Below are 45,000 nucleotides of genomic sequence, written 5' to 3'. Positions count from 1 at the left end.
CACGCAGAACCCGCAAGCTCTTTTTCGACCTTTTGTGCGGTTTCTTGGCGCTTTATGAAATACCGTTGATAATCAGCGAGTTACCGCGACGGCGGGGTGACAATTATCGGCCCGGCGCCTCGGCGATCCGGGCGTTTCTGTTACCGCAACCACTTATCCACAGGCGAAAGGCCATTTTCGCCCGACTCGCCCCCCGAAATCGCGCGACTCGGCGGCGAATCCGCCTCACCGCGCGGGCGAGATTCTTTGCCGGATCCATCTGCGCGGCACCCGGTAGAGCAGCAGCGCCAGAATCACGGCGGCGTAGATCAGCGGCTCCAGTTGAAACCCTTTCGCCAACCAGACGAAATGCAGCCCGGCCAAGAGCGCGGCGGCATAGGTGAGCCGGTGCAGCTTGCGCCAGCGCGCACCGAGTTTGCGCAGGGACCAGTTGTTCGACGTCACCGCGAGGGGGATCAGGCAGAGAAAAGCCGCCATGCCGATGGTGATATAGGGGCGCATTAGGATGTCGGCCCAGACCCGCGCGACCGATTGCACGTCAAGCACGGCTCAGACCAAGAGATGCGCCAGAACATAGATGAAGCCCATCACCCCGATGGCGCGCCGAAAGCGCAGCAGGTTCAACCCGGCCCCGCGGCGCAGCGGGGAGATGGCGAGGCCAAGGATCAGAAGGCGCAGGGCCCAGAGACCATAGAGATGCTCCAACCCTTTGACCGGGTCGCGACCCAGACCGCCGGTCAGCCCCAGGTAGAAGAACCACGGGATCGGCAGGCTGAGCAGCAGATAGAGGGGCCAGACCGGCAGGCGGCGCATGGCGCTGTTCAGCCTATCGACAAAACCCGCCATCAGGTGCCCCGCCCTGCGACATGCGCTGCCTCTATCGCGCGGTGAAAAACCCGCTGCATATATAATGTGTCACCCATCAGAAATTCGCGGTCAGATCCATACCCTCGTAAAGCCCCGCCACCTCCTCCGCATAGCCGTTGAACATCAACGTCGGCTGCCGCCGCGCGAAAAGCCCGCCGCCGATGGGGCGCTCATCGGCTTGCGACCAGCGCGGGTGGCTCACCTCGGGGTTCACATTGCTATAGAACCCGTATTCGCGCGGGCCGGCCTTGTTCCAACTGGTCGGGGGCTGGCTGTCGGTGAGGGTAACGCGGACCACGGATTTGATGGATTTGAACCCGTATTTCCACGGCACCACCAAACGCAGCGGCGCGCCGTTCTGGTTTGGAATGTCGCGCCCATAGATGCCGGTCGCCATAATGGTCAGCGGATGCATCGCCTCGTCCAGCCGCAGGCCCTCGACATAGGGCCAGTCCAGCACCGGAAAGCGCAGACCGGGCATTTCCTCGGGGCGGTAGGCGGTCTCGAAGGCCACGTATGTCGCGCCAGACTGTACGCCTGCCATATTCAACAGATCGGCCAGCTCAAACCCGTTCCATGGCACCACCATCGACCAGGCCTCGACACAGCGCAGCCGGTAGATGCGCTCCTCGATGGTCATTGCCTTCATAATGTCTTCGAACGCATAGTCGCCGGGCCTGTCGACCAGGCCGTCGATGCGCAACGTCCAGGGCGCGGTGGTCAGCGCGCCGGCATATCGCGCCGGGTCGCCCTTGTCGGTGCCGAACTCATAGTAGTTATTGTATTGGGTGATGTCCTCCCACTCACTGGGGGTCAGCGCCTCCTGCGCCCCGGCCCCCTGCGCCATCAGAGCCAAGCCCGCCGCCGCGCCGCCGATGATTTGCCGGCGGTTCAGATAGGCCGCCTCCTCGGTCACGTCCCTCTCGGTCAGTTGATTGATCCAGCGATTGGCCATTTGCGCGCTCCCTACTATACTCAAGAAAGCTAGCGCCCGCCGCAGGCTGGACCAAATCCTTTCACCCGGATTTCAGCCAGCACACCGGAATGTCAGGCGCCGTTATCCAAAGGAGTGCCGATATGGTCCGTTTCATCTTTGCCGCCGCCCTCATGGCCAGTGCCGCCCACGCGGAGGATATGGTCACCTATACCACCGACCAGAGTTTTGACGATGTGACCTTTGGGGTTGAGAATGCGATCCTGAACCTGGGGCTGGTGCCCGAGAATGTGAGCCATGTGGGGGATATGCTGGAGCGCACCGCGGCGGATGTCGGCTCGGAGGTGAAGGTGTTTGAGGCGGCGGATGTCTTCAGCTTCTGCTCGGCCTCGCTGTCGCGCAAGGTGATGGAGGCGGACCCGATGAACCTCGGCTTCTGCCCCTATGATATCTTCGTCATGCAACTGCCGGACAGCGCAGAGGTGACCGTCGGCTATCGCGCCTTCCCGGAGGGGCCGATGCAGGAGGTGCAGAGCCTGCTGGATGAGATCGTGAAAGAGGCGATTGGACAATAGCGCCGCGCAGCAGTGGGCGCAGACCTTACCACCCGTCGATATGAAAAAGGGCCGGAAAACCCGGCCCTATCTAATTCTTAGCACTTAATGCAGCGTGGCATCATCCGGCTTGGGCCGGTTCGACGCGGCGACCTGATCGCCGATGATCAACCCATCGGCCCCGGCGCGGACGGTGACGGTATCGCCGTCCTTCACATCCCCGGCCAGCAGCATCTCGGCCAGCGGGTCCTGCACGGTGCGCTGGATCACCCGTTTCAAGGGGCGCGCCCCGAAGACCGGATCATAGCCCTCATCGGCCAGCCATTTGCGCGCGGCCTCATCCAGATCGAGCGTGATCTTCCGCCCCGCCAGCCGCTTGAGCAGCCGCGCCATCTGGATATCGACGATCCCGTCCATATCCGCACGGCCCAGACGGTCGAAGATGATCGTCTCGTCCAGACGGTTCAGGAACTCGGGCCGGAAATGCGCCCGCACCGCGTCCATCACATCGCGTTTGGCTGCCGCCATGTCGCCGCCGTCGGGCAGTTGGCTCAGCGCCTGCGCGCCAAGGTTCGAGGTCAGCACGATCAGCGTCTGCTTGAAATCGACCGTGCGGCCCTGACCATCGGTCAGCACACCATCATCAAGCACCTGCAAGAGCACGTTGAAGACATCCGGATGCGCCTTTTCGACCTCATCAAAGAGCACGACCTGATAGGGCCGGCGCCGCACCGCTTCGGTCAGCACGCCGCCTTCGTCATAGCCGACATAGCCCGGAGGGGCACCGATCAGACGGGCCACGGCATGTTTCTCCATGAACTCCGACATGTCGATGCGCACCATCGCATTGTCGTCGTCAAAGAGGAACTCGGCCACCGCCTTGGTCAGCTCGGTCTTACCCACACCGGTCGGCCCGAGGAAGAGGAAGCTGCCCAAGGGGCGGTTCTCGTCGTTCAGCCCGGCCCGCGCCCGGCGCACCGCATTGGCCACCGCTTTCACAGCCGCGTTCTGACCGATCACCCGATCATGCAACTGCTCTTCCATCCGCAGCAGCTTGTCGCGCTCGCCTTCGAGCATCTTGCCTGCCGGGATGCCGGTCCAACGCTCAACTACGCTGGCGATCTGATCCGGGCGCACGGCCTCTTCGACCATCATATCGTCTTCCCGGCCCTCGGCTTCTTCAAGGTCACGCTCCAACTGCGGGATCACGCCATAGGATAGCTCGCCCGCACGCGCGAGGTTACCTTCGCGTTTCGCGATGTCGAGTTCGGCCCGCGCATGGTCCAGCTTCTCCTTGATGTCACGCGCGCCGGCCAGTTTGTCACGCTCGGCCTGCCACTGCGCTGTCATCTCGGCGCTGCGGTCTTGCAGATCGCTCAGGTCTTTCTGCAAAGCCTCCAACCGATCCTGCGATGCGGCATCGTCTTCCTTCTTCAGCGCTTCGGCCTCGATCTGAAGCTGCAGGATCTGACGGTCCAGCGCATCCAGTTCCTCGGGCTTGCTGTCGACTTCCATACGCAGACGGCTCGCCGCCTCGTCCATCAGGTCGATCGCCTTGTCGGGCAGGAAACGGTCGGTGATGTAGCGATGGCTCAGCGTCGCCGCCGCGACCAGCGCGGTGTCAGAGATGCGCACACCGTGGTGCAGCTCATACTTCTCTTTAATACCACGCAGGATCGAGACCGTGTCTTCCACCGTCGGCTCCTGCACGATCACCGGCTGGAAGCGCCGCGCAAGCGCTGCGTCCTTCTCAACGTATTTGCGGTATTCTTCGAGCGTGGTGGCACCGACACAGTGCAGCTCGCCCCGCGCCAACGCAGGTTTCAGCAGGTTCGACGCATCCATCGCGCCATCGGCCTTGCCGGCACCGACCAGCGTGTGCATCTCGTCGATGAAAAGGATCACCTCGCCCGCGGCCTCGGTGACCTCGGTCAGCACGGCTTTCAGCCGTTCCTCAAACTCACCCCGGTATTTCGCACCGGCGATCAGCGCACCCATGTCGAGCGCCAAGAGACGCTTGTTGCGCAGGCTCTCGGGCACGTCACCATCCACGATCCGCAGCGCCAGACCTTCGGCAATGGCGGTTTTACCCACCCCCGGTTCGCCGATCAGCACCGGGTTGTTCTTGGTCCGGCGGCTCAGCACCTGCATGGCGCGGCGAATTTCCTCGTCCCGGCCAATGATCGGGTCGATTTTGCCCTCTTCCGCGCGAGCAGTCAGATCGAGGCTGTATTTCTCAAGCGCCTCATAGCCATCCTCTGCCGTTGCACTGTCGGCGGTACGGCCTTTGCGCACGTCATTAATGGCGGTGTTCAGCCCTTGGGCGGTGACCTTACCGGCTTCCAATGCGGCTTTCGCGCCGGATTTCACCATGCAAAGCGCCGTCAGAATACGCTCGACAGTAACGAAACTGTCGCCCGCTTTCTTGGCCATCGCCTCGGCCTCGGCCAGCACCTTGGCTGTCGTACCGTCAAGATAAACCTGCGCCGCGCCCCCGGTAACTTTCGGGATCTTGCCAAGCGCCAGTTCCAAAGCCTGCATCACACGCGCCCCGTCGCCGCCGGATGCCGCGATCAGATTGCGTGCGAGACCTTGGTCATCGTCCAACAAGGCTTTGAGGACATGTTCGGGTGCCAGCCGCTGATGGCTTTCCCGAGTGGCAATCGTCTGCGCAGCCTGAATGAAACCGCGCGATCTTTCCGTGAACTTACTCAAGTCCATGGGCGTTCTCCTTTTCTACAAGCGCTCTAATATGCCGCGCCCGTTTGTGGCACGCAGCGGTCTGAGCCTCGCGGTTAATTTGGGGAGGGAGCGTGGCGCGTTCAAGAGCGGTAAGCTGCTCCAAACGCGCAATAATTGGCCTATCAAATCCCGCCTGATCGGTCATTTTCCGCCAATGCGGCAAGAATAAGGCAAAATTATGCAATATTTTTACATAAATATGTTATTGTAATCGTTAGCAAATATTGCTTTATCCACATACTATTCTTGTCAATTGAAACCATTTTACGACCTTTCGCGTTGGTCCCCCAGAAGAGAGCAGGAATCATACCAACCTGCCCGGTTCTAACGAGCACATGAGGTGAAACGATGCAGACGCGCCCGATCCAGATGACCGACGTCCTCTACAATGCGGCAAACCAGTGTTTCGAAGCGCTTGTTACCGTGCAGGACGGCAAACAAAAGCGTCGATACGCCTGCGCCATCGACGCCCCGATCACCATGTCATTCAACGATGCCGCTGACGGCCTGCGCCGCCAAGCGCTTCGCCGCCACGCCCAAGGGCGCGGCCTGAGTTCCGAAGTCCTGCGCCACGTCCCCGCCCAGCGGGCCGGACGCCGCAGCTTTGACCCGCTGCGCTGGCTGGAAGAAGTCATGCACTTTTCCGGTCGCGACGCAGCCTGACCGTTCCGCGCAGCGTCTGCCTGCTGCGCGGTATCCTGCGGACCTGCCGCCACCTCATCTGTCCCGATGTGGCGATCCGCATACCAGAGACCAGTGCCTGCCTGCTAAGTCTCTGAACACTGGCCCGGACCCGCATCCTGCGCGTTCGGGCCTTTTTTTCGCGCTCTGCGCCCCCATGCCGGTCAATATGATGGACTCGCCCCGCGCTGCGGCGTAGGTCAAAGCCGTTTGTAAATATGGCAGGAGCCCCCCGCATGTCCGATGACCGATTGATTGTCGCCCTTGATGTCCCCCATGCGGTGGCCGGGCTAGAGCTGACCGAGAAACTGGGCGACGCCGTGGGCTTTTACAAAATCGGCCTGGGCATGTTGACCGGCGGCGGGCTGGCCCTGGCCAATGAGCTGAAGCAGGAACACGGCAAGCGCATCTTCCTCGACATGAAGCTCTTCGACATCGGCGCCACGGTCGAAGCGGCGGTGCGCGGCCTGGCGCAGTTCGACCTTGATTTCCTGACCGTCCATGGCGATCCGCATGTCGTGGCGGCGGCAAAACAGGGGGCCGCTGGGACCAATATGAAGATCCTCGCCGTCACCATCCTGACATCGCTGGACCGCGCCGATCTGGACGCGGCCCTGATCCAGCCCGGTGATATTGGTGATCTGGTGCAGACCCGCGCCGGACGCGCACTCGACGCCGGGGCCGATGGGGTCATTGCCTCCCCGCAAGAGGCCGCGACCATCCGCGCCCTGCCCGAAGCAAACGGCAGGCTGATCGTCACCCCCGGCGTGCGCCCGCAGGGGGCCGCTTTGGGCGATCAAAAACGGGTAGCGACGCCCGGTCAGGCCATCGCGGATGGGGCGGATCATATCGTCGTGGGCCGCCCGATCTGGCAGGCCAAGGACCCAGCCGCCGCGGCGCGCGCCGTGCTGGCGGAATTTTCGCAGCAATAACAGCGCCCCCGCCGCCGCCTGTAGCAAACGCACCACAGGTGACCCGCATGGGCCTGCCCGAAAACATCGCCGATAGGCGGACTCCGCAAAATATGCTATGCTGATCTCAGGTGATACTCCCCGACGAACTGGTGCTTCCTGATGTTCGTCACCTCCCCCCGCTGACACAGGCGGGGGACCTTTACTTCAAGCCTTACCCGCCCCCCGGATCGCCGCTCAGATAGACCCGCAAACGGTCCTGAAAGGCGGGCACCGCCTGGGGATGGCTCAAAAACGCATCCTCGGTCATCAAGCTCCAGCGCTGGCCTTCGTCGCCAAAGACGATATCCGCTGTCGCGCGTTCCGGAAGACGGGCCACAAAGAACCATTTGGTCCGCCCCGCCTCGTCAAAGGGCGCGCGCCAGATCACGGCCTCTTCCGGCACCGCGAGGCCCAACTCCTCCTGACATTCGCGCAGCGCGCAGGCGAGCGGGGTCTCATCGCCTTCGCGTCCGCCGCCGGGCAGATCCCAATGGCCGGGAAAGGGCAGCCCGGGCCGGTCATCGCGCAGGATCACCGCCAGACAGTCGCCGAGATAGAGCGCCAGCTTCGCGCCATCAAACCCCATGCTCAAACCCCATGTTCAAAACCCTGCCAATTGGTTATGTCCTGCCCTACCCTTGCCTCTTTGGTGTTCCCATGGCCACCCTCTGTCGTGATTGTTTGAACGAGTCCGCCCCGGCGCGGCGCTGCCCGCTCTGCGGCAGCCCCCGGATGCTGTCTCATGACGAGCTGTTCGACCTCTCCATCGCGCATATGGATTGCGACGCTTTCTACGCCTCGGTCGAAAAACGTGACAATCCGGAACTGGCGGGCAAACCGTTGATCATCGGCGGGGGACGGCGCGGCGTGGTCTCGACCGCCTGCTATGTCGCACGCATTCGCGGCGTGCGCTCGGCCATGCCGATGTTCCAGGCCCTCAAGCTCTGCCCCGACGCGGTGATTATCAAACCGCGTATGGAAGCCTATGTCGAAGCCTCCCGCGCGATCCGCGCGATGATGGAGGAGCTGACCCCGGCGATCGAGCCGCTGTCGCTCGACGAAGCCTTTCTCGACATGACCGGCACCGCGCGGCTGCATGGCAAGCCCCCTGCCGTGATGCTGGCCCGGCTGGTGCGGCGGATGAAGACCGAATTGGGGCTCACCGGCTCCATCGGGCTCAGCCACAATAAATTTCTGGCCAAAGTCGCCTCTGACCTCGACAAGCCGCATGGGTTTTCGGTGATCGGAGAGGCGGAAACCGGGGCCTTTCTGCGCGACAAACCCGTGGGGCTGATCTGGGGCGTCGGCGCCGCCACGCAAAGCGCCTTGGAAGCGGCAGGCATTCGCAGCTTTTCAGACCTGCTTCGCTGGGAACATACCGACCTCATCGCCCGCTTTGGCAGCATGGGTGACCGCTTGTGGCATCTGGCGCGGGGGCAGGACAAACGCCGGGTCTCGCGCCACCGGCCGGTGAAATCGATCAGCAATGAGACGACGTTTTCCGACAACACGGGCGACGCCGAGATCCTCGACGGCCACCTATGGCGCCTGGCGGAAAAGGTCGCGGACCGCGCCAAGGCCAAGGATATGGCCGGGCGTGTGGTGACGCTCAAACTCAAACGCGCCGACCATTCGCTGCTTTCGCGCCGCCTGTCGTTGCATGATCCGACCCAACTGGCCGATCGCATCTACCGCACCGCCCGGGCGCTCTTTGATCAGGTCGAGCACCGCAGTGCCTACCGGCTGATCGGTGTCGGCCTGTCGGACCTATCGGGCGCCGAGGGGGCGGATCTGGGCGGCGATTTGCTCGACCCCGGGGCGGCACAACGGGGCCGGGCGGAACGGGCGGCCGACAGTATCCGCAGCCGCTTTGGCGAAAAGGCGATTCTCAAAGGCCGCGCCCTGCGCTGATCATTCCGCTGCGAGCGGTATCCGCCCCTGCCCGATCTGCGCCACCTCGGCCACCACACGCTGCAACGCGGCCTGAACCGCTTCGAAATCCCCGTTGGGGCGAATCAGCCGTTCATTCATATAAAGCGCCCGGTCGATCTCCACCTGCACCGCGTGCTGGCCGCGCGACGGGCGGCCATAGGCCTGGGTGATATAGGCCCCAGCAAAGGGCGAATTGCGCGTTACGACAAAGCCCGCCGCGGCAAAGGCGGCCTCGACCCGGTCCACAACCTCGCCCCCCGCCGCCGCGCCGAAACGGTCGCCCAAGACCACATCGGGGCGGCGCATCCCGCCGCGCGCCACACCGTCCATCGCCTCATGCGGCATCGAATGGCAATCAATCAGCACCGCCTGCCCATGGCGCTGATGCGCTTGGCTCAATAATTCCTGCAATTTCGCATGGTAAGGCCGCCAATACTGCTCGATCCGCAGATCGGCCTCACTTCGGCTGAGCTTGCCGCGATAGATCGCACGCCCGTTTGCCACCACCCGCGGAATCACCCCAAGGCCAGAGGCGACGCGCGGGTTATGTCCCTGCCGTGCGACCCCTTCGATGACCGCCGGGTCCAACTCCTCGGGCGCGCGGTTCAGGTCCAGAAAGGCCCGCGGCGCGCCCGCCCGGATGAAACTGGCCCCATAGCGCGGCGCGCAGTCAAAGAGCAGATCGACAAAGGCATCTTCCGAGGACCGGATCGCATGTTCATCCAAGACCGTGCGCCGCAGGAAAGACCCGGCATAATCGCGCCCGGAATGCGGCGAGGCAAAGACCACGCAAGACAGGTTGCGGTCCGGGCGGAGAACTTCGAAAGCGGTCATTGGCATAATAAATTCCTCTAAGTCGAACATAGCGTGTTTATTCCGCGTCAAAAGCCCTTGATCCTCCCGCCGACTCCTTTTATAGCACCTCAACGGCGCGAAATTTCGCGCCCCATTTATGTTTGGGGCCGATTTGGAAACGCTGAAAAGTGGGTGATTAGCTCAGCGGTAGAGCACTTCGTTGACATCGAAGGGGTCACTGGTTCGATCCCAGTATCGCCCACCATTTATTCACCGACCCGCCTTTGGCGGGTTGCCCGCAACCCAGGCGCTGGCCCGCGCCACGACATGAGGAGACCACCTATGAAGGTTCGCAATTCGCTCCGCTCGCTCAAGAATCGGCATCGCGATTGCCGTGTTGTGCGTCGCAAAGGCCGCGTTTATGTCATCAACAAAACGCAGCGCCGGTTCAAAGCCCGTCAGGGCTGAGCCGCGCAGCACTTCGATTTAAAAGGCCGTTCCCTCTGGGGGCGGCCTTTTTCGTTGTGGCGCCGCGCTTGCAAGCGCTGCACAAAGCCCCAACTACTGTGCAGACCCGAAGAATAAGGAACATCAGCATGTCGGACACTTCCGAATACACCCCGCCCAAGGTTTGGGAATGGGACGCAGAAAGCGGCGGCAAATTCGCCAGCATCAACCGACCCATCGCCGGGGCGACCCATGACAAGGACCTGCCCGTGGGCGAACACCCGTTCCAGCTCTACTCGCTGGCCACACCCAATGGGGTGAAAGTGACCGTCATGTTCGAAGAACTGCTCGCTGCCGGGCATAAGGGCGCGGAATATGACGCCTGGCTGATCGACATTTCCGAGGGCGATCAATTCGGCTCGGGCTTCGTCGAGGTGAACCCCAACTCGAAAATCCCGGCCCTGATGGACCGCTCTGGCGAGACCCCGCAGCGGGTCTTCGAATCGGGGGCGATCCTGCTGTATCTGGCCGAGAAATTCGGCGCCTTCCTGCCCCAGGACCCGGCCCGGCGCACCGAAGCCTTGTCTTGGCTCTTCTGGCAGATGGGCAGCGCGCCCTACCTTGGCGGCGGCTTTGGCCATTTCTATGCCTATGCCCCGGAGAAGTTCGAATATCCAATCAACCGTTTCGCGATGGAGGCCAAGCGCCAGTTGGACGTGATGGACAAGCATCTGGCCGAGCACGAGTATTTCGCCGACGAATATTCCATTGCCGATATGGCGATCTGGAGCTGGTACGGTCAATTGGTGCTGGGCCGGCTCTATTCCGCGGCGGAGTTCCTGGATGTGGCATCTTACAAGAACGTCATGCGGTGGGCCAAGGCGATTGATTCCCGCCCCGCCGTCACCCGGGGCCGGATGGTGAACCGCGCCTTTGGCGATGACCTCTCGATGCAGCTTCATGAGCGGCATGATGCCAGCGACTTTGATACGAAAACCCTGGATAAGATCGGCGAAAACGCTTGAACACCCGACCCCCGGCCCGAGCGGCCGGGGGTTTCTGACTAAATTTATCAGAATTGGTTGCACAGCTCCGGCAAATCTGTTTCTTACTGTTTCAGTCGAGTTAAAACTTCACGAAACAGGATCTCCCTATGACCCTTTCCAAGACTTCCACTGCTGTCGCCGCGCTGATGTCGCTGGCGCTGCCCGCGCTGGCCGATGGCGAGCTGAACCTCTACTCCTCACGTCACTATGACACCGACGAGCGGCTCTATACCGACTTCACCGAAGCCACCGGCATCACCATCAACCGCATCGAAGGCAAGGCCGACGAACTGCTGGCCCGTATGGAAGCCGAAGGCGCGAACTCCCCTGCCGATGTGCTGCTGACCGTCGACACCAGCCGCCTGAAACGCGCGAAAGACATGGGTCTGCTGCAAGCCGTCGAAAGCGACACGCTCGAAGAGCGCATCCCCGGCAACCTTCAGGACGACGACAACCAGTGGTTCGGCCTCTCCCAGCGGGCGCGGATCATCTTCTACAACAAGGAAGCGCTCGACAATCCGCCCGCGACCTATATGGACCTCGCCGATCCGGCCTATAAGGGTCAGGTCTGCATCCGCTCCTCGACCAACACTTACAACCAGACGCTGCTGGCCTCCATCGTGACCCATGAGGGCGAAGAAGCCGCCACCGAATGGGCGCAGGGCGTGGTCGACAATATGGCGCGCGCACCGCAGGGCGGCGACACCGACCAGCTGCGCGGCATCGTCTCGGGTGAATGCGACATCGCGGTCTCCAACAGCTACTACTTCGCCCGCGCGATCCGCACCGATGTGGACGGCGTCTCGGCCGAGATCGACAAGATCGGCCTGATCTGGCCAGACCAAGAGGGCAATGGCGCGCATATGAACCTCTCGGGCGGTGGTGTGGCCAAGAACGCGCCCAACCGCGAGAATGCGGTGAAGTTCCTTGAGTATCTCGCCTCGGATCAGGCGCAGCAGTATTTCTCGGCCGGCAACGATGAGTTCCCGACGGTGGAAGGTGTGGAACTGGCCGATAGCGTGAAGCAGCTGGGTGAGTTCAAAGCCGATGACGTGAACCTGTCGGATGTGGCCGAGAACATCGGCACCGCGCAGAAGATCTTCAACACGGTCGGCTGGGAATAAGCCAAACGGCAATCGCGCAGGAGGCGGGCTTTCGAGCCCGCCTTTTTTTTATGCGCTGCGTTTCCCACGAGCGCCCGCCCAGCGGCACGCCGGGCATCGCCCTTATCGCCGGGCAACACTGCCACCCCAGCCCGAGACAAGCCGCAGGCGCCGGGCCATCGCCTGCCCGCCCCGTCACGCCAAAGGCGTGCCGATCAATAACGGCGCACCTCTGGTGCGACGGGTAGGCGATTGGGTGAGGCTAGGGGTGACAATGCGAACGCACTTCATGGCTGAGGCATAAAGTGGCAGGAACCGCCCGTCGGATCGCCGACCCGCGGGCAGGCGCTGGCCTTCGTTCTCTACCGCTGCCTTCCCACCTGCCGACAGATCAAGATCACCGGCAGCAGCCCCATGGCCACGATCACCAAACTCGGCACCGCCGCCCCGTTGAGCCGCTCATCGCTCGCCAAACGGTAGGCCTGCACCGCCAGCGTGTCGTAGTTGAACGGCCGCATGATCAGCGTCGCGGGCAGTTCCTTCATCACATCGACAAAGACGATCAGCAGCGCGGTCAGCAGGCTCGGCGCGAGAATTGGCAGATGCACCCGCCGCAGCGTCCCCAGAGGCGTCTGCCCCAAGGACCGCGCGGCGGCGTCCATATTCGCATGCACCATCGCCTGCCCGCCCTCATAGGCGCCAAGCGCCGCGGCCAGAAAGCGCACCAGATAGGCCAGCACCAAAAGCCAGATCGACCCGGTGATCAGCAACCCGGTGGAGATGTCAAAAGTGGCCCGCATCCAAGCATCCAGCGCATTGTCAAAGGCTGCGAAAGGCACCAGCAGCCCGACCGCGATCACCCCGCCCGGCACCGCATAGCCCAGCCGCGCCACATAGGCGGCACTTTGCGAGACCCGCCCGGGCCGCAGCCGCCGGAAAAAGCCCACGCTGATCGCCGCAAAGACGGTCAACACCGCCGCCACGCCCGCCAGCGTCACCGAGTTGCGCATAAAGCCGAGGTAGCGCGGGCTGAACAGGCTTTGCTCGGAATTCAGCCCCATGGTCACAAGGATCACCACCGGCAGCACCGCGCCAAAGAGCACCGGCACGCCGCAGAGCACAATCGCCGCCGCCGCCCGCCAGCCCTTCAGCTCCGAAGGCGGCGCCGACTGCGCGCGCCGGGCCGGATCGTGATATTTCGCCTTGCCGCGCTGCGCCCGTTCCAGCATCGCCAGCAGCAGCGCGAAACTCAGCAGGCAAAGCGCCAGCTGCGCCGCGGCAGCGCGGTCGAACATGGAAAACCAGCTGGTGTAGATGCCGGTGGCAAAGGTCTGCACGCCGAAATAGGCCACGGTGCCGAAATCCGCGATGGTCTCCATCACCGCCAGCAAGACACCCCCGGCAATGGCGGGCCGCGCCAGCGGCAGGCTGACTTTGAAAAACGCGGCCCAGGCGCTGGAGCCGAGCGCGCGGGCGGCGAGGAAAGTCGTCCCGCTTTGCTGCAAGAATGCGGCGCGGGCGAGCAGATAGACGTAAGGGTAGAGCACCAGGACCAGCATCGCCGCCGCGCCGCCCAGCGAGCGAATCTCGGGGAACCAGTAATCGCGCGGCCCCCAGCCGGTCACATCGCGCAGGGTCGCCTGAACGATGCCGGGGTGATCCAGCACATGGGTATAGGCATAGGCCAGCACATAGGCCGGAAAGGCCAGGGGCAGCACCAGCGCGATCTCCAGAAACTTCGCGCCGGGAAAGCGGGTCATCGTGACCAGCCACGCCGCACCGACCCCGAGCGCGAATGTCCCGGCAGAGACCAGCAGCACCAGCAACAGCGTCGTCACCGTATAGCGTCCCAGCACCGTTTCGATCAGATGCTGCACCGTCTCCGTGCCGCCGCTCAATGCTGCGATCAGCACCGCGAGCATCGGCAGCGCGCAGAAAGCGGCCACGGTCAGCGCCACGGCGGAAAGCACGCGCAGCCCGTCGCGGGCGCGGGGCGGTTGGGTGGTGTCGGTGGGGGCAGCGTTCAGCGTCATGCGCCCTATTTCGACCATTTCACTCGGAAATGCCAGAGGGCGCGACGCTGCGCCTCAGTCGTAGCTGCGCTGGTCCTCAATCACCAGCCCGTCCCGCGGCAGAGAGCCGGGGGCCACCAGTTCGACCGTCCCTTTCAGCTTGAGCAGATCGGCCACCGATTTCGAATAGCTGTCCTTATCCGTTCCGCGGGTCTCGATCTGCACCGTCATCACATCGGCCTCGCCTTCCCGGCGGGCGATGACGCGGGCCTTTTCGATCTCCTCATGCTGTGCGACCAGCGCCGCCACCTGTTCGGGGCGCACGAACATGCCCTTGATCTTGGTGGTCTGGTCGGCCCGGCCCATCCAGCCCTTGATGCGCATGTTGGTGCGCCCGCAGGGGCTTTCGCCTTCAAGGACCGCACTCAGGTCGCCGGTGGCAAAGCGAATGAGCGGATAGTCGGGGTTCAGCGTGGTGACCACGACCTCACCGACCTCGCCCGGGGCGACGGGGATGCCGGTGCCGGGGGTGACGATCTCGACGATGACCTGCTCGTCCACGATCAGCCCCTCCATCGCCGGGCTTTCATAGGCGATATTGCCCAGATCGGCGGTGGCATAGGATTGGAGACAGGTGATGCCGCGCTCTTCGTAATAGGCCCGCAGACTGGGGAAAAGCGCGCCGCCGCCGACAGCCGCCTTGGTGATTTTCAACGCGACACCCATGGCATCGGCCTTTTCCAGGATCACCTTGAGGTAATCCGGCGTGCCCGCATAGGCGGTCGAGCCCACATCGCGCGCGGCGGTGACCTGTAGCTCGGTCTGGCCGGTGCCGGCAGGCAGCACGGTGGCGCCAACGGCCCGCGCGCCGCTCTCAAAGATCATGCCCGCGGGAGTCAGATGGTAGCCAAAGCAATTGTGCACCACGTCGCCCGCGCCGATGCCAGCGGCATGCAGGAAGCGCCCCATGCGCCACCAGTCGGGCGCGTTGCTCGACGGCTCATAGATCGGCCCGGGGGATTGGAAGACATGGGAGAACTCGGTCACCGGCTTGGTGGTGAAACCGCCGAAAGGCGCTTGGCCCGCCTGCGCCTTGCCCAGTTCCGATTTGCGCAGCACGGGCAGATCGGCCAAGGCTTCGGCCGAGGTGATCTTGGCCGGGTCCACATTCTTGAGGCTCTCGCCATAGCCCGGCAGCGCCTGCGCGCGGGCGATCTGCTGCGGCAGCGCCGCGGCCAGATCAGCGGCACGCGCCGCGGCGCTGCGGGTTTCCAGTTCGTCGAAATGGGGCTTGGTCAGCATCCCTGTCACTTTCCTGTTTGGCATCACCGGAGAGGGCATAGCCCCGCTCATGTCTCGTCTTGGGTCTTACTTTGGTCCGGGCTTAGCTCAGCCAACGCTTGCGGCGGCGGTAGCTGCGCACGTCGCGGAAGCTCTTGCGGCCTTCGTCGGACATGCCGAGGTAGAATTCCTTCACGTCCTGGTTCTCGCGCAGGTCCTTGGCAGGGCCGTCCATCACCACGCGGCCCGATTCCAGAATGTAGCCGTAATGCGCGAAACGCAGGGCGACATTGGTGTTCTGCTCGGCCAGCAGGAAGGTCACGCCCTCCTGTTCGTTGACCGATTTCACGATCTCGAAAATCTGCTCCACCAGCTGCGGGGCAAGGCCCATCGACGGCTCGTCCAGAAGGATCGTCTCGGGGCGCGACATCAACGCGCGGCCAATGGCACACATCTGCTGCTCACCGCCCGAGGTATAGCCGGCCTGCGAGCGGCGGCGTTCTTTCAGGCGGGGGAAATAATCATAGACCATCTCAAGGTCGCGCTGGATCGCGGCATTGCCATCGGAGCGCGTATAGGCGCCGGTCAGCAGGTTTTCCTCGATGGTCAGGTGCTCGAAACAATGGCGGCCTTCCATGACCTGCACGACACCTTTCTTCACGGTCTCGGCCGGGTCTTGGTGCTGAATCGCGCCGCCGCGGTATTTGATCGACCCCTTGGTAACCTCGCCGCGCTCAGAGGCCAGCAGCCCCGAGATCGCCTTGAGCGTCGTCGTCTTGCCCGCGCCATTGCCGCCCAGAAGCGCGGTGATCCCGCCTTTGGGCACATTCAGGCTCACGCCCTTCAGCACGAGGATGACGTGGTTGTAGATCACCTCGATATTATTGACCTCAAGCAGGTTTTCGACTGCGACGTCATTGGTGTTGGCAGCATCCAGCATGGGAAGGACCTTTCTTGGGGCTTGGGAAAGTCCCCGGCCACCCCGTAAAGGGCAGCCGGGAGCAGGGTTTAGTTGCAGTTGCCTTCGATGGCGTTTTCATCCGCATAGGCTTTGCTGTCTTCTTCGATCAGCGGCTGGATCACCTCTTGGTCAGACTGCATGAAGTCCGACACGAGGTTCCATTCCTTGGCCTCCGCATCCCATTGGGTCACGGCCACATAGCCTTCGCCGCCGTGGTTTTCGCAGGAGACCGAGAATTCCGGCCCGAAGTCCGGCAGACCAAGCTCGGCCATCTTCTCTTCGGTGATCTCAAGCTGCTCCATCCCGTCGCGCATCTGGCCGCCGGTGATGTCGGTCACGCCGTGGATTTCCTGCGCGGTTTTGGCGGCCTCGGCGACCAGCATCGCGGCATAGAGACCCCGGTTATAGAGCACCGAACCGACCTGATCGCCCGCACCGGCGGCTTTGCCCGCGTCGATGACATGTTTTTGCAGATCGTCATAGAGCGGATAGTCAGAGCCGACATTGTGGAAGGTCAGCGCCTTATAGCCATCCGCCTTGGCCCCTGCCGAGAGCACATCGTTTTCAGAACCGGACCACCAGATGCCGATGAATTTGTCCATCGGGAAACGGATGTTGGCGGCTTCCTGCACCGCGACCTGGTTCATCACGCCCCAGCCGTACATGATCACATAGTCAGGCTTGTCGCGGCGGATTTGCAGCCACTGCGACTTCTGCTCCTGACCGGGGTGATCGACCGGCACTTCCTTCAGCTCGAAACCGTGCTTCTCGCTCAGCTCTTGCAGGGTGCGGATCGGCTCCTTGCCATAGGCGGAGTTGTGATAGACCAGCGCAATCTTCTTGCCCTCAAGGCTGCCGCCCTCCTGCTCCATGATGTGTTTGATCGCGACCGAGGCGCCATCCCAGTAGTTGGCAGGGAAGTTGAAGACATGGCTGAAGACATTACCGTTCTTCGCCGAGGTGCGGCCCAGACCGGAGGTCAGCATCGGGATGTCATCGGCGGTGACTTTGGGAATCAACTGGTAGGTAATGCCGGTCGACAGCGGCTGATAGACCAAGGCGCCGTCACCTTTGGTGGATTCGTAGCATTCCACGCCCTTTTCGGTGTTATAGGCGGTCTCGCATTCCGGCACCCGGATTTTCTCGCCGCCGATGCCACCGTCACGCTCGTTGAGCAGGGTGAAATAATCGGCATAGCCGTCGGCAAAGGGGATGCCCCCCGCCGCATAGGGTCCGGTACGGTAGCTCAGCGATGGAAAGACAAGGTCCGCCATCACAGGGCTTGCAGCCATCAGACCCGCTACGGCCAGTGTTCCCAGTTTATATTTCATCGGTGTTTCCTCCCTTGGATTGTCCGACTTGGGTTTTGGGCCGGGTTTCCTCCCCCCGCCTCAATTTTCATGGCCCCCGCTTAATGCGGGAAGGGCCACAATCTCAGTTTTTCCTTGGCCACGCGCCAGAGCTGGGCAAGCCCATGCGGTTCGGCGATCAGGAAGACCACGATCAGCCCGCCCACGATCACCAGCTGCAAATGCGCCACGATGTCGGTGGGCCAGCCCAGCCAATCCACGCCCACGATCTTGAGAAGCACTGGCAGCAGCACAAGGAAGGCGGCGCCGGCAAAGCTGCCGAAGATGCTGCCCAAGCCCCCGATGATGATCATGAAGAGCACCAGGAAGGATTTGGTGATGCCAAAGGCTTCGCCGACCTCGACCGCGCCCAAGTAGATCGCAAAGAAGAGCGCGCCTGAGATGCCGATGAAGAAGGAGCTGACCGCAAAGGCCGTGAGCTTGGCGCGCAGCGGGTTCACCCCGATGATCTCGGCGGCGATGTCCATGTCGCGGATCGCCATCCATTTGCGCCCCACCGAGCCGCGCGTCAGGTTGCGCGCCACCAGCGCCGAGCCGATGGTGAAGATCAGGCAGAACATATAGGTCGCCCAGGCTTCGGTATTGGGGCCGGTGATCAGGATGCCAAAGGTGTCCCGCTCGGGCGCGCTGATCTGACCGGAGGCGGAGTAGTTGTAGAACCACGGCACCCGGTTGAAGAGCCAGACAAGGAAGAACTGCGCCGCCAGCGTTGCCACGGCAAGGTAGAAGCCCTTGATCCGCAAGCTCGGCAGGCCAAAGAGCGCCCCCACAGCCGCGGTGATCAACCCGGCCAGCAGGATGTGGATGAACATGCTCACATCCGGCATCGCGGTCATCAGCTTGTAGCAGGAATAGGCCCCCACCGCCATGAAACCGCCGGTGCCGAGGCTGACCTGCCCGCAGTAGCCCACGAGGATGTTCAGACCAATCGCCGCGATGGCGTAGATCAGGAAGGGCAGGAACAGCGAGTTCACCCAGTAGTCATTGACCATGAAGGGAATGACAAAGATCGCGACGAAAAGCACCAGATAGTAGCGATACCGGTCGAATTTGATCGGGAAGGTCTGCTGGTCTTGGGCGTAGGACGTGTTGAAATCGCCCGCTTCACGATAGAACATTAGACAGATTTCCCTTCTGCGGTAGTCATTTGCACTGCGATGCCAGTGATCGCCCCGTAGGGTGCGCGCTCGCCGCGCACCGCGCCTGTATCCAAGCCTTGATCAAACCCGTTCAATGATCTTCTCCCCAAAGAGGCCCTGTGGGCGGAAGACGAGGAAGACGAGCGCCAGCATATAGGCGAACCAGTTCTCGGTCGCGCCGCCCAGGAAGGGGGCACCGATCAGGAACTCGAACAGTTTCTCGCCCACGCCGATGATCAGCCCACCGACAATCGCGCCGGGGATCGAGGTGAAACCGCCCAGCATCAGCACCGGCAGCGCCTTCAGCGCGATGAGCGAGAGCGAGAACTGCACGCCCGATTTCGCCCCCCACATGATCCCCGCGACCAGCGCCACGAAACCCGCCAGCGACCAGACCAGAATCCAGATGAAGTTCAGCGAAACCCCGACCGACAGCGCGGCTTGGTGGTCGTCCGCCACAGCCCGCATGGCGCGGCCCTGTTTGGTGTATTGCGCGAACATCACCAGCCCGATCACAAGGATCGCGGCGACCACGGAGGCCACAATGTCGAGGTTGTCGATGAAAAAGCCGTAGCCGGTGGCGTTGAAGGTGAATTCATCGATCCAGACGTTGATGCCCTGCGGCAAGCCGACATCGAGCGTCTTGATCTCGGACCCCCACATCAGGTCGCCCACCCCTTCGAGGAAATAGGCCAGACCGATGGTCGCCATGAAGAGGATGATCGGCTCCTGCCCCACGAGGTAGCGGAACACGAAACGCTGCACGCAATAGGCCAGCACGATCATCACGACCATGGTCAGCGCGATGGCAAGGAAGGCAGGCACATGCCAGCCGAAGTGATGCACTTCGGTGCCGAGGATCGCATTGATCAGATGGCTGAAGGGCACCTGCCCTTCCATAACCCCCACCAACGTCAGCGCGGCGAAAAGCGCCATGACGCCCTGGGCGTAGTTAAAGATGCCCGAAGCCTTATAGATCAGCACGAAGCCAAGGGCGACGAGCGCATAAAGCACCCCGGCCATCAGCCCGTTGAGAAAGACCTCGATCGTAAACGCCAGTTGCTCAGGCATCAGTGGCCCTCCCCAAAGTCAGAACGGCAGTGTCATTGCGGGTGATCAAACGGGCCTCAGTCATGGGCCACCCCCAGATAGGCGTCGATCACCTCTTGATTGTTGCGCACCTCGTCGGGCGAGCCGTCACCAATCTTGCGCCCGTAATCCATCACCACGACGCGGTCGGATAGGTCCATGACCACCCCCATGTCATGCTCGATAAGCGCGATGGTGGTGCCAAATTCGTCGTTCACGTCGAGGATGAAGCGGCTCATGTCCTCTTTTTCCTCGACGTTCATGCCCGCCATCGGCTCGTCGAGCAGCAGGATCGTCGGCTCGGCGGCCAAGGCGCGGGCCAGTTCGACGCGTTTCTTCAGACCGTAGGGCAGCCGCGCCACCGGTGTCTTACGGATCGCCTGAATTTCCAGGAAGTCGATGACCTTCTCGGCGATCTCGCGGTTCTCGATCTCCTCGCGCTCGGCCTTGCCCTTCCAGAGCGACTGCGCCAGCAGCCCCGATTTCATCTGCGTCAGCCGGCCCGTCATCACGTTGTCGAGCACCGACATGCCCTCGAAAAGTGCGATGTTCTGAAAGGTCCGGGCGATGCCCTGCTGGGCCACCTGATAGGGCTTCATCGCCGGGCGGCGCGCGCCCTTGTACCAGACCTCGCCCTCCTGCGGGACATAGAAGCCGCTGATCACGTTCAGCATCGAGGACTTGCCCGCCCCGTTCGGCCCGATGATCGCGCGGATTTCGCCCTCGCGGATGTCAAAGGAGATGTCCTTGATCGCCTCCACACCACCGAAACGCAGGGTGATGTTCTTCATCTCCATCACCGTCGGGCCGATGGTGCGGCCGTCGTCGGTGACATAGCTGTCAGCCTGATCTTTCACGCTGTCCCTTTCCATAATTCCCGCCTGCCCGGCACTGGCCGCGCTCATTCCGCTGCCATCTTGTGGCTGGTCGGCTGCACGGCGGCCGCGCGGATTTCGAGCGTCGCCTTGATCGAGCCTTTGCGGCCATCCTCATAGGTCACTTCCGTCTCGGTGCTGACCTTGTCGGAACCGTCATAGAGCGCGGTGATGATGTCGGCGTATTTCTCTTCGATGATCTTGCGGCGCACCTTGCGGGTGCGGGTCAACTCACCGTCGTCGGCGTCCAACTCCTTATGCAGCACGACGAAGCGATGCACCTGACAGCCCGAAAGCATCTCATCCTCGGCGACCGAACGGTTCACCTCCTCCACATGGCTCTGGATCGTGTCCATCACCTGCGGATGCCGCGCCAGTTCCTGGTAAGAGGCGTAGCCGATGTTGTTGCGCTCGGCCCAGTTGCCCACCGCCGTGAGGTCGATGTTGATGAAGGCGGTGCATTCGGTGCGCTTGTTGCCAAAGACCACGGCCTCGAGGATGTTGGGGAAGAACTTCAGCTTGTTCTCCACATACTTCGGCGCAAACAGGCTGCCATCGGCCATCTGGCCCACGTCCTTGGCGCGGTCGATAATGCGCAGATGGCCCGAGCTTTCCTCAATGAAACCCGCGTCACCGGTGGCCACCCAGCCTTCGGCATCCTTGGTGTCGGCGGTGCTTTCGGGGTTCTTGTAATATTCCACAAAGACGCCGGGCGAGCGGTAGAAAACCTCGCCATTGTCGGCGATCTTGAGCTCCACGCCCGGGCAGGTCACGCCCACGGTATCGCTGCGCACCTCGCCATCGGGCTGGGCGGTGATGAAAACCGTCGCCTCGGTCTGGCCATAGAGCTGCTTGAGGTTAATGCCGAGCGAGCGGTAGAAATCGAAAATCTCCGGCCCGATCGCCTCACCCGCCGTATAGCCCACGCGCACACGGCTGAACCCCAGCGTGTTCTTCAGCGGGCCATAGATCATCAGCTCGCCAAGCGCATATTTCGCGCGGTCCCAGGCGGAGACCTTCTTGCCGTCCAGAATGGCGGGGCCGACCTTGCGGGCATGGGCCATGAACTTGTCGAAGAGCCATTTCTTGAAGCGGCTCGCGTCCTCCATGCGGATCATCACGCTGGTCAACTGCGTCTCGAACACACGCGGCGGGGCAAAATAATAGGTCGGCCCGATCTCGCGCAGGTCGACATGCATCGTTTCGGCGCTTTCGGGGCAGTTGGTGCAAAACCCGGTCCAGAGCGCCTGACCCACGGAGAAGATGAAATCGCCCACCCATGCCATCGGCAGATAGGCGAGAATTTCATCCGTGCGCTTGAGGTTGTCGAACTCGGACGAAGATTTCGCCGTCTCGATAATATTGCGGTTCGAGAGCACCACACCCTTGGGCTTGCCGGTGGTGCCCGAAGTATAGAGCATCACGCCGGTGGAATCGTAATCCAGCTTGGCCTGACGGGCCTCCAGCTCGGCGATATGTTTCTCGCGGTTGGCGCGGCCCATCTCCTGCACGGCGGTATATTGGTCGAGCTTGGAATGGTCGTATTTCCGCAGGCCGCGCGGGTCGAGATAGATCATCCGCTCAAAGTCGGGCAGTTGATCCTGCACTTCGATGATCTTGTCGACCTGCTCCTGATCGCCGACCACGGCGATGCGCGCGCCGCAATGGCCCATGACATAGGCCATCTCTTCGGCATTGGCGTCCTGGTAGAGCGGCACCGGCACGGCCCCGGCCATCTCTGCCGCGATCATCGCCCAATAAAGGTAGGGCCGGTTGCGGCCAATGACGGCGACGAAATCGCCCTCGTCGAGGCCCAGTTCCAAAAACCCGAGCGCCAGCGCCTCGACCTCGTCACGGGTCTGCGACCAGGTCCAGCTTTGCCAGATCCCGTATTCCTTCTCCCGGTAAGCGGGGGCGTTTGCGAATTCACTTGCGTTGCGGTGCAACAGCGCCGGGACGGACTGAGGTCCGTCGGCACGCGTCAGCGGCTTAGCCAAATTGTCTTCCTCCCATGCCCGCCCTCCCGGCGGGGTCGATCGCTTGTGCGATTCTTCGATCACTCAAGTGACGTTATCTTTCTTGTGGAGGTCAACTTTTTCCTGATCTTTTCTCAATCCTAACGAATTGTTACAGGCTTCGCCGCCGACGCCATGGGCCTAGTTTATCCCGTTCGCGCGCTGCACTTCGCGCACATAGGTGATGATCGATTTCACTTCTGCCGGGGTGATCCCTTCGACCGGGGGCATATTGCCAAAGGACCAATGGTGCTGCCGCACCCCGTTGATGGCCGCGACCATAAAGGCGCCGTCGCCATGGTGGCTGGGCTCATAGACCTTGTGAATAAGTGGCGGGCCCATGCCCGCGCGCCCGGCGGCATTGGTGCCATGGCAGGCCGAGCATTTCGCGTCAAAGGCCCGCGCGCCCAGCTGCGCCGCATCGCTCAATGTCTCTGGCGGGGTCACCGCAACCATCGCGGCCCCTTCCGCCACAGGCGCTACGGCCTGATCCTCGGCGCTGCTCCACCAGATATACCCGGCCACGCCTGCCGCCGCGGCCAGCGCCGCTATCCCAATCATCTTTTGCATGTTTCGCCCTTGTTCCAGATTGCCGCCTGCCTCTGCCCCCTTCCTGCGCAAGAAGGTCAAGCGCGAATGTCCGGCGGCTCTTTGCCTTTGCGCTGCACGGTGCTAGCCCTAAGCAGGGGGGAGAGGCGATGCAGATCACGGATGAACAGACCAAAGCGCTGACCCATGCCGGGCTGAACCTGATCGCGCAGGCCCTCACGATCTATGATAGCGAGTTGCGCCTCGCGGTCTGCAATGCGCCCTTTCAATCGATGTTCGGCCTGCCAGATGCGCTGGTGACCCCCGGCGCGCCTTTCGAGGACACGATCCGCCATCTTGCCCAGACCGGCGAATATGGCGAGGTCACGGATGTCGACGCTTTCGTCGCCGAGCGCGTCGAACAGGCCCGCGCCTTCGTGCCGCATTACATGGAGCGCAGCCGCGCCAATGGCCGCACCATCAGCGTCGAAGGCTCCCCCCTGCCCCAGGGCGGTTGGGTCACGGTCTATACCGACATCACCAATACCAAGCGCCAGGAAGCCCTGCTGCGCGCCCGTTCGGATGCGCTGAGCGATCAGGTGCTGTCCCATGCCGAGCAGCTCGCCGCCACGAACCGCCAGCTTGAAGCCACGGTCACCGCGCTGGAAGAGGCCAAGAGGCAGGTCACCGAAAGCGAGGCCCGCACAAGGCTCACGACCGAGATGATGCCCGCCCATATCGCCCATGTGGACGAGACGGGCCGCTATATCTATTCCAACCGCCGCCTCAGCAGCGTGATGCCCGGACGGCCCAGCAATATCATGGGGCTGCATCTGCGCGAGGCCCTGGGCGAGGCCGCCTATGCCCGTATCAAACCGGCGCTGACCCAGGCCTATGCGGGCGAGCCGGCGGTGGTCGAATTCACCCATGACGCCTCGGCCCGCCGCATCCGGGGGGCCTTTACCCCCGATGGGCGCGGCGGGGTCTATATCCTGTCGATGGACATCACCGAGGAAACCCAGACCCGGGTCGCCCTGCAACAGACCCTGAAACGCGAATTGGCCTCGCGGATGATTTCCGGCCTCGCGCATGATTTCTCGAACCTGCTGACCATCATCCTCGGCATGCAGTCGAAACTCGCCCGGCTGCCTGACCTCTCGCCACAAGCAAGCGAATTGGTCGAAGGCACGCTCGCCGCCGCACGGCGCGGGGGCAACCTGCTCAGCTCGATCGCCGATGTGACCGAGCCCCGCGCCCTGCGTCCCACCGCCACCGATCTGGCGGGGCTGCTGAATGAGCTGGCCACGCTCGCGGCCCCGACCCTGCCGCCCAACTGCAAGCTCATCGTGCAGAACGACGCCCCCGACGCGATGGTGCTGCTCGACAAGGGCCGGGTGCAGGACGCTTTGCTGAACCTCATCCTTAACGCGCGCGACGCCTGCGGCGCGGCGGGGCAGATCACCGTGACGCAGCGCCGGGTGCATGACATCTGGATCGAATGGGTGGTCGAGGACACCGGCCCCGGCTTCTCCGCTTCGGCGCTGGAACGCGGGGTCGACCCCTTTTTCACCACCAAGGGCAGCGAAGGCTCGGGGCTGGGCCTGTCGATGGTTTATGACATGACCAAATCATCGGGCGGCGATCTGCGGCTGCGCAACGCGCCCGACGGCGGCGCGCGGATCAGCCTGCGCCTGCCCTACCGCGCCGCTGTCCCTGCCACCACCGGCCTGGTGCTGCTGGTGGAAGACACGACAGACATCCGCGCCGTGGTGCGCGACATGCTGATGGATCTGGGCCATTCGGTGATCGAAGCCACCAGCGCGGATGAAGCCACCGCCCTGATCGCCGATCTGCCCGATATCACGCTGGTGCTGTCAGACATCCAACTGAGTGGCGAAGGCACCGGCATCGACCTTGCCCACCGTCTGGGGCGCAGCCTGCCGGTCTTGCTGATGACCTCCCTGCCCGCCGACGATCCGCTGTTTCTCAAGGCCCAGACCATCGCGCCGATGCTTCGCAAACCCTTTGGCAAAGAAGACCTGCAACGTCTCATCGCCCCGTCGAAAGCCCCCGCCTCATGACCCAAGATTCCCGCCCGCTGGTGACCATTCTCGATGATGAGCCAGAGATCCGCAGCATGCTGTCCGACACATTGGAGGAAGCCGGGTTTGACACGCTCAGCTTTGGCCGCGCCCGCGCCTTTGAAGCGGCGCTGGCCACGCATACGCCCGATGTCTGCCTCGTCGATCTCAGCCTGCCCGACACCGACGGGCTGACGCTGGTGCACAGGCTGGCGCTCGAACAGGGGGCGATTGTCATCATCATTTCGGGCCGCGCGCAGGTCCAAGACCGGGTGACCGGGCTGGAACTGGGGGCGGATGACTACATTATCAAACCCTTTGATCCGGCCGAGGTCGTGGCCCGCATCCGCGCCCGTCTGCGCAGCGCCAAACCGACGCCGCAAGCCGGCACCACCGCGCGTTTCAACGGCTGGACGGCGCATTTCGACCGCTATGTCCTGCAAAATGCCGAGGGCGCCGAAGTCACTTTCTCTCATGCCGAGGGCGAAGTGCTGCGGCTCTTCCTCGACGCGCCCAAACGCCTGATCAGCCGCGCGCAGATGCAAGAGAGCCTCGGCGGTGTGGCCTCGGAAAGCTTTGACCGGGCGATGGACGTGCGCATCTCGCGGCTGCGCACGAAACTGGGCGAAGACCCGAAAAACCCGCAGCTGATCAAAACGATCTACGGTGCGGGCTATATTTTTCTGGGCGATGTGGTCTGGGACTAGGCGACGCTTAAAGCGCCGCCACCGCTCTTGCCAGAACCTCGACCCCGGCCACGAGATCATCCTCGCCCGTGTCTTCCTCAAACGCATGGCTGATCCCGTTGATCGATGGCACGAAGAGCATCGCCACCGGCATCAGACGCGCCACATTGGTCGCGTCATGCAAGGCCCCCGAGGGCATCTTGCGCCATTTGCCCGGCGCCACCGCCTCGGCCCCCTGCGCCAAAGCCTCCCGCAGCCGCGCGTCCATCGCCACCGGCTCAAGCCCCAGAAGCGTGCCATAGGACAGGTCCATCCCGCGGGACTTTGCGACCTCATCCGCGGTCTCGCGAATGATCGTCTCCATCCGCGCCAGACGGTCGCTGTCGCCATCCCGCCACTGCATGGAGAACAGCGCTTTGCCCGGCACGATCGACGAGGCATTGGGATGCAGGCTGACATGGCCGATGGTCCAGACCGTGCTCGGCGTCACCACATTCCGCAGCCGGTCGTTCAACAGCGTGTTGAACTCCGACACCGCCTGAAACGCATCTTTCCGCACCTGCATGGGCGTCGTGCCCGCGTGGTTCTGCTGGCCTGAAAAGGTGATCTTCATGTCGCGGATGCCAACGATATCACTGACCACGCCGATCTGCTCGCCGCTGTTGTCCAGCGTCGGCCCCTGTTCGATGTGCAGTTCGATATAGCCGGTAAATTGGTCTGGATCGACCGGGCCGGTGACCATATCCCCCATCGCGGCCCGGGCCTCGGCCAGGGACAGGCCGGCGTTATCGGTCAGCACATCCGCCGCGTCCTGATCCAACTGCCCCGACCAGACCGCCGAGCCGGTGGTCACGCCAAAGCGCCCCTCTTCATCCTGAAAGGACACAACAGACACCGCCGGGCCGCCGGCCTCCTGCGCTGCCCGCGCCACTTCCAAAGCCGCAATGACGCCCAAGGCCCCGTCAAGCCAGCCGCCCTCGGGCTGGCTGTCAGAATGCGAGCCCATCAGGATCGACGGCCCTTCGGCCAGCCCGAAAACATTGCCCATCGCGTCGACCTCAACCCGCAGCCCCGCCGCGCGCATCCGGTTCGCAAGCCACTGACGCGCCTCGATATCCGCCTCGGAATAGGCCGGGCGCACCACGCCCTTGCCCACGCCCGCCGCGCCAATCGCGCGCAAATCATGCAGGTCTTTCAAAAACCGCGCCCCGTCAATCTTCATGTCTTTTCTCTTTCTGGTTCCAAATACGTCAGTGGGGATGAGGGACAGCGCCCCTCACCCCCATCAATTCATGCGCCCCACAGGCGCGCCTTTTCCGCCTGTCACTCCGCCGCAACCGGGGCCGAGACCGCCTCGACCTTCACCGCCGAGAACTTGAACTCGGGGATCTTGCCATAGGGATCAACCGCCGGGTTGGTCAGGATATTCGCCGCCGCCTCGACATAGGCGAAGGGCAGAAAAACCATATCCGGCGCCACGGCCCGGTCTTCCCGCGCCATGATCTCGATACTGCCGCGTTTGGTGGAAAGCCGCACATTCTCGCCCGGTGCCACGCCCAAGCGGCGCAGGGTCGACGGGTGCAGCGAGCAATTCGCCTCAGGCTCCAACCCGTCCAGCACCTTGGACCGCCGCGTCATCGAGCCGGTGTGCCAATGTTCCAACTGCCGCCCGGTGGTCAGGATCATCGGGTAGTCGTCATCGGGCACATCATCTGGTGCCACGATCGCGGCAGGGGTGAACTTTGCCCGCCCTTCAGGCCGCGGGAAACCCTCGCCAAAGACAATCGCCTGCCCCGGGTCGTCGTCGCTGAGCGACGGGTAGGTCACCGCATTCTCCCGCGCCAGACGGTCCCATGAGATATTGTCGAGCGAGGCCATGTTCTGCTTCATCTCGGCGAAAACCTCCGCCGGGCTTTCGTAAGACCAGTCCAACCCCAGACGCTTGGCCAATTCGACCTCAATCCACCAATCTTCACGCGCGTCCCCGGGCGGTGTCACGGCGGCGCGGCCCATCTGGACCTGACGGTTGGTGTTGGTCACGGTGCCGGATTTTTCGGCAAAGGCACTCGCGGGGAGGATCACATCGGCGTAATTCGCGGTTTCGGTCAGGAAAATGTCCTGCACCACCAGATGGTCGAGCTTCGCGAGCGCGTCTCGCGCATGATCCACGTCAGGGTCCGACATGGCCGGGTTTTCCCCCAGCACATACATCGCCTTGATGTCGCCCGCATGTACCGCATCCATGATCTCGGTCACCGTGAGCCCCGCCTCGGCACTGAAATCACCGCTGCCCCAGACCTCGGTAAAGGCCGAGCGCACGCCGTCATCGCCCACCGGCTGATAATCCGGCAGGAACATCGGGATCAGCCCGGCATCCGAGGCGCCCTGCACGTTGTTCTGCCCGCGCAGCGGGTGCAGCCCGGTGCCGGGGCGGCCGACATGGCCGGTCATCAGCGCGAGGGAAATCAGACAGCGCGAATTGTCGGTGCCGTGGATGTGCTGGCTGACCCCCATGCCCCAGAAGATCATGCCCGCCTTCGCGCGTGCAAAGGTCCGCGCCACGTCGCGCAGCACCTCGGCCTCGATGCCGCAGACGGCGGCCATGGCCTCGGGCGAGAAATCCTTCAGATGCGCCTTCTCGGCCTCCCAATTCTCGGTATAGGCCGCGATATACTGCGCGTCATAAAGCCCCTCTTCGACGATCACATGCATGATCGCATTGAGCATCGCCACATCGGTGCCGGGGCGGAATTGCAGCATATGCGATGCAAAGCGGCGCAGGCCGACACCGCGCGGGTCCATCACGATGAGCTTGCCGCCGCGTTTGGTAAACTGTTTGAAATAGGTCGCCGCAACCGGGTGGTTCTCCACCGGGTTGGCCCCGATGATGATCGCCACATCGGCGTTCTCGATTTCGTTAAAGGTGGCGGTGACGGCGCCGGAGCCGACATTCTCCATCAGCGCCGCGACCGAGGAGGCATGACAGAGCCGCGTGCAGTGATCGACGTTGTTATGGCCAAAACCCTGCCGGATCATCTTCTGGAAGAGATAGGCTTCCTCATTGGTGCATTTCGCACTGCCAAAGCCCGCGACCTCGCGCCCGCGGCCCTTGAGCCCCTGCGCGGCAAAATCCAGCGCCTCGTCCCATGTCGCCTCGCGGAACACCTCGCCCCAATTGCCCGGATCGACGTTCAGCCCCTTGGCGGGGGCATCCTCGCGCCGGATCAGCGGTTTGGTCAGCCGGTGATCGTGGTGGATATAGTCAAAGCCGAAACGCCCCTTGACGCAGAGCCGCCCTTCGTTGGCGGGGCCGTTGATGCCTTCGACATATTTGACCTTATTGTCCTTCACCTTGAGCGAAATCTGGCAGCCGACGCCGCAGAAGGGGCAGATGCTGTCGACCTCGCGGTCATAATCCGCGCTGTCGCCCACCTGCGCCGCATCCAGCACCGTGGCGGGCATCAGCGCGCCGGTGGGGCAGGCCTGCACACATTCGCCGCAGGCCACACAGGTAGAGGCACCCATTGGATCGTCGATGTCGAAGACCGGATAGGCATCATGGCCGCGCCCGGCCATGCCGATCACGTCATTGACCTGCACCTCGCGGCAGGCGCGCACACAAAGGTTGCATTGGATACAGGCGTCAAGGTTCACCCGCATGGCGACATGGCTGTCGTCCAACAGCGGGATGCGGTCTGGCTCCAGCGCGGGGAAACGGCTGGTCTCGACACCGCTCAGCGCGGCCATCTCGCGCATATGGCTGGATTTGTCATGCGCCACCTCTTCGGCGGGCTGGTCGGCCAGCAGCAGTTCCATCACCATCTTGCGGGCCCCCTCGGCACGCGCATTATCGGTGGTGACGACCATGCCCTCGCTCGGCTCGCGAATACAGGAGGCGGCCAGGACCCGCTCGCCTTCGATCTCGACCATACAGGCGCGGCAGTTGCCGTCGGGGCGGTAGCCGGGGGCGGGCTTGTGGCACAGATGCGGGATCTTCAACCCGCGGCCATGGGCGACCTCCCAGATCGTCATACCGGCCTCGGCCTCCACGGTCTGCCCGTCGAGTGTGAAAGTGATTGTCCCGCGCATCGCAGCCTCCCCCGCTAACTTGGCGTCAACCTATAAGCAAATGGGGCGGATGTCAGGGGCCAATCCCGACATGACGGGGAGAAGAAACGCCGTGCGTCTCATTACATTTGAATGGGCCGACAAGCTGGCCTATCACTGGGGCGAATAGTGAAAGTTGTTGCATGTCCCACATCACCCTAATCCGCCACGGCCAAGCCAATTCCACCGCCAAGGATGAGCTGAGCTATGACCGGCTCAGCCCGCTTGGTCACGATCAGGCGGCGTGGCTGGGCGATCACCTGCGGCACAGTGAGAACTATCACACGCGGCTCTATACCGGCACGCTGACCCGCCATATCGAGACCGCCGAGGCGATGAACACCGGGCTTGAACCGATCCGCGACGCGCGGCTGAACGAGCTTGAGTATTTCACCCTCGCCAATCTGATGGAACAGCAGCACAAGGTGCCCTTCCCCCGCGAGGGGGAGTTTGTCCACCACCTGCCGCAGGTGTTCGACTATTGGAAAACCGGCAAGCTGGCCGACACGCCCGAGACCTACGAATCCTTCGAGACCCGCGTGCAATCCGCGCTGGCCGAGATTGCCGAGGGCGAAGGCCCGGCGCTGGTGGTCACCTCTGGCGGGCTGATCTCGATGGCGATGGCGCAGGCGATGGGGGTGGGCGTGCCCGCCATGGCGCGGCTCGCGCTGGCGATCATGCACACCTCGATGCACCGGCTGTTTCCCATCGGCGGCCATTGGTCCCCGGTGTTGTTCAACGCCGTGCCGCATCTCGACAAGCCGGAACGCCGCATCGCCCAAACCCATATCTGATCTCATTAAAAGGCCACAGCATGTTGAAACTCTATTACGCGCCGGGAACAATCGCGGTGGCCGTTGCGCTCGCGCTTGAAGAGGCGGGGCTGGCCTATGAGCCGATCAAGGTTGATTTTGCCAGCGGCGCGCAGAGCAAGCCCGATTATCTCGCGCTCAACCCCAAGGGCCGGGTGCCGGTTCTGGTGACCGAGGCCGGGACGGTGCTGACAGAAACCGGCGCGCTGCTGGACTATATCGCCGCCCGCGCGCCCGAGGCCGGGCTGGTCCCGTCGGACCCGGAGCGCGCAGCCCATATGCGCAGCGTGATGTATTACCTCGCCTCCACGATGCATGTGGCCCATGCGCATAAGATGCGCGGCCACCGCTGGGCCGATCAGCAATCGAGCCAAGAGGATATGAAGGCCAAAGTGCCGCAGACAATGGCCGAGTGTGCGGCCTATATCGAAGCCAATGGGTTTCTGGGCGATTACGTGGCCGGGGAGGCGCTTTCGCTGGCCGATCCCTATCTCTTTGTCGTCTCCACATGGCTGCCGGGCGACGGGGTGACCCGCGCAGACTTCCCCCGGCTCGACGCTTTTGCCGAGCGGATGGAAAAGCGCGACAGTGTAAAGGCCGTGCGCGCGAAGGGGATTTTGGCATGACCCACCTGTGGCTGCGGGCCGAGCAACGCGCCAATGAGACCCGTACCGGGCTGACCCCCGAAGGCGCGGCACAGTTGATCGCGGCGGGGATGAAGGTCAGCGTCGAGGAGAGCGACAGCCGCGTGCTGCCCACCGCCGCCTATGCGCAGGCCGGCTGCGAGATTGTCCCCGCCCATAGCTGGCCCGACGCGCCCCGCGATGCGGTGATCTTTGGCCTGAAGGAATTGCCCGAAGACGGCACGCCGCTGACCCATCGCCACATCATGTTTGGCCATGCCTATAAGGGGCAGGCGTCAGGGCAGACATTGCTCAAGCGGTTCAAGGCGGGCGGTGGCACGCTTCTGGATCTGGAGTATCTGACCGATGATACCGGGCGCCGCGTCGCGGCCTTTGGCTATTGGGCCGGTTTCGCCGGGGCGGCGGTGGCCGTGAAATGCCGCATCGCCCAGCTGCGCGGTGAGATCTGCAGCCCGGTGCAGCCCTACCCGAATGCCGATGCGCTCAAGGCCGCCTTGGCCGAGGAGCTCGCCCAAGTGGCGGCCACCGGCGACCGCGCTTTGGTGATCGGTGCCCTGGGCCGCGTGGGCCGGGGGGCGGCTGACTTATGCGCCGCGATGGAGATCGACGTGACCGGCTGGGACATGGCAGAGACGGCGCATGGCGGGCCGTTTCCCGAAACCCTCGACCATGCCTATTTCTTCAACTGCATCCTGGCCAATGCAGACACGCCCGCCTTCGTCCGCCCCGATGCCCCCGAGGCTGACCGTGCACTGCGGGTCATCGGAGACATCGCCTGCGACCCCGACAGCGCCTTCAATCCGGTGCAGGTCTATGACCGCGCCACCACATGGGAGGCCCCGGCCCTGCGCGTCCATGACGATCCGCCGCTTGACGTGATGGCGATCGACAATCTGCCCTCGATGCTGCCGCGCGAAAGCTCAGAGGATTTTGCCGGCCAGTTGCTGCCCACGCTGCGCGCCTTGCCACAGGATGACGATCCGGTCTGGCGGCGGGCGCAGGATCTTTTCATCCGCCACGTCGCAGAGGTCTGACCTCAGCGGAACAGCCGGTAATAGAGCCAGTCCGGCAAGAAGCGCCCGGCGCGGAACAGCAGCGAGAACCCATAGGGAAAGTCGCGTTTAAAACTGTCGCCGTTCATATGTTCATAGACGTCCCGGGCGGCTTTTTCAGGCGCCATGATAAAGGGCATCTTGAAGTCGTTCTTGTCGGTCAGCTGGGTCTTGATAAAGCCGGGATTGATGACCTGTACCTGCACATTGGTCTTGCGCAGATCGGCATGCATGGATTCCGCCAAAGACAGGGTCGCCGCCTTGGAGGCCGTATAGCCGATCGAGCCCGGCAACCCACGATAGGCGGTCAGGCTGGAGGTGATGACGATATGCCCATGATCCCGCGCCACCATATCGGGCACCACATGGCCCAACACGCGCATCAGCCCGGTAAAGTTTACCTCCGCCATGGTCACCCCATGTTCGGCTTCCCATTCCTTCGCGCCAAAGGGCCAATAGGCACCGGCGAGATAGACCATACCGTCGATCTCGCCCACCTCACCCACGGCTTTGGCGACGCTGGCCGCATCGGTTACATCCATGACGACATGCCGCGCCCGGCCAGGCAAATCTGCCGCGAGCTGCGCCAGCTTGTCTTCTGAACGCGCGGACAGGATCACCTCGACACCGCTACGGCTCAACTGACGCGCCAAAGCAGCCCCTAGCCCATCACTGGCGCCGATGAGCCAGTATTTCTTCCCCTGCCAATCTTTCATCGTTCCTCCTCAGGCCGTAGCGTGGCCACCAATTCAGCCACCTTTACACCGAACTTACGAAACTGGCTGCGGTTCACGATGGTTCCATCGGGGGTCAGATACATCCAGTCCACCGTGTTCAGCACATGGCTGCCAAGCTCCTCTGGCAGGCGAATGCGGTAGCGCAGCTGCAGGGTCGGCCCGGCCTGGATGCCCTTGCCGACACCGACGACATCAGGCGCGGTGCTATCAAAATGGCCGTCCTCGCCCAGCGTCAGGGTCCATTCGCGGTTCTGCCGGGAGCCGTCATTGTAGCGGAACGTCTCTGTCACCGTTGCGACATTGTCCTCCCAGACCACGTCGAAATCGGCGGTAAAGCTGCTGGTGACCCGGCCCAGGGGGCCAAAGATCACCCCTTCGCAGATCATCTTGTTGCGCAGATGCAGCCGCAGGTCGAACTGCGGAAAGGCATCGATATATTCGCTGGGCGACTGGCCGTGAAACTCCGCAAAGCGGCGGCGCAGAATGGTGAGCAAAACGCCTAGGCCAAGGCCTATCAGAACAAAAATCAGCGGTTCGGTCACGATCGCTCCACGTGTTTCGCGCGGGCCAGCAGGGCGATGGCCAGCAATTTTAGGGCGCAGGGTACACCAGCATAGAACCAGATCAACAAAGTGATCGCCTTTGGGGTACTATCCTCGCCCGCGCTGTGCAATCCCGCGCTTTCCAATGCCGGAAGTAGAACGATGGCGGCAAAGGCCAAGGTGAATTTCGACACGAAGGACCAAAGGCCAAATCCTTCGGCAGCCGAGGGGGCGATCCGGGCCATGCGGGTGGCAAACATCGCCGGCAGCAGCGTCAGATCCGCCCCCAGCACCGCGCCCGAGGCCAGACAGACCAGCGCAAAGAGCGCCACATCCCCCGGCCCGAGCAGCAGGGTCCCGGCGAAGGTCACGATGCCCAGGCTCATCGCCACCAGCAAGACCCGCCGCGCGCCAAAGCGCTCTGCCAGCACCCCCCAAAGCGGCGCGGCCCCGGCGGCGGAGAGGAAAAACAGCAGCAAGAGCGGCCCTTCCCAGCCCGGGGCCATCAGCACCAATTCGACATAGAACAGAAACAGGGTCGAGGTCACGGCCACCGGGGCGGCATTGACCAGCGCAATCAGCAAGAGCCCCCGCGCCTGCGCGTCGCGCAACACAAGGGCGAAGCCCGCCGCCGCCGGCATGGCCCCCGCGCCCCATTCGCGCCGCATCGCCAGCACCGCGACCAAGGCCAGCAGGGCAAAGCTCAGCGCGAACCCCGCAAAGGGCCGGGCATAGACAAGCCCGATCAACAAGGGGGCCACCGAAGCGGCACAGACGCCCAGCAGCGCCCCGCTCTCGCGCCAGCGTGCCAGCCGCAGATGGCCCGCGCCCGGCAGCACTTCGGCTTTGGCCACGCCCTGCGCGTAGAAACAGATGGTCAGAAAGCTGAAGCAAGAGAACACCAGCGTCAGCATCAGCGCGAACCACAGCACCGGCGCCACCGGCGCAGGCAGGGCAAATAACCCCAGCATCGCCAGCCCCATCAGCGCCGCCGCCGTCGCAACGGCTGCCCCGCGCCAGGCGCTCAGCCGCTGCGACAGCCAGCCAAGCGCCGGGTCTTGCACCACATCCAGCAACCGCAGGCCAAAGAGCACAGAGCCGAGGGTGCCCAGCGAGACGCCGTATTCATCGACATAGAATTTCGGTGCGTGGATATAGATCGGCAGGCCCGCCGCGGCCAGCAGCGCGGCAAAAAGCGCATAGGCCGGCAGACGGTGCGCCCGCGCGGTCATCTGTCCGCTGCACCATGGGCGCTGTCGCGCGAGACTTCGGTCTCGGGCGCTTCGGGCCGCGGGCGAAAACCGGCGCGTTTCAGCCAGAGCCTCAGCGCCTGCCAATGGATCAGCGCCATCACCCGCCGTGCGCCAAAGGGGCGGCGCAGCAGCGACCAGAGGATGCGGCCATTGGTCAGTGGCATGCGCGGCCCGGTCAGCGTCGCGATCACCCCATCCTCACCATTGCTGTAATCAATCCAGACCCCAATGCGCTCGGCACTGATATCAAAGCGAAAGACATAGCCGCCCGCGACCTCCTGAAAGGGCGAGACATGCATCAGCTTGGCTGCCTTGAGCCGGTCCTCAGGCCGAATGGGCCGCAGGTCGGGGTGGTGACAGAGGTAGGAATGCCGATCGCCATAGGTATTGGTCACCTCGGCAATCACCGCGACCAATGCCCCATCCGCGCGCCGACAGAGCCAAAAGCTGACCGGGTTGAACACATAGCCCAAGACGCGCGGCTGGGTCAGAAGCTCGATCCGCGCCACGCCCGCGATCCCATGCGCTGCCAAGACCTCGCGCACCCAGACCGCCCCGCGCCCCTGCCCCGGCGCGCCGCCGTGGTCTTTGTCATGTAGGCTGGTCAGCCCCGCCGCGTTGCGCGCAAAGAGCGCGGGGGTCGAAAGATCCCGCGCCTCGGCATCGCAGAGCAGATAGTCGACCGAATAGCGAAACCGGTTTTCCACCGCGCCCTTGCGCCCGTGAAAGCTCTGCCCCCGGATATGATCGACCTGTGCTGTCACTCCGCCGCCAAAGCGGATCTGGCGCTGCGCAGCCGTTCCACCACGTCAACGGCGCTCGACAACCCGTCCTCATGGAACCCATGCCGCATCCATGCGCCGCAGAACCATGTGTTATGAGCGCCATTGAACGCCCGCACCGCCTCCTGCGCGGCCAGCGCGCCAAGGTCATAGACCGGGTGGCGCAGGGTGACTTGATCATAGATCAATTCCTCGCGAATCCTCCGTTTGGTGTTCAGCGTCACGAAATGCGGATCGCTGTCGGGGATCGGCTGAAGCGAATTCATCCAATAGGTCAGGTCGATCCGGTCCGACTTTTGCTGCCGGTCCTCGGTATAGACCCATGACGCCCATGTCGAGCGGCGCTTGGGCATGATGCTTTCATCCGCGTGCAGCACGATGTCATTCGGCTGATAGCGGATCGCGCCCAGGGCGCGCTGCTCGGCTTCGGTCGGATCGGCCAGCAACGCCAGCGTGTCATCGGAATGGGTGGCAAAGATCACCTCGTCGAAGGCCTCCCATTCACCGCCCCGGACCCGCACCTCGGCCCCCTGCGGTCTGCGGCGCACGGCCTGCACCGGCGTATTCACCCGCAGCGCCACACCCTGCGCCTGCAAAGCCGTCTCCAACCGGTCGACATATTGCCGCGACCCGCCCTTGACCGTATACCATTGATGCTGCCCGGAATAGTTCAACAGCGCGTGGTTCTCAAAGAAATTCACCATCGCATGGGCCGGGAAATCCATGATCCTTTCCGTCGGCGTGGACCAGATCGCCCCCGACAGCGGCGACAGGTAGAAATCGCGGAAATAGCGGCCCGTGCCGAGCCGGTCGAGGAATTCGGCAATGGTCAGCGAGGAGTCGCGGGACAGCTCCAGCGCGTTCTTGTTGAAATGCACGATGTCGCGCAACATCCGCAGGAAGGGCGGGCTGAACATATTGCGCCGCTGCGCAAAGACCGCGTTGAAATTGGTCAGCGCATATTCCAGCCGCCCGCCATCGATGGAGGCGCCAAAGCTCATGTTCGACGGCACCACCGGCACGTCCAGCTCTTTGAAGAGCGCGGCCAGATGCGGGTAGTTGGCGTAATTGAACACGATGAACCCGGTATCGACGGGCTGATCGCCATTCTTGCCCGCGATGACGGTACGTGCGTGGCCGCCGATCTGCGCGCCAGCCTCGAACAATGTCACCTGGTCGGTCGGCGCCAGCATATGCGCCGCCCCCATGCCGGAAATGCCGCCACCGATCACGGCGATTTTGCGGGGCGGGATCCTGTCGTTCATCGCTTCAAATGGCATAGGGGGCGTCGTCCTGTCATGGGTCCGAGGTCAGAAAATCTGCAGCACACACGGGCCCAGGGGGGCCAAAGTTGCAGAGGTCGGTGAGTTTTTTTTGAAAGGAAATAGGCCGCAGGAAGGGCGCATCAGAGAAGCGGGAAAATCGCTAGGAAAGCAGGCTATCCAACGCCGAATGTCCGCGCGCCAACTGGGTCAGATAGCTGCCGGTGTCGATATTCGCACCGCAGACAATCACCCCCACACGGCGCCCGGAAAGCTGGGCGCGCAAGGGTCCAAGCGCGCCGGCCATGGCAGCGCCGGCGGCAGGTTCCACCGCCAGTTTCGCCGCCTGTTGCAACACCACCATGCCCGCGCAGATCGCGTCATCGCTGACGGTCACCACGTCATCGACATAGACCGCGCAGAGCGCATGGCCGAAGGGCAGCGCCATGGGCGGGCCAAGGCTGTCGGCGATGGTGTCGACCCTGTCGATCGTCACCGGCGCCCCGGCGGCAAGGCTTTGCGACATGCTGTCAGCACCTTCGGGTTCCACGCCGTACACCCGGCAGGCGGGGTTGATCGCCTTGACCGCGGCGGCCACGCCGCTGATCAGCCCGCCCCCGCCGACCGAGACCACAACCGCATCGAGATCGGCCACCTGCCCCATCAGCTCCAGCCCGACGCCTGCGGTGCCAAGCGAGGTGTGCAGCCCCTCAAAGGGATGGATGAAAAACCGCCCCTCTTCGCGCACCAGCCGCTCCGCCTCGGCAAAGGTCTCGGCCCCCGGCGGTTTCATAATGACCTCGGCCCCGGTGGCACGGGCGAGATCGACGCGAAAGGGGTTGGCATTGTCCTGCATCACGACCTTGGCGCTGATGCCCAGTTTCGCGGCGGCCCAACCGGCGGCAATGGCGTGGTTGCCCGCGCTGGCCGCGGTGATTCCGCGCCCGCGGCTGTCATCATCAAGCTGTCGCGCCACCGAGAGCGCGCCGCGTGCCTTGAAGGTGCCGGTATGCTGAAAACACTCCAGCTTGAGCGCCAGATGCGCCCCGTCCAGCACCTCGCTCACCATCGGAGAGAAGAGCGGCACCACCGGCGTCTGGAGGATATCCTTGCGCAGCGCCGCCGCCCGCGTCTGCATCGCCTCCAGCGTCATGCCGGTAATGTCCACATCGTTCATCTAGCCGTTCCCTTCGGGTGTCCTTAGGGGAACAATAGCTTCACTTTTGTCCTCGGCCAGTTCTTCAAAGTCGAAATTATGCAGACGGCCCGCGCGTTTGGCGGCTTTCTCGCTGCTGACCTTGATCTCTTCCACATCGCGGCGGGCCTGGGTGAAATGCCGATCAAGGTTGCCGACCCGCGTCGCCAGACGCTCGACATCCTTGTTCAGATTGCCCAGTTCCTTGCGGATCGCGCCCGCCTGTTCGCGCATCCGCGCGTCTTTCAGAATGGCGCGCATGGTGTTGAGCGTGGCCATGCAGGTGGTCGGGCTGACGATCCAGACACGTTTCTCAAACCCCTCGCGGACCAGTTCGGGAAAGTTCGCATGCAGCTCGGCATAGACGGCTTCCGAGGGCAGGAACATCAAGGCCCCCTCGGCGGTCTCGCCCTCCAGAATATATTTGTCGGCGATGGCGTTGAGATGCACCCGCACGGCGGTCTTCATCTGCTGTGCGGCGGCGCGGGTCTCCGCTTCGGTCTTGGCGCGGCGCAGGGCCTCATAGGCTTCCAGCGGGAATTTACTGTCGATCACGATCGGCCCCGGCGGGTTCGGCAGGTGGATCAGACAATCGGGCCGCTTGCCGTTGCTGAGCGTGGCTTGCAGGGAATAGCTGTCCGAGGGCAGCGCTTTCGACACGATGTCGCGCAGTTGGATTTCCCCGAAAGACCCGCGGGTCTGTTTGTTGCTCAGGATGTCCTGCAGCGACAGCACGTCACCCGACAGTTTGGTGATATTGTCCTGCGCCTTGTCGATGGAGGCGAGGCGTTCCTGCAACTGCGTCAGGCTGGTGGTGGTGCGTTTCGACGAGCCATGCAGCGTTTCGGTCATGCGCTGCTGCATCTCGGCCAGCGAGCGCGCTGAGCGAGCGGCGTTGTCAGCGAGCCGGTCCTGCATCTGCTGCTGCACATAGGCGAGCCGCGCCTCCATCGTCTGCATCATCTGCGCCTGGGTGTTGTTCTGGGTGTCCGAGACCATCTGCAAGCCGCCGCGCAGCTGCTCCTGCCCCTGCCCCAACTGCTGCACATGGCCGCCCAGCACGCGCATCTGCTGCGCCAAAGGGGCGGCGACCCGGGCCGACCGGCCCGCCGCGCGCACCGCCATGATGAGCAGGATGACGATCAGAAACAGCAGCCCCGCCCCCGCGAGCGCGGCGAGGGTCACAGGGTCAGACAGGGTCAAAGTCGCGCCGCCAAGCTCCATCAAGTGCGCCCGAAAAGCCGTTCGATGTCCGCCAGTTTAAGCTCGACATAGGTGGGCCGCCCGTGGTTGCACTGGCCGGAATGCGGCGTCGCCTCCATCTCGCGCAAAAGCGCGTTCATCTCTTCGGCGCGCATCCAGCGGCCCGAGCGGATCGAGCCATGACAGGCCACGCGGCTCAGGATCGCTTCGATCTTGGCCTGCACGATATTGCTGCTCTCGCCCTCGGCCAATTCGTCCAGCACGTCGAGGATCAGCGCACGGGCGTTGACGGTGCCGAGGATCGCGGGCGTCTCGCGCACGGCGATGGCGCTGCCGCCGAAGGCTTCGATGCCGAGACCAAGCTTGGCAAGCTCATCGGCAAGGTCCAGCAGCCGCGCGCAATCATTGGCGGAAAGCTCGACGATCTCGGGGATCAGCAGCGCTTGGGCCGCGACGCCGTTTTCGCTCATCTGACGCTTGAGCTTTTCATAGACCAGCCGCTCATGCGCGGCGTGTTGGTCGACGATGACCATGCCATTGGCGGTCTGGGCGATGATGTAATTCTCATGCACCTGCCCCCGCGCGGTGCCGAGCGGGTAGTCGGATGCGGGCGCGGCCTCTTCGACCTCGGGGGCGGCGGCATGGCTGGGCGCGGGGGTCTCGGGCAGCGGCGTGCCCTCCACCCGGCCCCAGACGCCTGCGGTCTCGGCAAAGCCGGGCGCCTGCGCCTGATAGGCCGCCTCCCGCGCGGCGGGGCTGGGACGCTCCATGCCGGCGCGGTCCATCTGATAGACCCGCGCGCCCTGCTGTTCGGGCTGCATCGCGCCCAGGGTCGCCTGTGCCACGGTGGTCGACGCGCGATGCCCCGCCTCGGCCAGCGCGTGGCGCAGGGCTGAGACGATCAGCCCGCGCGCCAGACCGGGATCGCGAAACCGCACCTCGGATTTCGCGGGATGCACGTTTACATCGACCAGCGTCGGCGGGCATTCCACGAAAAGCGCCGCCGCCGGGTGGCGATCCCGGCTGAGGAAATCGAAATAGGCCCCGCGCAGCGCCCCGGTCAGCAGCTTGTCCCGCACCGGGCGACCATTGACGAAGAGATATTGCGCCACCGCTGAACCCCGCGAATAGGTCGGCAGGGCTGCGAAACCGGTCAGATGCAGCCCCTCGCGCATCGCATCAATGGGCATTGCATTCTCGGCGAACTCGCGGCCCAGCACCTGCGCCAGACGGCCATGCAACGCCTCAAAGAGATCGCCCTGTTCGGCCTCGGCCCGGAAGACGTCGCGGCCCTTGCCGTCGCCCGAAACATCGCGCAGCACGAAGCGCACAAAGGGCTCGGCCATGGCGAGCCGTTTGATGACATCGCCAATCGCCTGCGCCTCGGCCCGGTCGGTGCGCAGGAACTTGAGCCGCGCGGGCGTGGCGAAGAACAGATCGCGCAGGGTGACGATGGTGCCGCTGTTCAGCGCCGCGGGCCGCACCTCGCCCATGCGGCCCCCGTCGACGGTGATCTCGGCCCCCTCATGCCCCGAGGCCCGGCTGGTGATCGTGAGCCGCCCCACCGCGCCGAGCGAGGGCAGCGCCTCGCCGCGAAAGCCGAACGTATGGATGTCGAGCAGGTCCGACCCGTCGATTTTCGAGGTCGCATGGCGTGAGAGCGCAAGTGACAGGTCGTCAGGCGCGATGCCGCAGCCATCGTCGGTCACGCGGATCATCGTCTTGCCGCCATCGGCATATTCCACCGTGATCCGCCGCGCGCCGGCGTCGATGGCATTTTCGACCAGTTCCTTGACCGCCGAAGCCGGACGTTCGACCACCTCGCCGGCGGCAATGCGGTTGATCGCGGAATCATCCAATTGGCGGATGACGGGGCGAGTTTCGCTTATATTGGGGTTCGTGCTGGCCATACCGCAAAACCTAGCATGGGCCGCGCCGATTCTGCCAGATGCGAATGGGGCGTGACGGGCGCTTATCAGAGGCGTCGCAGAAAGTCAGCGGACCGCCGCCAAATGCTGGGGCGATCCGCTTCTGGGTCGGCTACTCGGCGCACTGGTGCTTTTGTTATCCCGGTCTTATCAGAGCGGCGGGCGACCCGGTTACAGCAATTCTCCGGGGGAGGTTGTCCCCTGTATAGCGCCATCACGAATCACAGGTCAAAACAAAAACGAATCAGCGGCGCAAAAAACGAATCACGACGATTCGCTCAGGCGGTGGGCGCCGCCGCGCCCCGGTGGCGATGCGGGCCGAAAAGCGCTGCCAAGCCCAGGATAACGCCCGAAACCGTGGCGATCATCCCCGCCGCCGAGACCGAATCCCGCAGCCCGATCCAAAGCGGCCCATATCCCGCCAGCACATAGCCCAGCACCGCCGCCAAAGTGGCAAAGAGCACCGACCAGGCGATTTGATGCTCCAACCGATTGGTCATCATCCGGGCGGCGGCAGGCGGGCAGATGAACATGGCGATGACGATGATACTGCCCACCGCGTCGAAAGCCGCCACCGCCGCGATTGCCGCGACGATCACCAGCCCAAGCCCGAGCGGCGCGGTTTTCATGCCAATGGTGCGGGCAAAGCCTTCGTCAAACGTGCTGATCTTGAGCGGCCGCCAGAAGAGCGCCGTAAACAGCGCCACCAGGACCAGCGTCACCGCCATCCGCGGCAGTTCCACCGGGATCGTCGCCAGTGCGGCGGGGTCGAGCAGCGACCCCCAGCCGGTCGCATCGAGCCAGATCAGGCTTTCAAGGTTGCCATAGAGCGCGTGTTCGACGTCGAGATGCACGTTGCTGGTGTCCGATTGCTCCAGCAGCAGCACGCCGCCGGCGAACATCGCGGTAAAGATCACGCCCATGGCGGCACCGGATTCGATCTTGCCCAGACGGCGCACGCCTTCGATCGCCAGCACCGCGATGATCGAGGCCCCCGCCGCGCCCAGCAGCATCGGCCAGGTTGTCACCACACCGGTCAGCAGGAACGCCACCACAATCCCCGGCAGCACCACATGGCTGATCGCATCCCCAATCAGCGCCTGACGGCGCAGGACGAGGAAATTGCCCGGCAAAGCGCAGGCCACCGCCACGAAAATGCCGGTCAGCATTGGCACCAGCGACAGGGGGACAAATTCCGAACCGCTCATGCCATCACCCCGCCGCGCATGTCGATGCGGCTGTCGATCTCGCGGATCTGGTCGGCGGTCAGGACCGTCTCGATCGGGGTCAGACCGTCATATTGCTGCGCCGCCACCTCATAGGCCGGATCGCGGCGGATAAGCTGCCAGCGGGTCTCATCGCGCAGCGCCTTGGCGGCGCGGCCGCGGCCTGCCTTGGTCGCCACCCCATCGGGCAGCGCATAGCCTTCGGCCCGCAGCAGGCGCAGGGTGCGCTGTTCATAGATCGGCTGCCCATGGGCCAGCGCCAGCAGCCCTTGCCGCAGATGCACCCGGCGCTGGTAGCGCCGATGGCGCAGCAGCGCCGACAAGGCGCCGCGTCCGGGGGCCAGCAAGAGCGACAGCGCAAAGAGCGCAAAGCCCACCAGCACGATGATCGGCCCGGTCGGCAGGTTCGGCTCTGCCGCCGAGAGCGCCGCGCCGACATAGGCCGCGATGCCGCCAAGCGCGCCGGAGATCAGCACCACATGATCGGTCCGCTCGCTCCAGAACCGCGCGGTCACGGGCGGGATGATCAGCAGGGCGACGATCAGGATCAGCCCGACGATCTTGAGCCCCACCACCGTCACCGCCAGCACCAGCCCCATCATCGCCAGATCGGTGCGTGGCACATTCTGGCCGATGGCGGTGCCATATTCAGGGTCAAAGGAGGCCAAAGTGAGCGGGCGGCGCAGCAGCAGCACCAGCGCCAAGGTCAGCGCCGCCGCGACCGCGATGATCAGCGCGTCGCTGCGCAGCATCCCGGCGGTGGAGCCAAGCAGGAAATCCTCCAGCCCCGCCTGCCGCCCCGCGCTCATGGTCTGGATGACCGTCAGCAGAACAATGCCGAGCCCAAAGAAAACCGAGAGCACAGAGCCGATCGCGGCATCTTCGGCCAGCCGGGTCCGGTTGCTCAGCCATGAGACCAAGAGCAACCCCGCCGCGGCAGACAGCGCCGCGCCCGACAGCAGGCCGATCAGATTGCGCCCGTCACCGCCAAGCGCCACCATCGCCATGAAAGCCAGCGCCACACCCGGCAGGGTCGCATGGGAGATCGCATCGCTGACCAGCGCACGTTTGCGCAGGAAAAGAAAGGTGCCGCCCACCCCGGCCGCCATGCCCAGCAGCGTGGCGCCCAGCGTGACCAGCGTCGCGTTATAGCCCAATTGCAAAAACAGCGCGTCCCAGATCATGACAGTTGCAACGCATCCATCTGCGCGCCCGCCAAACGTCCGCCATAGGCATTTTGCAGGTGGTTGGCGCTGAACACCTTGGCCACCGGACCTTCGGCGACGCGGTGGGTGTTGATCAGGAAGACATTGTCGAAATATTCCGGCACGGTGGAGAGATCGTGATGTACCGCCACGACGGTCTTGCCCGCGTCGCGCAAGGATTTCAGCACCGCGATGATCGCCTTTTCCGTCGCCGCATCGACCCCGGCAAAGGGTTCATCCAGCAGGTAGAGATCCGCCCCCTGCGCCAGCGCCCGGGCCAGAAACACCCGCTGTTGCTGGCCGCCCGAAAGCTGACCGATCTGGCGGGTGGCGAAATCTTCCATACCGACGCGGGCCAGACAATCATTGGCGCGGGCGCGATGCACCGGGCGGACGCGCCCCAGCAGACCCAACTGCGGGTAAAGCCCCATCAGCACCACGTCGATCACCCGGGTCGGGAAATCCCAATCGACGCTGGCGCGTTGCGGGACATAGGCGATGCGGTGACGCTGGTCTGCGACGGGTTTGCCATAGACCGTGACCGTCCCGGCCAAGGGCGTCAGAATGCCCAAAGCGGCCTTGAGCAGGGTGGATTTACCCGCCCCATTGGGGCCGATGATTGCCGTCATCTTGCCCGGCTCGACGGTCATATCCACGGAGAAGACGGCAGGTTTCTGACCATAGGACACGGTCAGCCCGCGCACCGCGAAAGGGCTGTCGGCGCGGGTGGTGACGGTCTCTTGGCTGCTGGCGAGTTCAAGGGTCATGGATCAGCTTGCCCCGGCCAGTTTGCCGTTCATCCCGCCCGCAGGCACCGACGCCCCAAGCGCGCGGGCGATGGTGGTGACATTATGGTCGATCATGCCGATATAGGTGCCCTCATAGCTGCCCGGCTCGCCCATCGCATCGCTGAACAGCGAGCCGCCGATCTCGACCCGATGCCCCTGTGCGGCGGCCCCTT

General features: G+C 63.6%; 38 protein-coding genes, 1 tRNA gene and 2 pseudogenes. 13 read left to right on the top strand and 28 right to left on the bottom strand.

Annotated features, from left to right (window positions below; all coding sequences use genetic code 11):
- Window positions 1-225: 225 nt before the first annotated feature.
- Both msrQ and msrP read right to left on the bottom strand, forming a co-directional pair.
- Window positions 226-846 (bottom strand): annotated as a pseudogene (gene msrQ, locus AB4M76_RS00355) (protein-methionine-sulfoxide reductase heme-binding subunit MsrQ).
- 76 nt (window positions 847-922) lie between these two features.
- Window positions 923-1,822, bottom strand: coding sequence for a protein-methionine-sulfoxide reductase catalytic subunit MsrP (gene msrP / locus AB4M76_RS00350; protein ID WP_368439875.1), 900 nt, complete (start codon window positions 1,820-1,822; stop codon window positions 923-925).
- A gap of 122 nt (window positions 1,823-1,944) precedes the next feature.
- On the opposite strand from msrP, the gene AB4M76_RS00345 reads away from it, so the two are divergent.
- Window positions 1,945-2,376 (top strand): DUF302 domain-containing protein, encoded by a 432-nt coding sequence (locus tag AB4M76_RS00345; RefSeq protein WP_368439874.1) that lies wholly within the window; start codon window positions 1,945-1,947, stop codon window positions 2,374-2,376.
- An 84-nt stretch (window positions 2,377-2,460) separates the two neighbouring features.
- Here the strand turns inward: AB4M76_RS00345 and clpB are convergent, their stop codons facing one another.
- On the bottom strand, window positions 2,461-5,076 hold the full coding sequence (gene clpB / locus AB4M76_RS00340; protein WP_368439873.1) for an ATP-dependent chaperone ClpB: 2,616 nt from the start codon (window positions 5,074-5,076) through the stop codon (window positions 2,461-2,463).
- A 369-nt stretch (window positions 5,077-5,445) separates the two neighbouring features.
- Here clpB and AB4M76_RS00335 point away from each other — a divergent pair, with 369 nt between their 5' ends.
- Window positions 5,446-5,760, top strand: a complete 315-nt coding sequence (locus AB4M76_RS00335; protein WP_368439872.1) for an orotidine 5-phosphate decarboxylase — start codon at window positions 5,446-5,448, stop codon at window positions 5,758-5,760.
- Window positions 5,761-6,014: 254 nt separating this feature from the next.
- Entirely contained in the window at window positions 6,015-6,710 is a 696-nt protein-coding gene (gene pyrF / locus AB4M76_RS00330) for an orotidine-5'-phosphate decarboxylase (RefSeq protein ID WP_368439871.1), read from the top strand.
- 193 nt (window positions 6,711-6,903) lie between these two features.
- Here the strand turns inward: pyrF and AB4M76_RS00325 are convergent, their stop codons facing one another.
- Window positions 6,904-7,317: an NUDIX hydrolase gene (locus AB4M76_RS00325; protein ID WP_368439870.1), complete on the bottom strand. Its 414-nt coding sequence runs from the start codon at window positions 7,315-7,317 to the stop codon at window positions 6,904-6,906.
- A 71-nt stretch (window positions 7,318-7,388) separates the two neighbouring features.
- Between AB4M76_RS00325 and AB4M76_RS00320 the strand changes: the two genes are divergently transcribed.
- A complete protein-coding gene (locus tag AB4M76_RS00320; RefSeq protein WP_368439869.1) occupies window positions 7,389-8,642 on the top strand; it encodes a DNA polymerase IV in 1,254 nt (417 codons plus the stop codon).
- Here the strand turns inward: AB4M76_RS00320 and AB4M76_RS00315 are convergent, their stop codons facing one another.
- A complete protein-coding gene (locus tag AB4M76_RS00315; protein ID WP_368439868.1) occupies window positions 8,643-9,503 on the bottom strand; it encodes an N-formylglutamate amidohydrolase in 861 nt (286 codons plus the stop codon).
- Window positions 9,504-9,648: 145 nt separating this feature from the next.
- Between AB4M76_RS00315 and AB4M76_RS00310 the strand changes: the two genes are divergently transcribed.
- The 4 genes from AB4M76_RS00310 to AB4M76_RS00295 all read left to right on the top strand — a co-directional run bounded on the left by AB4M76_RS00310 (window position 9,649) and on the right by AB4M76_RS00295 (window position 12,075).
- A tRNA-Val gene (locus tag AB4M76_RS00310) sits at window positions 9,649-9,723 on the top strand.
- Window positions 9,724-9,785: 62 nt separating this feature from the next.
- Window positions 9,786-9,926: a type B 50S ribosomal protein L36 gene (gene ykgO / locus AB4M76_RS00305; protein WP_093743680.1), complete on the top strand. Its 141-nt coding sequence runs from the start codon at window positions 9,786-9,788 to the stop codon at window positions 9,924-9,926.
- A gap of 128 nt (window positions 9,927-10,054) precedes the next feature.
- Window positions 10,055-10,930 (top strand): glutathione-dependent disulfide-bond oxidoreductase, encoded by an 876-nt coding sequence (gene yghU, locus AB4M76_RS00300; RefSeq protein ID WP_368439867.1) that lies wholly within the window; start codon window positions 10,055-10,057, stop codon window positions 10,928-10,930.
- A 128-nt stretch (window positions 10,931-11,058) separates the two neighbouring features.
- Window positions 11,059-12,075, top strand: coding sequence for a Fe(3+) ABC transporter substrate-binding protein (locus AB4M76_RS00295; protein WP_368439866.1), 1,017 nt, complete (start codon window positions 11,059-11,061; stop codon window positions 12,073-12,075).
- A 341-nt stretch (window positions 12,076-12,416) separates the two neighbouring features.
- Here the strand turns inward: AB4M76_RS00295 and AB4M76_RS00290 are convergent, their stop codons facing one another.
- From AB4M76_RS00290 to AB4M76_RS00250, 9 genes are all read right to left on the bottom strand, one after another.
- Window positions 12,417-14,087, bottom strand: coding sequence for an ABC transporter permease (locus tag AB4M76_RS00290; protein WP_368439865.1), 1,671 nt, complete (start codon window positions 14,085-14,087; stop codon window positions 12,417-12,419).
- Between the two features lie 54 nt (window positions 14,088-14,141).
- Window positions 14,142-15,368, bottom strand: a complete 1,227-nt coding sequence (locus AB4M76_RS00285) for a phenylacetate--CoA ligase family protein (RefSeq protein WP_368439864.1) — start codon at window positions 15,366-15,368, stop codon at window positions 14,142-14,144.
- Window positions 15,369-15,450: 82 nt separating this feature from the next.
- Window positions 15,451-16,287, bottom strand: coding sequence for an ABC transporter ATP-binding protein (locus tag AB4M76_RS00280; protein ID WP_368439863.1), 837 nt, complete (start codon window positions 16,285-16,287; stop codon window positions 15,451-15,453).
- Window positions 16,288-16,355: 68 nt separating this feature from the next.
- Window positions 16,356-17,639, bottom strand: a complete 1,284-nt coding sequence (locus AB4M76_RS00275) for an ABC transporter substrate-binding protein (protein ID WP_368439862.1) — start codon at window positions 17,637-17,639, stop codon at window positions 16,356-16,358.
- Between the two features lie 80 nt (window positions 17,640-17,719).
- A complete protein-coding gene (locus tag AB4M76_RS00270; protein WP_368439861.1) occupies window positions 17,720-18,796 on the bottom strand; it encodes a branched-chain amino acid ABC transporter permease in 1,077 nt (358 codons plus the stop codon).
- 102 nt (window positions 18,797-18,898) lie between these two features.
- Window positions 18,899-19,888 (bottom strand): branched-chain amino acid ABC transporter permease, encoded by a 990-nt coding sequence (locus tag AB4M76_RS00265; RefSeq protein ID WP_368439860.1) that lies wholly within the window; start codon window positions 19,886-19,888, stop codon window positions 18,899-18,901.
- 56 nt (window positions 19,889-19,944) lie between these two features.
- Window positions 19,945-20,763, bottom strand: a complete 819-nt coding sequence (locus tag AB4M76_RS00260; protein WP_368440002.1) for an ABC transporter ATP-binding protein — start codon at window positions 20,761-20,763, stop codon at window positions 19,945-19,947.
- 44 nt (window positions 20,764-20,807) lie between these two features.
- Window positions 20,808-22,778, bottom strand: coding sequence for an AMP-binding protein (locus AB4M76_RS00255; protein WP_368439859.1), 1,971 nt, complete (start codon window positions 22,776-22,778; stop codon window positions 20,808-20,810).
- Between the two features lie 159 nt (window positions 22,779-22,937).
- On the bottom strand, window positions 22,938-23,366 hold the full coding sequence (locus AB4M76_RS00250) for a cytochrome c (RefSeq protein WP_368439858.1): 429 nt from the start codon (window positions 23,364-23,366) through the stop codon (window positions 22,938-22,940).
- A 128-nt stretch (window positions 23,367-23,494) separates the two neighbouring features.
- Between AB4M76_RS00250 and AB4M76_RS00245 the strand changes: the two genes are divergently transcribed.
- Window positions 23,495-25,405 carry a PAS-domain containing protein gene (locus tag AB4M76_RS00245; protein ID WP_368439857.1) on the top strand — a complete coding sequence of 637 codons (1,911 nt, stop codon included), beginning with the start codon at window positions 23,495-23,497 and terminating at the stop codon, window positions 25,403-25,405.
- The gene (locus tag AB4M76_RS00240; protein WP_368439856.1) at window positions 25,402-26,112 is read left to right on the top strand and encodes a response regulator transcription factor; all 711 of its coding nucleotides are present in this window, start codon (window positions 25,402-25,404) and stop codon (window positions 26,110-26,112) included. Before AB4M76_RS00245 ends, AB4M76_RS00240 begins: the two co-directional genes overlap by 4 nt.
- 7 nt (window positions 26,113-26,119) lie before the next feature.
- Here the strand turns inward: AB4M76_RS00240 and AB4M76_RS00235 are convergent, their stop codons facing one another.
- Together AB4M76_RS00235 and fdhF are read right to left on the bottom strand one after the other, a co-directional pair.
- Window positions 26,120-27,313 (bottom strand): Zn-dependent hydrolase, encoded by a 1,194-nt coding sequence (locus AB4M76_RS00235; protein WP_368439855.1) that lies wholly within the window; start codon window positions 27,311-27,313, stop codon window positions 26,120-26,122.
- Window positions 27,314-27,414: 101 nt separating this feature from the next.
- Window positions 27,415-30,180, bottom strand: coding sequence for a formate dehydrogenase subunit alpha (gene fdhF, locus AB4M76_RS00230; RefSeq protein ID WP_368439854.1), 2,766 nt, complete (start codon window positions 30,178-30,180; stop codon window positions 27,415-27,417).
- A 161-nt stretch (window positions 30,181-30,341) separates the two neighbouring features.
- Here fdhF and AB4M76_RS00225 point away from each other — a divergent pair, with 161 nt between their 5' ends.
- From AB4M76_RS00225 to AB4M76_RS00215, 3 genes are read left to right on the top strand one after another with little or no spacing between them, the layout of a single operon-like run.
- Window positions 30,342-30,992 carry a histidine phosphatase family protein gene (locus tag AB4M76_RS00225; RefSeq protein ID WP_368439853.1) on the top strand — a complete coding sequence of 217 codons (651 nt, stop codon included), beginning with the start codon at window positions 30,342-30,344 and terminating at the stop codon, window positions 30,990-30,992.
- 20 nt (window positions 30,993-31,012) lie between these two features.
- The gene (locus AB4M76_RS00220; RefSeq protein ID WP_368439851.1) at window positions 31,013-31,636 is read left to right on the top strand and encodes a glutathione S-transferase family protein; all 624 of its coding nucleotides are present in this window, start codon (window positions 31,013-31,015) and stop codon (window positions 31,634-31,636) included.
- The gene (locus AB4M76_RS00215; protein ID WP_368439850.1) at window positions 31,633-32,688 is read left to right on the top strand and encodes a saccharopine dehydrogenase; all 1,056 of its coding nucleotides are present in this window, start codon (window positions 31,633-31,635) and stop codon (window positions 32,686-32,688) included. The genes AB4M76_RS00220 and AB4M76_RS00215 overlap by 4 nt, the downstream gene beginning before the upstream one ends.
- 2 nt (window positions 32,689-32,690) lie before the next feature.
- Here AB4M76_RS00215 and AB4M76_RS00210 read toward each other — a convergent pair whose 3' ends face one another.
- From AB4M76_RS00210 to AB4M76_RS00155, 12 genes and pseudogenes are all read right to left on the bottom strand, one after another.
- Window positions 32,691-33,422, bottom strand: coding sequence for an SDR family NAD(P)-dependent oxidoreductase (locus AB4M76_RS00210; protein ID WP_368439849.1), 732 nt, complete (start codon window positions 33,420-33,422; stop codon window positions 32,691-32,693).
- Entirely contained in the window at window positions 33,419-33,985 is a 567-nt protein-coding gene (locus tag AB4M76_RS00205; RefSeq protein WP_368439848.1) for a DUF3833 family protein, read from the bottom strand. Before AB4M76_RS00205 ends, AB4M76_RS00210 begins: the two co-directional genes overlap by 4 nt.
- On the bottom strand, window positions 33,982-35,217 hold the full coding sequence (locus AB4M76_RS00200; RefSeq protein ID WP_368439847.1) for an MFS transporter: 1,236 nt from the start codon (window positions 35,215-35,217) through the stop codon (window positions 33,982-33,984). The genes AB4M76_RS00205 and AB4M76_RS00200 overlap by 4 nt, the downstream gene beginning before the upstream one ends.
- Window positions 35,214-36,002 (bottom strand): DUF1365 domain-containing protein, encoded by a 789-nt coding sequence (locus AB4M76_RS00195; protein WP_368439846.1) that lies wholly within the window; start codon window positions 36,000-36,002, stop codon window positions 35,214-35,216. Before AB4M76_RS00195 ends, AB4M76_RS00200 begins: the two co-directional genes overlap by 4 nt.
- Window positions 35,999-37,300 (bottom strand): NAD(P)/FAD-dependent oxidoreductase, encoded by a 1,302-nt coding sequence (locus tag AB4M76_RS00190; protein ID WP_368439845.1) that lies wholly within the window; start codon window positions 37,298-37,300, stop codon window positions 35,999-36,001. Before AB4M76_RS00190 ends, AB4M76_RS00195 begins: the two co-directional genes overlap by 4 nt.
- A 145-nt stretch (window positions 37,301-37,445) precedes the next feature.
- On the bottom strand, window positions 37,446-38,459 hold the full coding sequence (locus AB4M76_RS00185) for a pyridoxal-phosphate dependent enzyme (RefSeq protein ID WP_368439844.1): 1,014 nt from the start codon (window positions 38,457-38,459) through the stop codon (window positions 37,446-37,448).
- Window positions 38,460-39,704: a DNA recombination protein RmuC gene (locus AB4M76_RS00180; protein WP_368439843.1), complete on the bottom strand. Its 1,245-nt coding sequence runs from the start codon at window positions 39,702-39,704 to the stop codon at window positions 38,460-38,462. It abuts the gene before it with no gap.
- Window positions 39,701-41,590: a DNA mismatch repair endonuclease MutL gene (gene mutL, locus AB4M76_RS00175; protein ID WP_368439842.1), complete on the bottom strand. Its 1,890-nt coding sequence runs from the start codon at window positions 41,588-41,590 to the stop codon at window positions 39,701-39,703. Before mutL ends, AB4M76_RS00180 begins: the two co-directional genes overlap by 4 nt.
- 296 nt (window positions 41,591-41,886) lie before the next feature.
- Window positions 41,887-42,816: a metal ABC transporter permease gene (locus tag AB4M76_RS00170; RefSeq protein WP_368439841.1), complete on the bottom strand. Its 930-nt coding sequence runs from the start codon at window positions 42,814-42,816 to the stop codon at window positions 41,887-41,889.
- Window positions 42,813-44,018, bottom strand: coding sequence for a metal ABC transporter permease (locus AB4M76_RS00165; RefSeq protein WP_368439840.1), 1,206 nt, complete (start codon window positions 44,016-44,018; stop codon window positions 42,813-42,815). The genes AB4M76_RS00170 and AB4M76_RS00165 overlap by 4 nt, the downstream gene beginning before the upstream one ends.
- Window positions 44,015-44,806: a metal ABC transporter ATP-binding protein gene (locus AB4M76_RS00160; RefSeq protein WP_368439839.1), complete on the bottom strand. Its 792-nt coding sequence runs from the start codon at window positions 44,804-44,806 to the stop codon at window positions 44,015-44,017. The genes AB4M76_RS00165 and AB4M76_RS00160 overlap by 4 nt, the downstream gene beginning before the upstream one ends.
- A gap of 3 nt (window positions 44,807-44,809) precedes the next feature.
- Window positions 44,810-45,000 (bottom strand): annotated as a pseudogene (locus AB4M76_RS00155) (manganese transporter); the annotation flags it as partial.

The organism is Sulfitobacter sp. PS-8MA (assembly GCF_040933935.1).
GTDB lineage: Bacteria > Pseudomonadota > Alphaproteobacteria > Rhodobacterales > Rhodobacteraceae > Sulfitobacter.
Note: the sequence above shows the minus strand (reverse complement) of the source record. Positions and strands in the feature narration are given on the sequence as shown.

Excerpts from the sequence above, each read along its gene's own strand:
- AB4M76_RS00345 (WP_368439874.1), top strand. The coding sequence starts at position 1,945 with ATGGTCCGTTTCATCTTTGCCGCCGCCCTCATGGCCAGTGCCGCCCAC.
- AB4M76_RS00315 (WP_368439868.1), bottom strand. The coding sequence starts at position 9,503 with ATGCCAATGACCGCTTTCGAAGTTCTCCGCCCGGACCGCAACCTGTCT.
- mutL (WP_368439842.1), bottom strand. The coding sequence starts at position 41,590 with ATGGCCAGCACGAACCCCAATATAAGCGAAACTCGCCCCGTCATCCGC.
- AB4M76_RS00245 (WP_368439857.1), top strand. The coding sequence starts at position 23,495 with ATGCAGATCACGGATGAACAGACCAAAGCGCTGACCCATGCCGGGCTG.
- AB4M76_RS00165 (WP_368439840.1), bottom strand. The coding sequence starts at position 44,018 with ATGATCTGGGACGCGCTGTTTTTGCAATTGGGCTATAACGCGACGCTG.
- fdhF (WP_368439854.1), bottom strand. The coding sequence starts at position 30,180 with ATGCGCGGGACAATCACTTTCACACTCGACGGGCAGACCGTGGAGGCC.
- AB4M76_RS00265 (WP_368439860.1), bottom strand. The coding sequence starts at position 19,888 with ATGCCTGAGCAACTGGCGTTTACGATCGAGGTCTTTCTCAACGGGCTG.
- AB4M76_RS00225 (WP_368439853.1), top strand. The coding sequence starts at position 30,342 with ATGTCCCACATCACCCTAATCCGCCACGGCCAAGCCAATTCCACCGCC.
- AB4M76_RS00185 (WP_368439844.1), bottom strand. The coding sequence starts at position 38,459 with ATGAACGATGTGGACATTACCGGCATGACGCTGGAGGCGATGCAGACG.
- AB4M76_RS00295 (WP_368439866.1), top strand. The coding sequence starts at position 11,059 with ATGACCCTTTCCAAGACTTCCACTGCTGTCGCCGCGCTGATGTCGCTG.
- AB4M76_RS00275 (WP_368439862.1), bottom strand. The coding sequence starts at position 17,639 with ATGAAATATAAACTGGGAACACTGGCCGTAGCGGGTCTGATGGCTGCA.
- msrP (WP_368439875.1), bottom strand. The coding sequence starts at position 1,822 with ATGGCCAATCGCTGGATCAATCAACTGACCGAGAGGGACGTGACCGAG.
- AB4M76_RS00200 (WP_368439847.1), bottom strand. The coding sequence starts at position 35,217 with ATGACCGCGCGGGCGCACCGTCTGCCGGCCTATGCGCTTTTTGCCGCG.
- AB4M76_RS00170 (WP_368439841.1), bottom strand. The coding sequence starts at position 42,816 with ATGAGCGGTTCGGAATTTGTCCCCCTGTCGCTGGTGCCAATGCTGACC.
- yghU (WP_368439867.1), top strand. The coding sequence starts at position 10,055 with ATGTCGGACACTTCCGAATACACCCCGCCCAAGGTTTGGGAATGGGAC.
- pyrF (WP_368439871.1), top strand. The coding sequence starts at position 6,015 with ATGTCCGATGACCGATTGATTGTCGCCCTTGATGTCCCCCATGCGGTG.
- AB4M76_RS00160 (WP_368439839.1), bottom strand. The coding sequence starts at position 44,806 with ATGACCCTTGAACTCGCCAGCAGCCAAGAGACCGTCACCACCCGCGCC.
- AB4M76_RS00285 (WP_368439864.1), bottom strand. The coding sequence starts at position 15,368 with ATGCTGACCAAGCCCCATTTCGACGAACTGGAAACCCGCAGCGCCGCG.
- AB4M76_RS00220 (WP_368439851.1), top strand. The coding sequence starts at position 31,013 with ATGTTGAAACTCTATTACGCGCCGGGAACAATCGCGGTGGCCGTTGCG.
- AB4M76_RS00270 (WP_368439861.1), bottom strand. The coding sequence starts at position 18,796 with ATGTTCTATCGTGAAGCGGGCGATTTCAACACGTCCTACGCCCAAGAC.
- AB4M76_RS00215 (WP_368439850.1), top strand. The coding sequence starts at position 31,633 with ATGACCCACCTGTGGCTGCGGGCCGAGCAACGCGCCAATGAGACCCGT.
- AB4M76_RS00335 (WP_368439872.1), top strand. The coding sequence starts at position 5,446 with ATGCAGACGCGCCCGATCCAGATGACCGACGTCCTCTACAATGCGGCA.
- AB4M76_RS00190 (WP_368439845.1), bottom strand. The coding sequence starts at position 37,300 with ATGCCATTTGAAGCGATGAACGACAGGATCCCGCCCCGCAAAATCGCC.
- AB4M76_RS00250 (WP_368439858.1), bottom strand. The coding sequence starts at position 23,366 with ATGCAAAAGATGATTGGGATAGCGGCGCTGGCCGCGGCGGCAGGCGTG.
- AB4M76_RS00240 (WP_368439856.1), top strand. The coding sequence starts at position 25,402 with ATGACCCAAGATTCCCGCCCGCTGGTGACCATTCTCGATGATGAGCCA.
- AB4M76_RS00210 (WP_368439849.1), bottom strand. The coding sequence starts at position 33,422 with ATGAAAGATTGGCAGGGGAAGAAATACTGGCTCATCGGCGCCAGTGAT.
- AB4M76_RS00235 (WP_368439855.1), bottom strand. The coding sequence starts at position 27,313 with ATGAAGATTGACGGGGCGCGGTTTTTGAAAGACCTGCATGATTTGCGC.
- AB4M76_RS00320 (WP_368439869.1), top strand. The coding sequence starts at position 7,389 with ATGGCCACCCTCTGTCGTGATTGTTTGAACGAGTCCGCCCCGGCGCGG.
- AB4M76_RS00290 (WP_368439865.1), bottom strand. The coding sequence starts at position 14,087 with ATGACGCTGAACGCTGCCCCCACCGACACCACCCAACCGCCCCGCGCC.
- clpB (WP_368439873.1), bottom strand. The coding sequence starts at position 5,076 with ATGGACTTGAGTAAGTTCACGGAAAGATCGCGCGGTTTCATTCAGGCT.
- AB4M76_RS00280 (WP_368439863.1), bottom strand. The coding sequence starts at position 16,287 with ATGCTGGATGCTGCCAACACCAATGACGTCGCAGTCGAAAACCTGCTT.
- ykgO (WP_093743680.1), top strand. The coding sequence starts at position 9,786 with ATGAGGAGACCACCTATGAAGGTTCGCAATTCGCTCCGCTCGCTCAAG.
- AB4M76_RS00325 (WP_368439870.1), bottom strand. The coding sequence starts at position 7,317 with ATGGGGTTTGATGGCGCGAAGCTGGCGCTCTATCTCGGCGACTGTCTG.